This is a genomic window from Methyloprofundus sp., assembly GCF_965251085.1.
GTDB lineage: Bacteria > Pseudomonadota > Gammaproteobacteria > Methylococcales > Methylomonadaceae > Methyloprofundus.
Genome location: NZ_OZ252594.1, coordinates 1 through 57,671, shown reverse-complemented (window position 1 = coordinate 57,671; position 57,671 = coordinate 1). Strand labels below are relative to the sequence as shown.

Annotated in this window: 51 protein-coding genes and 3 pseudogenes (1 of these 54 running past the window's edge); 25 read left to right on the top strand and 29 right to left on the bottom strand. The window is 42.0% G+C overall.

The genetic code is table 11. The features are described from left to right. Both ACQY3F_RS00270 and ACQY3F_RS00265 read right to left on the bottom strand, forming a co-directional pair. On the bottom strand, positions 1-329 hold the 5' end (the start) of the coding sequence (locus tag ACQY3F_RS00270; protein ID WP_428352943.1) for a beta-propeller fold lactonase family protein. 631 nt of this gene lie to the left of the window's left edge; the window shows 329 of its 960 coding nt (coding positions 1-329); it begins with the start codon at positions 327-329; its stop codon lies beyond the left edge, outside the window. Positions 330-480: 151 nt separating this feature from the next. Then, positions 481-1,080: an SRPBCC family protein gene (locus tag ACQY3F_RS00265; protein WP_428352942.1), complete on the bottom strand. Its 600-nt coding sequence runs from the start codon at positions 1,078-1,080 to the stop codon at positions 481-483. A 261-nt stretch (positions 1,081-1,341) separates the two neighbouring features. Between ACQY3F_RS00265 and ACQY3F_RS00260 the strand changes: the two genes are divergently transcribed. The 13 genes from ACQY3F_RS00260 (at position 1,342) to ACQY3F_RS00200 (ending at position 18,077) form a co-directional block, all read left to right on the top strand. Continuing rightward, complete coding sequence (locus tag ACQY3F_RS00260) at positions 1,342-2,523, top strand: transglycosylase SLT domain-containing protein (protein WP_428352941.1); 1,182 nt, start codon at positions 1,342-1,344, stop codon at positions 2,521-2,523. A gap of 200 nt (positions 2,524-2,723) precedes the next feature. Next, positions 2,724-4,001: a hypothetical protein gene (locus ACQY3F_RS00255; protein ID WP_428352940.1), complete on the top strand. Its 1,278-nt coding sequence runs from the start codon at positions 2,724-2,726 to the stop codon at positions 3,999-4,001. A gap of 112 nt (positions 4,002-4,113) precedes the next feature. Continuing rightward, the gene (locus tag ACQY3F_RS00250; protein ID WP_428352939.1) at positions 4,114-4,413 is read left to right on the top strand and encodes a LysM peptidoglycan-binding domain-containing protein; all 300 of its coding nucleotides are present in this window, start codon (positions 4,114-4,116) and stop codon (positions 4,411-4,413) included. Positions 4,414-4,740: 327 nt separating this feature from the next. Next, the gene (locus ACQY3F_RS00245; RefSeq protein ID WP_428352938.1) at positions 4,741-6,138 is read left to right on the top strand and encodes an efflux transporter outer membrane subunit; all 1,398 of its coding nucleotides are present in this window, start codon (positions 4,741-4,743) and stop codon (positions 6,136-6,138) included. 16 nt (positions 6,139-6,154) lie between these two features. Beyond that, a complete protein-coding gene (locus ACQY3F_RS00240) occupies positions 6,155-7,333 on the top strand; it encodes an efflux RND transporter periplasmic adaptor subunit (protein WP_428352937.1) in 1,179 nt (392 codons plus the stop codon). A 242-nt stretch (positions 7,334-7,575) separates the two neighbouring features. Beyond that, positions 7,576-10,677 (top strand): efflux RND transporter permease subunit, encoded by a 3,102-nt coding sequence (locus ACQY3F_RS00235; RefSeq protein ID WP_428352936.1) that lies wholly within the window; start codon positions 7,576-7,578, stop codon positions 10,675-10,677. 113 nt (positions 10,678-10,790) lie between these two features. Next, on the top strand, positions 10,791-11,750 hold the full coding sequence (gene trxB, locus ACQY3F_RS00230; RefSeq protein WP_428352910.1) for a thioredoxin-disulfide reductase: 960 nt from the start codon (positions 10,791-10,793) through the stop codon (positions 11,748-11,750). 678 nt (positions 11,751-12,428) lie between these two features. After that, positions 12,429-13,292, top strand: a complete 864-nt coding sequence (locus ACQY3F_RS00225) for a 5-bromo-4-chloroindolyl phosphate hydrolysis family protein (RefSeq protein ID WP_428352911.1) — start codon at positions 12,429-12,431, stop codon at positions 13,290-13,292. Between the two features lie 214 nt (positions 13,293-13,506). Further along, positions 13,507-14,679, top strand: a complete 1,173-nt coding sequence (locus tag ACQY3F_RS00220; RefSeq protein WP_428352912.1) for a toxic anion resistance protein — start codon at positions 13,507-13,509, stop codon at positions 14,677-14,679. Positions 14,680-14,700: 21 nt separating this feature from the next. After that, the gene (locus tag ACQY3F_RS00215; protein ID WP_428352913.1) at positions 14,701-15,807 is read left to right on the top strand and encodes an SPFH domain-containing protein; all 1,107 of its coding nucleotides are present in this window, start codon (positions 14,701-14,703) and stop codon (positions 15,805-15,807) included. 211 nt (positions 15,808-16,018) lie between these two features. Next, entirely contained in the window at positions 16,019-16,216 is a 198-nt protein-coding gene (locus ACQY3F_RS00210) for a hypothetical protein (protein WP_428352914.1), read from the top strand. Then, a complete protein-coding gene (locus ACQY3F_RS00205) occupies positions 16,209-16,622 on the top strand; it encodes a putative toxin-antitoxin system toxin component, PIN family (protein WP_428352915.1) in 414 nt (137 codons plus the stop codon). The genes ACQY3F_RS00210 and ACQY3F_RS00205 overlap by 8 nt, the downstream gene beginning before the upstream one ends. 369 nt (positions 16,623-16,991) lie before the next feature. Beyond that, on the top strand, positions 16,992-18,077 hold the full coding sequence (locus ACQY3F_RS00200; RefSeq protein ID WP_428352916.1) for a primosomal protein N' (replication factor Y) - superfamily II helicase: 1,086 nt from the start codon (positions 16,992-16,994) through the stop codon (positions 18,075-18,077). Between the two features lie 45 nt (positions 18,078-18,122). Here the strand turns inward: ACQY3F_RS00200 and ACQY3F_RS00195 are convergent, their stop codons facing one another. The 6 genes from ACQY3F_RS00195 to ACQY3F_RS00170 all read right to left on the bottom strand — a co-directional run bounded on the left by ACQY3F_RS00195 (position 18,123) and on the right by ACQY3F_RS00170 (position 24,006). Then, a complete protein-coding gene (locus tag ACQY3F_RS00195; RefSeq protein WP_428352917.1) occupies positions 18,123-19,214 on the bottom strand; it encodes a M12 family metallopeptidase in 1,092 nt (363 codons plus the stop codon). 412 nt (positions 19,215-19,626) lie between these two features. Beyond that, positions 19,627-19,968: a hypothetical protein gene (locus ACQY3F_RS00190; protein ID WP_428352918.1), complete on the bottom strand. Its 342-nt coding sequence runs from the start codon at positions 19,966-19,968 to the stop codon at positions 19,627-19,629. 21 nt (positions 19,969-19,989) lie between these two features. Then, on the bottom strand, positions 19,990-20,979 hold the full coding sequence (locus ACQY3F_RS00185) for a hypothetical protein (protein WP_428352919.1): 990 nt from the start codon (positions 20,977-20,979) through the stop codon (positions 19,990-19,992). 204 nt (positions 20,980-21,183) lie between these two features. Further along, entirely contained in the window at positions 21,184-22,917 is a 1,734-nt protein-coding gene (locus tag ACQY3F_RS00180; protein ID WP_428352920.1) for a hypothetical protein, read from the bottom strand. Positions 22,918-23,148: 231 nt separating this feature from the next. Beyond that, on the bottom strand, positions 23,149-23,574 hold the full coding sequence (locus ACQY3F_RS00175) for a GMC oxidoreductase (RefSeq protein ID WP_428352921.1): 426 nt from the start codon (positions 23,572-23,574) through the stop codon (positions 23,149-23,151). Between the two features lie 195 nt (positions 23,575-23,769). After that, positions 23,770-24,006 (bottom strand): hypothetical protein, encoded by a 237-nt coding sequence (locus ACQY3F_RS00170; RefSeq protein WP_428352922.1) that lies wholly within the window; start codon positions 24,004-24,006, stop codon positions 23,770-23,772. A 74-nt stretch (positions 24,007-24,080) separates the two neighbouring features. Here ACQY3F_RS00170 and tnpA (ACQY3F_RS00165) point away from each other — a divergent pair, with 74 nt between their 5' ends. The 5 genes and pseudogenes from tnpA (ACQY3F_RS00165) (at position 24,081) to tnpC (ending at position 28,879) form a co-directional block, all read left to right on the top strand. After that, complete coding sequence (gene tnpA / locus ACQY3F_RS00165; protein WP_428352923.1) at positions 24,081-24,398, top strand: IS66 family insertion sequence element accessory protein TnpA; 318 nt, start codon at positions 24,081-24,083, stop codon at positions 24,396-24,398. A gap of 136 nt (positions 24,399-24,534) precedes the next feature. Further along, positions 24,535-25,442 (top strand): annotated as a pseudogene (locus ACQY3F_RS00160) (tyrosine-type recombinase/integrase). Next, positions 25,439-26,515: an IS91 family transposase gene (locus ACQY3F_RS00155; RefSeq protein ID WP_428352924.1), complete on the top strand. Its 1,077-nt coding sequence runs from the start codon at positions 25,439-25,441 to the stop codon at positions 26,513-26,515. The pseudogene ACQY3F_RS00160 and the gene ACQY3F_RS00155 overlap by 4 nt, the downstream one beginning before the upstream one ends. A 329-nt stretch (positions 26,516-26,844) precedes the next feature. Next, positions 26,845-27,198 carry an IS66 family insertion sequence element accessory protein TnpB gene (gene tnpB, locus ACQY3F_RS00150; RefSeq protein ID WP_428352935.1) on the top strand — a complete coding sequence of 118 codons (354 nt, stop codon included), beginning with the start codon at positions 26,845-26,847 and terminating at the stop codon, positions 27,196-27,198. A gap of 46 nt (positions 27,199-27,244) precedes the next feature. Further along, positions 27,245-28,879, top strand: coding sequence for an IS66 family transposase (gene tnpC / locus ACQY3F_RS00145; RefSeq protein WP_428352934.1), 1,635 nt, complete (start codon positions 27,245-27,247; stop codon positions 28,877-28,879). 28 nt (positions 28,880-28,907) lie between these two features. Here the strand turns inward: tnpC and ACQY3F_RS00140 are convergent, their stop codons facing one another. Together ACQY3F_RS00140 and ACQY3F_RS00135 are read right to left on the bottom strand one after the other, a co-directional pair. Further along, a complete protein-coding gene (locus tag ACQY3F_RS00140) occupies positions 28,908-29,441 on the bottom strand; it encodes an ISAs1 family transposase (protein ID WP_428352933.1) in 534 nt (177 codons plus the stop codon). After that, a complete protein-coding gene (locus ACQY3F_RS00135; protein ID WP_428352932.1) occupies positions 29,420-29,872 on the bottom strand; it encodes a transposase family protein in 453 nt (150 codons plus the stop codon). The genes ACQY3F_RS00140 and ACQY3F_RS00135 overlap by 22 nt, the downstream gene beginning before the upstream one ends. A 230-nt stretch (positions 29,873-30,102) precedes the next feature. On the opposite strand from ACQY3F_RS00135, the gene ACQY3F_RS00130 reads away from it, so the two are divergent. Next, a complete protein-coding gene (locus tag ACQY3F_RS00130; protein WP_428352931.1) occupies positions 30,103-31,299 on the top strand; it encodes an ISAzo13 family transposase in 1,197 nt (398 codons plus the stop codon). Here ACQY3F_RS00130 and ACQY3F_RS00125 read toward each other — a convergent pair. The 11 genes and pseudogenes from ACQY3F_RS00125 to tnpA (ACQY3F_RS00075) form a co-directional block, all read right to left on the bottom strand. After that, on the bottom strand, positions 31,230-31,793 hold the full coding sequence (locus ACQY3F_RS00125) for a Druantia anti-phage system protein DruA (RefSeq protein ID WP_428352930.1): 564 nt from the start codon (positions 31,791-31,793) through the stop codon (positions 31,230-31,232). The two genes, ACQY3F_RS00130 and ACQY3F_RS00125, sit on opposite strands and share 70 nt — an antisense overlap. Before the next feature lie 95 nt (positions 31,794-31,888). After that, the gene (locus ACQY3F_RS00120; protein ID WP_428352929.1) at positions 31,889-33,055 is read right to left on the bottom strand and encodes a GMC family oxidoreductase N-terminal domain-containing protein; all 1,167 of its coding nucleotides are present in this window, start codon (positions 33,053-33,055) and stop codon (positions 31,889-31,891) included. 164 nt (positions 33,056-33,219) lie between these two features. Then, positions 33,220-34,776 (bottom strand): patatin-like phospholipase family protein, encoded by a 1,557-nt coding sequence (locus ACQY3F_RS00115; protein WP_428352928.1) that lies wholly within the window; start codon positions 34,774-34,776, stop codon positions 33,220-33,222. 28 nt (positions 34,777-34,804) lie between these two features. Then, positions 34,805-35,683: an acetoacetate decarboxylase family protein gene (locus ACQY3F_RS00110; protein ID WP_428352927.1), complete on the bottom strand. Its 879-nt coding sequence runs from the start codon at positions 35,681-35,683 to the stop codon at positions 34,805-34,807. 121 nt (positions 35,684-35,804) lie between these two features. Beyond that, the gene (locus ACQY3F_RS00105) at positions 35,805-36,779 is read right to left on the bottom strand and encodes an esterase (protein WP_428352926.1); all 975 of its coding nucleotides are present in this window, start codon (positions 36,777-36,779) and stop codon (positions 35,805-35,807) included. Between the two features lie 343 nt (positions 36,780-37,122). Beyond that, entirely contained in the window at positions 37,123-37,632 is a 510-nt protein-coding gene (locus ACQY3F_RS00100) for an alkaline phosphatase D family protein (RefSeq protein WP_428352925.1), read from the bottom strand. Positions 37,633-38,036: 404 nt separating this feature from the next. Beyond that, positions 38,037-39,113, bottom strand: coding sequence for an IS91 family transposase (locus tag ACQY3F_RS00095; RefSeq protein WP_428352924.1), 1,077 nt, complete (start codon positions 39,111-39,113; stop codon positions 38,037-38,039). After that, a pseudogene (locus tag ACQY3F_RS00090) lies at positions 39,110-40,017 on the bottom strand (tyrosine-type recombinase/integrase). Before ACQY3F_RS00090 ends, ACQY3F_RS00095 begins: the two are co-directional and overlap by 4 nt. Positions 40,018-40,474: 457 nt before the next feature. Further along, positions 40,475-41,551, bottom strand: a complete 1,077-nt coding sequence (locus ACQY3F_RS00085) for an IS91 family transposase (RefSeq protein WP_428352924.1) — start codon at positions 41,549-41,551, stop codon at positions 40,475-40,477. Continuing rightward, positions 41,548-42,455: pseudogene (locus ACQY3F_RS00080) on the bottom strand (tyrosine-type recombinase/integrase). Before ACQY3F_RS00080 ends, ACQY3F_RS00085 begins: the two are co-directional and overlap by 4 nt. Positions 42,456-42,591: 136 nt before the next feature. Then, a complete protein-coding gene (gene tnpA / locus ACQY3F_RS00075; RefSeq protein WP_428352923.1) occupies positions 42,592-42,909 on the bottom strand; it encodes an IS66 family insertion sequence element accessory protein TnpA in 318 nt (105 codons plus the stop codon). 74 nt (positions 42,910-42,983) lie between these two features. On the opposite strand from tnpA (ACQY3F_RS00075), the gene ACQY3F_RS00070 reads away from it, so the two are divergent. The 6 genes from ACQY3F_RS00070 (at position 42,984) to ACQY3F_RS00045 (ending at position 48,867) form a co-directional block, all read left to right on the top strand. Continuing rightward, positions 42,984-43,220: a hypothetical protein gene (locus ACQY3F_RS00070; RefSeq protein WP_428352922.1), complete on the top strand. Its 237-nt coding sequence runs from the start codon at positions 42,984-42,986 to the stop codon at positions 43,218-43,220. Between the two features lie 195 nt (positions 43,221-43,415). Next, the gene (locus tag ACQY3F_RS00065) at positions 43,416-43,841 is read left to right on the top strand and encodes a GMC oxidoreductase (RefSeq protein WP_428352921.1); all 426 of its coding nucleotides are present in this window, start codon (positions 43,416-43,418) and stop codon (positions 43,839-43,841) included. 231 nt (positions 43,842-44,072) lie between these two features. Beyond that, a complete protein-coding gene (locus ACQY3F_RS00060; protein WP_428352920.1) occupies positions 44,073-45,806 on the top strand; it encodes a hypothetical protein in 1,734 nt (577 codons plus the stop codon). 204 nt (positions 45,807-46,010) lie between these two features. Further along, positions 46,011-47,000: a hypothetical protein gene (locus ACQY3F_RS00055; protein WP_428352919.1), complete on the top strand. Its 990-nt coding sequence runs from the start codon at positions 46,011-46,013 to the stop codon at positions 46,998-47,000. 21 nt (positions 47,001-47,021) lie between these two features. Next, a complete protein-coding gene (locus ACQY3F_RS00050) occupies positions 47,022-47,363 on the top strand; it encodes a hypothetical protein (protein ID WP_428352918.1) in 342 nt (113 codons plus the stop codon). A gap of 412 nt (positions 47,364-47,775) precedes the next feature. Next, entirely contained in the window at positions 47,776-48,867 is a 1,092-nt protein-coding gene (locus tag ACQY3F_RS00045; RefSeq protein WP_428352917.1) for a M12 family metallopeptidase, read from the top strand. 45 nt (positions 48,868-48,912) lie between these two features. On the opposite strand, the gene ACQY3F_RS00040 is transcribed toward ACQY3F_RS00045, so the two are convergent. The 8 genes from ACQY3F_RS00040 to ACQY3F_RS00005 form a co-directional block, all read right to left on the bottom strand. Then, complete coding sequence (locus ACQY3F_RS00040; RefSeq protein WP_428352916.1) at positions 48,913-49,998, bottom strand: primosomal protein N' (replication factor Y) - superfamily II helicase; 1,086 nt, start codon at positions 49,996-49,998, stop codon at positions 48,913-48,915. 369 nt (positions 49,999-50,367) lie between these two features. Further along, on the bottom strand, positions 50,368-50,781 hold the full coding sequence (locus tag ACQY3F_RS00035; RefSeq protein ID WP_428352915.1) for a putative toxin-antitoxin system toxin component, PIN family: 414 nt from the start codon (positions 50,779-50,781) through the stop codon (positions 50,368-50,370). Beyond that, positions 50,774-50,971: a hypothetical protein gene (locus tag ACQY3F_RS00030; RefSeq protein WP_428352914.1), complete on the bottom strand. Its 198-nt coding sequence runs from the start codon at positions 50,969-50,971 to the stop codon at positions 50,774-50,776. Before ACQY3F_RS00030 ends, ACQY3F_RS00035 begins: the two co-directional genes overlap by 8 nt. Positions 50,972-51,182: 211 nt before the next feature. Then, a complete protein-coding gene (locus ACQY3F_RS00025) occupies positions 51,183-52,289 on the bottom strand; it encodes an SPFH domain-containing protein (RefSeq protein ID WP_428352913.1) in 1,107 nt (368 codons plus the stop codon). A 21-nt stretch (positions 52,290-52,310) separates the two neighbouring features. After that, on the bottom strand, positions 52,311-53,483 hold the full coding sequence (locus ACQY3F_RS00020) for a toxic anion resistance protein (RefSeq protein ID WP_428352912.1): 1,173 nt from the start codon (positions 53,481-53,483) through the stop codon (positions 52,311-52,313). A gap of 214 nt (positions 53,484-53,697) precedes the next feature. Further along, positions 53,698-54,561: a 5-bromo-4-chloroindolyl phosphate hydrolysis family protein gene (locus tag ACQY3F_RS00015; RefSeq protein WP_428352911.1), complete on the bottom strand. Its 864-nt coding sequence runs from the start codon at positions 54,559-54,561 to the stop codon at positions 53,698-53,700. 678 nt (positions 54,562-55,239) lie between these two features. Further along, positions 55,240-56,199, bottom strand: coding sequence for a thioredoxin-disulfide reductase (gene trxB, locus ACQY3F_RS00010; protein WP_428352910.1), 960 nt, complete (start codon positions 56,197-56,199; stop codon positions 55,240-55,242). A 113-nt stretch (positions 56,200-56,312) separates the two neighbouring features. Then, positions 56,313-57,671: efflux RND transporter permease subunit (locus ACQY3F_RS00005; protein WP_428352909.1), on the bottom strand; the 1,359-nt coding region annotated here is incomplete at its 5' end.

Genomic DNA, 57,671 nt, shown 5'->3' with positions numbered 1-57,671 from the left:
TGTCCATCAGAACTGACGGCGATACCTACTGAAGCGCCACCCACTTTTACGTGCGCTGTCTGTTGTAGGCTATGGGTATCAATTACCACAAAGCCATTTCCTTCTGGCGTACTAATATAAACCTGGGGCAATTGATGATTAACAGCCACACCCACAGGCTTACCCTTAACAGGGATAGATTTAATCACTTGATTAGTTTTTAAATCAATAACGGCTACGTTGTTATCTAACTGGTTGGTGATAAAGGCGTAGGACTGCGCTAAAAGACTAGTGCTATTAACGAGCAATAAGATAAGAGAAAAAAGCTGGGCAATATATTTGAATGGCATTCGTGCGTTGACCACGGGTAATAAAAGGGAATAGGTTGTAGTGCAGCACCGTGTTTGTTTGATAAACAGATATATTTTTAATAATTCTAATTTAAAAAATATACCTGACTTAGCATCTTTCTAACACGGTGCTGTACCCGGCGGAAAAGAATTATCTTCTCATTGTAAATGTAATAGCTGTCGGCAAGGTATTTGGCTCAAATTTATGCAATAAACTTGTCAAACCAGCTTCTAACACTTCAGTAACTTTTTTATCCGCTGCATCCTCATTCAACTCAACAGGTGGATTATTATTCATATAACCACGGTAATAAGTAGCAACCCATTTTACTACTGAGCTATTACCTTTCTTCGTCACAGAAATAACAGCCTGGTAATTATCTACAGGAATAATCGGAACATCTTCATCTTTACCAGAGTGCTGAATAGTTTTAACGATACCAATTTTTATCATTTTATATTTGTATGACATTTTTTTCTCATCATACTTTTTCATTTCTTCCGTAACCTGATACCCATCTACGAAAGTTAAAACACGTGTCGCCCCTTTTTCATTGCCCCCTGTTGCATCAGTACTTTTAATGCCGGGGTGCCATGACATATCATCAAAATTTTTGATTACGTCCCAAACTTCAGCAGCAGGCGCGTCAATTTCGACTGTTGCAGTCATTTTTCCTCTAACAGGGCCATGAGCATAAGAAATTGCGCTAAATAAAAACAAAAATAATGCGAGTAAAGAAATTTTTTTCATATCCAATCCTAATAGTGAGACGTAAAAACAAGTCGTCTATTATAAGGTAATTTATACAATGCTAAAATCAAAAAAACAGCGCATTCTGTTTAGAGATATAAAGTAAGGTCTAAAAGCATGCCTTTAAGTCCTTAAATACTTAATTTTGAAAATGTTTCAATAGTATGAAAATCCCATGGAATACAGTACAATGCAAAAAAAACATAAATTAAATTCTAGCGCTCATTTGATATGCAAAAAATTAATAGACGTTGTTCCCTTTTGCTACTTATAGCACTACTTTCTCTCCAGGGCTGTAGTCTTAAAAATTCAAAGCAAGCAGAAAACCTTGAGCAAAATGAATCTATTAGTGAGCTGGCACGAAAATCCGGACTGGACTTACCCGAATCAACAATAAGAGCGAAAAAGAACTTTGCTCAAACAAATGACAGCTGGCAATATTTAATATCCCTGTTTGCCATACCGCCAGTAGATGATGCCCTGATTGAAAAGCAATTAAAATGGTACCTGGCTCACCCTGAATACATTGCCACCATCCAAACACGGGCAGAACCCTACCTATACCATATAATCAAACAAGTAGAAGCAAAAGGTCTGCCCGGTGAGCTAGCGCTGCTACCTGCCGTTGAAAGTGGCTTTAAAGCACATGCATACTCACGCGCCAAGGCTGCTGGCTTATGGCAATTTATTCCCTCTACGGGCAGGCTATATGGCCTGGATCAAAACTGGTGGTACGATGGCCGACGCGATGTTTATGCCTCTACAGATGCGGCAACCAGTTATCTAAAAAAATTAGGCGGCATATTTGATAATGACTGGCTACTTGCGCTTGCTTCCTATAACGCAGGCATGGGAACCGTGGGTAGATCGATAAAACGAAATGCAGCGAACAACAAGGCAACCGACTTCTGGTCTTTAAAGCTACCCAGAGAAACCAGAAACTATGTTCCACGCCTACTCGCACTGGCAAAAATCTTTGCGAATGCAGAACATTATGGAATCAGCTTAAAATCACAACCGCACAAACCAGCCTTTGCAGCTATTAATATAGGCTCGCAACTCGAACTTGCAAAAGCGGCGCAACTATCTAACACTACTGTTAAGCAGTTATTGCATTTAAACCCCGGACTAAGCCGTGGCTATACTCCCCCACAAGGCCCGCATCGTTTATTGATTCCGATAGACAGTGCCGAGCTGTTTAAAAAAAATCTAGCTGCACTTCCGGTAGACCAGCGCGTGCAATGGAAACGCCATAAAATTAAAGCCGGCGAAAACCTGGGCATGATTGCTCGACGTTATAAAACCCAGATTGTAGCAATACGTGAAGTTAATCATTTGGCTAATAACAATATTCGCGCAGGTAAGCACCTGCTAATCCCCGTTGCAACAAATCAAACACCTGAGAAACCGTTTACTCAAGCCAGTCATGAGTGTTCCCCTTAAGGCATAAGATAGCAAGGAATCATCCCACAAACCAGCGCTCTAAAGCTCACCAAGAAGCTTTTCTTCGTATTTTACAAAATAGGCTGCTAGTGATAGAAGATGTGGTGGTTTAAAAACATGAAAAATAAATAAAAAAAGACTTGCAATTGTAAATAAAATTTTCGAGATTTTACATTTTTTACCCTAAAATGGAAATCCGCATGATCAATAACCTCTCCTTGAATGATTTGCTCCTGACTCATTGCAATGAAAGTATGGAAAAAGCACTCGCAGCAGAACGCCACCCTGTCTGGCAAAGGTCATGCCCTGAAATGAATGATATCGACTTCATTCGTCTCGGGCTAATGCGCTGTATCAGCGCAGTTGATAGTGGTCGGCACTTTATACAAACAACCGAAGAGCTTCACGGCGAACTCCTGCCCCACTCAACCTACTTTAAAGCATTGAAGTCTTCAAGACGCACGAGCATGCTTGAAGCCATCGAACGCCAAAGCTATAAAACTCACTGTAAGTATTTGGCCAGCTCAGGAATTGATTACCTTAAATCATTTCCTGAACTTGATGAATATACGGTAGAAGCCGCAGACGGACATTTTATTGATCATGCCTGCCATACGCCCAAAGGAAATAACGGAAAAGTCTACGCAGCCGGGTTTATTTATGCCATGAACCTCAGAAATGGATTGCTTAGACCCGTTTGCTGTATCACTAATGGGACAAAACGACATCATGAACTCCCTATTTTACGCAATCATATTGAGCACGAAAATAGTCAGTGTCGCCCGCTAGAAAAGACCCTTTATGTGTATGATAAGGCGGTCACAGACTTTCCTTGGTGGGCAAAGCAGAAAGCCCACCAAAATCACATGATATCCGTTCTAAAAGAAAATTCAGTGGCCACATGGATTGAATCCATTGCCTTTGATGTCAATAACCCAACCAACACGGGCATTGAAGATTACAGCATTTATGAAAACCAAGGGGTGAAGTTTAATGTCGTCCATTACCGTGACCCCGAAACACAAAAACTGCACCGCTTTGTATCGACGTTACCGATATCAATAAACCCAGGGACTATTGCCATCCTATACTACAAACGCTGGACTATTGAAAAGGCCTACAATAACAGCAAAAGTGACCTGAAAGAGAAAAAGGCATGGTCTTGTTCGGTTAAGTCACTCAATAATCAAATGCGTCTCACCACTATGACTTATAATTTGATGCGCGTTTGTGAAGAAATTTCAAAAATACAAGATCCGAAGTTGGTTCATCCTTCGGATAAGAAATATACCAAATCACTTGAAAAAAGACAGGAAAAAGCCAAGAAAAATGGCGGCTTTGTTAACCCATTATTATTTCTGAAAAGAATCGCGCGTATCAGCTCATCTACCATTCGAGCCGTTCAAAGTGCGATAGTGACTGGAAAACCTCTGGTTGATCTTATGCAGGCTCTCGTGGCTCGATTAGTTCCTGGGTAGGTGAGAATATGGATACACTGATGAAGCCAGTATAAAAACAACCCGATACGATAAACCTATCTATAAGGTAAAAGCGGGTGATAGCTTATGGGGTATTGCACGGAAACTCGGATTGCATAGTAAAGATATTGCGCGCTGGAACCAAATTGAACTCAGTCATACCTTGGCCTTAGGACAAAGCATAATTGTCAAACAGCCTGTTAAGACTACTCAGCAACTCACTCAAAAATCCACAGCGAATCAGGCCGTTAAATACACGGTACGCAGCGGTGATTCTTTGTATGCTATCTCGGAAAAATTTAATGTCAGCGTGGCAGATTTACGTAAATGGAATACTCATAAACTAGGAAAATTTTTAAAGCCAGGACAAACCCTGACTGTTAAGTTCGATGCTGACTTACCTTCGACCTAACACAAACAGTTAACTTACGTACACCTGCGTAGCGCGCCAGCGTATATACTATTGGACATTAACGATCAATAAAGTCTAAATACTGCAACAGTCGTATTATTTTACATCTATACTGATTCAGCCTAGAAAAATCAGTTGGGCGCGGAATTATAGTGCAAGACATTGAATTAATATAATACTTTCAAAAAATCTTAGATTCACCCGTAGGTTAATCGGGTATTTTTTGGAAGTGCTGTGGAATCAAGAGCTTGTGCTAGAAGCCGTGAGCAACTGATTTTTCTAGGTTCAGTTTCCTTTATCCCTAAAATCAGCATAGCGACCCTATCAATGAATTGTAAATACTTACTCCCTTGTACTGTATTCATTCTTATTCAAGCCTGTGCGGTACCGATTGAGAAGGTTGCAACCCCCATCGCAGTGCCCGAAACCTTTTCCCAGGCCAAAGACACCACTTTCTTACAAGAGCAATGGTGGCTGGCGTTTAACGACTCACACCTCAACCAGCTAATTGAACAGGCGCTAAATAACAATTTTAGCTTAATATCCACTTTTAACCGTCTGCAACAAGCCGAAGCTATCGCCATCAAACAAAGTGCTGATCTTATTCCCAGCATAGGTGCAGCTTTCGGGGGCGCTCAATCCTATTCTAACCTGAGTGATAGCAGCCACTTTGCATTAGGCCTGAATGCCAGTTATGAAGTCGATTTATGGGGTCGCCTACGTGCCCAGAAACATGCCGCCGAACTGGATGTCCGTGTTGCCGAAGAAAATTTAAACACGGCAGCTATTACGCTATCATCCGAAGTGGCACTAGCCTGGTATCGATTAATTGCACAACGTAGTCAATTACAGCTACTTAAACAACAAATTAAAACCAATCAGGACAATGTTGAAATAACAGCCGCTCGCTTTGCTGGTGGCCAGGCAAGTGCCGCTGATTTATTTCAGCAGCAACAAACTCTGCAAGCAACCATTGGTGACCAGAATAATGTCCTGATAAGCATTAAAGTGCTGGAACATCAATTAGCCATACTCACCGGAAACACGCCCGGCATGCTTATAATTGCAGACAACCAGCAACTCCCTGAATTACCACCGCAACCCCAGGCGGGTCTGGGTAGCGAACTTATTCAACGCCGTCCCGATCTACGCCTCGCCTATTTTCGTATCCAAGCGGCAGACCAGCGTACCGCTTCTGCCATTGCGGACCGCTTCCCTAAATTAAGCCTTTCTGCAAATATCGATACAACAGCACCTAATTTACAATCCTTATTTAATAACTGGATCGCAACTTTAGCAGGTAACCTGATTTTACCTATCGTAGATGGTGGCCGTCGTGTCGCTGAAGTAGAAAGAAACAAGGCAGTGGCAGCGGAGTCGCTAAATAATTATGCGACCACCATTCAGCAAGCTATTAAAGAAGTAGAGGATGCGCTAGTTCAGGAATATCAGCAACATCAGCTGATTAGTAGCCTGAACCTACAATACAGTTTATCTCAAAAAGCGACCCAACAGATCCGCTTACGCTATATGTACGGAGCTATCGATTTTTTACGTGTACTAACGACACAGATTAATCAACAAACGCTGGAGCGTAGTCGTATTTCTGCCCAGCGCCAACTGATAGAATATCGTATTCAGTTATACCGGTCGCTGGCCGGAAGCTGGCAATTACCTGATTATCAGGATAGTGCAGACAATAATAAGGAACAACAAGATGGTTAAACGCCTGCTAACATGGATGCCGGCTATATTAATTCTTAGCCTGTCACTGGGTTTATCTTATTACTGGCTAAGTAACAAACCCAAGGCAAAACGCAGTAATGCGCAAGCCGTTGCGCCTCTCGTAGAAACCCTACAGCTTAGCCCCATTGATTACCCAACCACTGTCTCTGCCATGGGCACGGTTATTCCTTCACAAAAGGTGAATTTAACCTCACGCATTAATGGCATGATCATCTCTGTCAGCCCGAATTTTATACCCGGCGCTTTTCTTAATAAAGGTGAACAAATTGTACAGCTGGATCCAACCGATTATGCATTAGCTATTAAGCAAAAAGAAAACGCATTGGCCAAGGCTCAATTTGATTTGACTCTGGAGCTCGGGCGACAGGCGATTGCCAAACGCGAATATAAATTATTAAACGCAAATTTAGATCAACAAAGTCAAGACTTGGTACTACGTAAACCTCACCTCGCTCTAGCTAAAACCGCTATCACCGCAGCAGAAGCAAGCTTGAAACAGGCACGTCTGGATTTGCAACGCACTAAAACCAGCAGCCCTTTTAATGCCATTGTACTGGAAACCAATGCACATATTGGCTCCTGGGTATCTACTTTTTCTACCGGTACGCCTCTGATAAAACTGGCTGGAACGGATAGTTTCTGGGTTTTAGCGACCCTGCCGGTGGATAAAATAAATAAAATCGATATCCCCAATATCAATAGCAAAACAGGTGCAGAGGTAAAAATATACTACCCTAGCGCTTGGGGGGAGCAAGCTTATCGCAGCGGCATTATAAAGCGCTTGAAAGTAGAACTGGAAGCTTCGGGCCGCATGGCTGAATTGATTATTGAAACCCTGGACCCACTTTCCCTGCATACAGAAAACAACGGCCTGCCTACACTGATTTTAGGTGCTTTTGTACATCTAAAAATAGCCGGACGCACTCTGCATAATGTATTACCCATTCCCGAAGCTGTGATACATAGTGGCCAGAAAATCTGGCTGGTGACCGAACAAAATACACTAGCCATTAAGAAAATAACACCTGTCTGGCAGGAAAAAGGACTGGTTTTTATTGCTGCAGAACAACTTCCGGCGCAGAGCAAAATAATTTCCAGTAGTCTCAATGCACCGGTGCTGGGTATGACCGTGCGTGTTCCAGCCATAAACCTAAAAACCGCAATTGAACACTAAAAAACACTCTAAGCATTTGAATATAAAACATAATGACCATAACAACTTATCACCTGCAGGGTGAACAGACTCCGCTTCACGGTTTTGTGAATAAATCTGAGCGCGAAATAGTACGTTACAGCTATTGCCAAGGGCTACGGCCATTGCCTGCTAGCGGTGCCTTGTCTTGCGCACTCAGATTTCCCACAAAACCCCTGTACAACTGTGGTTTCTAGGATAAACAAGGAGTCAATTGAGTGGAAATGAATAAACAAGGCCCCATTAGCTGGATGGCATCGCACCCTGTTGCCGCAAACCTGCTTATGCTGGGATTTATCCTCGGCGGCTTGTTGTTTATGCACACCATGAAGCAAGAAGTCTTCCCCGACTTTATTACCGATAATGTCAGCATTAACGTAGTCTACACCGGTGCAGATCCGGAAGAAATTGAGCGCAGCATCGTTCTGGTTATAGAAGATGCTGTTTCCGGCATAGAAGGTGTTGATGAAATCAGCTCCTCAGCAAAAGAAGGGCTAGGCTCTGTCACTATTGAGGCCTTAAGTGATGCGGATATATATTTACTAGCTCAGGATATTCAGAAAGAAGTAGATCGCATAACCACCTTTCCTGAAGAAGCAGAAGAACCAACAATCAGGGTCATGGCCAGTAAACGCAAAACGGTATCACTGGTTATTTATGGTCAAACCGAAGAGCAGATTCTGCATGAATTAGCCGAAGATTTTCGTGATCAGTTATTACAATCGGAAAATATTACCCAGATTGAATTAGAAGGCGTACGCCCACTAGAAATCAATATTGAAATTTCTCAGGACAACCTACGTCGCTACAACCTATCCCTTTCTACAATAGCCCAGCGTATTCGTAGCGCCAGTCTGGACCTTCCCGGCGGTAGTGTTAAAACCGCTTCAGGCGAGATTCTAATCCGTATGCGTGAACGTAAAGATACGGGACTGGATTTTGCCCAGATACCCATTATTACAACCCAATCGGGTGCTACTATCATATTAGGCGATATTGCAACAATCACCGATGGCTATGAAGATACCGATTATTCTGCGCGCTATAATGGCTACCCCGCGATCATGTTGCAAGTCTATCGAGTGGGCAATCAAACGCCGATTGCTATAGCCGATGCGGTTAAGCAACAAATTGAAAACAGTAAAACCTCGCTGCCAACGGGGATCTACGCGGATATTCGATATGATGCCTCTGAGGCTTACTCGCAGCGGATGGATTTACTATTACGCAATAGCGCATTAGGCCTGACTATGGTATTTATTACCCTGGCCTTATTTCTGGAAATTCGTCTGGCATTCTGGGTAATGGCGGGGATTCCTATCGCATTTTTAGGGCCTTTTTTATTCCTGCCCGCACTAGGCGTTTCCCTGAATATGATTTCCATGTTTGCCTTTATTATCGCACTGGGAATCGTCGTGGATGATGCGATTATTATTGGTGAAAATGTCTACCACTACCGCCAGGAAGGCTACCCTCCCCTTACTGCTGCCATTAGAGGTGCGCAGGAAATGGCTACCCCGATTACATTCAGTATTCTAACCAACATTGCGACTTTTATGCCGCTGTTTTTTATGCCTGGGGTGATGGGAAAAATATTTTTTATGATCCCCACTGTAGTGATTTTAGTATTCCTGCTGTCATTAGTGGAAAGCTTGTTTATATTACCCAATCATTTAGCCCACCTTAACGACAAGCAACGTACTGGGCTGCAGCTTTGGCTTTATACAAGACAGCAAAAATTTAGTCATACTTTTCGTCACTGGGTTAAATATCGTTACGGGGGCGTACTAGACTTGACCTTAAAGCATCGCTATTTAACGGTGATAGCCGCCCTTGCATTATTAATCGCCACGCTGTCATACGCATCAAGTGGGCGTATGGGTATGTCGATGTTTCCAAAAACTGAATCCGATTTCGCACAAATCAGATTAAGTTTACCTTTTGGTACCCCTGTCGAAAAAACGCAAAAAATTGTCGACCACCTGATCAAATCAGCCCGCTCGAGTATTGTTAATGTAGACAATGGTGAGCAATTAATCCGCGGAATATTTTCAGAAGTCGGTAACGGTGGCAGCCATAAGGCGGTTATTCGCACCTATCTCGCCAAGCCCGAAATTCGCGATAGCATCATGAGCACCGATGAGTTCAGTGAACAATGGCGTTCAAGTTCGGGTGAAATAGCGGGTATTGAAAGCCTTATTTTTGAATCAGACTCGGGCGGTCCCGGCTCTGGTTCTGCCATTACTATTGAATTAACCCATCGTGATATTAGCGTGTTAGAGCAAGCCAGCCTACAACTGGCTACTGCATTACGCGCCTATCCAATGGCCAAGGATATCGCCAACAGCATGAGTCTAGGCAAGCAGCAACTTGACTTTACATTACTTGCAGATGGCGAAAGCCTTGGGTTAACGCCACTGTCTGTGGCCCGGCAAGTGCGTAATGCGTTTTATGGTGCGGAAATTTTACGCCAGCAACGCGGCCGGAATGAAATAAAAGTCATGCTGCGCTTACCCGAAGATGAGCGGGTATCCATGCAAGATATGTATAACTTTCTGGTCTGGACCGACAAAGGTGTCGCAATTCCCTTAAATGAAATTGTTCAGGTAAAGCAAGGTCATGCCTTTACAGAAATCAAGCGACGTAATGGCCGGCGCAATGTACAGATTACCGCCAATGTCACACCCAGAAGCCAGTCAGTAGAAATTGTCAACGATTTAAAGGACCAGGCCCTACCCGCATTAGTCGAACAGTATCCTGGATTACAATTTAGCTTTCAGGGTCGCCAGGCTGATATGGCAGACAGCATCGGCAGTCTAAAATTAAGCTTTATATTTGCCGTGCTCGGCATTTATACCATGCTGGCAATTCCATTTAAAAGCTATATCTTGCCGCTGATAGTCATCGTCAGTATTCCCTTTGGCATTATCGGTGCCATTTTCGGGCATATCATCATGGGCTTTAATCTCAGTATATTAAGTATGCTGGGGATTGTGGCACTATCAGGTATCGTCGTAAATGATTCCCTGGTGCTAATAAGTCAGGCAGTACACCTGGAAAAGGAAACCGATCTTGCACCCAAGGAAATTATTCGAGCTGCAAGCATTCAACGCTTCCGACCTATTATTTTAACCACCTTAACCACCTTTTTTGGCTTAGCGCCGATTATTCTGGAAACTTCACGCCAGGCGCGTATGTTAATTCCTATGGCTGTATCCATAGGTTTTGGAATAGTATTTGCAACCTTGATTACCCTGGTGTTGATTCCTTCTTTGTACTTAGTGATCGATGATTGCAAAAATTTCTGCAAATCAAAATTTTCTTAAACTCGACTCATTCACAAATCACGCTATAAATCAAACAACAGGCTTTACGCTGTGACCAATTCCTAGCATAATGCATAGCAATTTATTGAATATTTTTAACAAGGAAACAACACATGAGTGACTCAAGACACTGCCGCCTATTAATTCTTGGCTCCGGCCCAGCTGGATATACTGCCGCCGTCTATGCCGCAAGAGCCAATCTGAACCCAGTAATGGTCACTGGTCTGCAACAGGGCGGACAATTAACCACCACAACCGATGTAGATAACTGGCCTGGTGATGACCAAGGTGTGCAAGGCCCTGAGTTGATGGAAAGAATGCGCAAACACGCTGAGCGCTTTGATACAGAAATTATTTTTGACCATATCCACACTGCTGAATTAAACCAACGCCCTTTTAAATTAACGGGCGATGCAGGTAGTTATACTTGTGATGCCTTAATTATTGCAACTGGCGCATCCGCTATGTACCTGGGTCTGGATTCAGAAGAAGCCTATGCAGGGAAAGGTGTTTCAGCCTGTGCCACTTGTGATGGATTTTTCTACAGAAACAAGCCTGTTGCAGTGATAGGTGGCGGAAATACCGCAGTTGAAGAAGCGTTATATTTAGCCAATATCGCCTCAAAAGTCACCGTCATCCATCGCCGTGATAAATTCCGTTCAGAGAAAATCCTATCTGACAAACTGATAGAAAAAGCAGCAAATGGCAATATAGAAATCGAATGGAATCACACATTAGAAGAAATTCTAGGCGATGATATGGGCGTAACCGGTATGCGCATCAAAAGCACACTGGACGACACCACTAAAGATGTTGACGTACACGGTGTTTTTATTGCTATCGGCCACCAACCCAATACCGAAATATTCAAAGGCCAATTAGATATGGATGATCATGGCTATATCCGCGTAACCAGCGGCATAGCGGGAAATGCCACGGCCACTAGCATACCGGGTGTATTTGCTGCCGGAGATGTAATGGATTCCGTGTACAAACAAGCGGTCACTTCTGCTGGTGCGGGCTGTATGTCTGCATTAGATGTAGAAAAATATCTGGATGACCTGGAGGGTTAACGTAGCGTCGAATCCTGATTACGGATGTGTTTGGGGTAACCATAATTCGCACGACCACGGTTGCGGTTTTCTGGCGGCCGATTTTTGCCGATAGCTGCGTTGCTGAAACGGTTGCATAACTAGCTATGCGCCTGTTTCAGCGCCCCCGCATCAAGTACGGGGCAGGCTTTGCTCTCGACCAAAATTAACTCGCTATAAAATCCGCAACCGTCACCGCGCAAAGTATGTTTTTCACTACCCCAAGCTAAGAAACGTGCACGAAATAAAATCTACCACAAGTATTGGAAGCGGGATCTTTAGTCCCGCCATTTCAATACGGGACTAAAGAGACTGTTAAAGTATACATCCCCCCTGCCTTCTTTTACTCTACAAGTATGTACTCTCAGCTTATAGAAATTAAGAGTCTATAATTGATCTTTATCGTGCAAAAAATTAAGCTAGCTAAATAATCATTTGACCCATATATCTAAAATATGGCTTAATTCAACATTAATGGATAATGTTTATCAGGAATTTGATTTATGTCTAAACCTTTTCGTTCTATTATTGGTCTAATATTACTTATAACGACGCTTAGTCTTGCCACTTGCCAGTCCTTGTATAAAGTGACTCCTTTTGGCAAGGATACGACTTACACGCAAAAATAGAACTCATCCGCCACTTAATCAATCGGCTGCCATGAATAATACTGAGCAACTAAGAAAACCCAAGCCCTATCAGAAAAAAAACACCAAGGGTTTGCTACATAATAGCCGTGGTTTGTTACTTTATATACTACCGCTCCCGCTAATTCCTGCTGCTATATTGTCCTTTGTTTATGGCGATTTGTTACGCATAATCACCAATGTGAGTGGCTGTATAGCCTATTTACTAGCTGCTAGCCTGTTACGCAGGGGTATGCTGGCGCAAAAAGAGTATCAGGATAAAAAAATCACCAATGCTCCTAAATGGCCACTGAAAACTCTTGCTGCAATAATTGTTGCGCTGACAACAGCAGGAATCGCCTTTATAGGCGCAGGAAATTCCTTTTTCGTTGCTTTAGCTTTTGGCCTAGGCGCATTGGTCGGCATGTCTTTATTATATGGTTTTGATCCTCGCAAGGAAAAAATGATAGCAGGCTTTCATGGTTATACTGCTGAGGAAATCTCTGCTACCATTGATGATGCTGAATCCCAAATTTCCGGTATTGAACGTGCGAATAAAGAAATAAATAACCGCTCGTTTAATAAACGCATACACACCATTTGCCAACACGCCCGCGAAATTTTAAGCATGCTTGAAGAAGATCCGGGCGATATCAGAAGAGCAAGGAAATTTCTCAATACCTATCTTGATGGCGCATTAAAAGTTACTCAAGGTTATGCAGATATGCAAAGCAAACACGCTACGGAACAACTAACAGATAATTTCGAAAATGTGCTGTACACCATTGAGTCTGTTTTTGTAGAACAGAAACAAAAATTACTCGCAGATGATGTGCTGGATCTTGATGTACAAATTGAAGTTTTAACAGCGCAGCTTAAACATGAAGGCGTGATTTAAATACTTCGTGCGTTCACGGATACGGTTGTATAGTGAGCTGATTTTTGTCGATAGCAAAGCCTGCCCCATGCTTGATACGGGGCGCTGAAACTGGCGCATAGCTGGCTACGTAACGGTTTCAATAACGTAGCTATCGGCAAAAACTCAGCCGCTAGAAATCCGCATCCGTGACCGCGCGAAGTATATACCCTCAAACGATAACAGGAAAGTAATTATGAGTGAACAAAAAACAACCATGGAAAATGAAGAGCTTGTTATTCCTGGTAGTGCTGTCTTTAACGAAGTAATACCAGGCGTAGGTAAAGATATTCTGACGTATCAGCAGGCTGACACAAATGATAAAGCGCTTATTGAGAGTAAGGTCGCTGAAATTGATATCAATGATAGCAAATCCATTATTTACTTTGGTAGCAAAGCCCAGGAAGAATTAACCACTATTTCTGACAAGATGCTAGAAGGCGTTAGAAATAAAGATATGGGCTCTGCCGGTGGCGATTTAAATGAGATGGTCTCTACTTTACGCGGCTTTGATGTTGATGCTTTAGACCCCAACAAAAAACCGGGGTTCTTTGCCAGAATTTTAGGTAAAACCAAGCCCGTGGCCAAATTTTTGCAAAAATACGAAGAGGTACGCAAGCAGATAGATACGATTACCGATAAGCTGGACACACATAAAACAACGCTATTAACTGACATTACCCTGCTGGATAGATTGTATGAAGCCAATCTGGAATATTTTCATAATCTTGGCCTTTATATCTCGGCGGGTGACGAAAAATTAAAACAACTTGATGAGCATGTGATCCCGGCAAAAGTACTGGCTGTAGAAAGCTCGAAAGCCATTATCGAAGCTCAGGAACTTCGAGACTTACGTGCTTCTAGAGATGACTTGGAACGCCGTGTACATGACCTACGTTTAACCCGTCAAGTCGCGATGCAGAGCTTGCCGGGCATTCGTCTGGTTCAGGATAATGACAAAGGACTGGTTAATAAAATCAATTCAACCATCGTCAACACCATTCCACTCTGGCGTCAGCAGTTAGCGACAGCCGTTGCTATATATCGTTCATCCGACGCTGCAGGAACCTTACAAGCAGCAACTGACTTGACCAATGACTTACTGGAAGCGAATGCGCAAAACCTTAAGCAGGCGAATGCCGAAACGCGTAAGGAATTAGAACGCGGTGTGTTTGACATTGAGTCGGTAAAAAAAGCGAATAAGACACTGATTGCTACCATCAACGAGAGTTTACAAATAGCCGATGAAGGTAAAAAAATGCGCGCAGATGCAGTAATACAACTACAACAGTGCGAATCAGAATTACGCAATACATTATCTTCCGCTGCCAGTAGAGCAGTTAACACAGACACAAATCAATCCGCTTAAACAACACGACCGGAGAAAACAATGGGACTATTTGATAAGCTGTTTGGCGAATTTGTTGATGTTATTGAATGGCTCGAGAAATCCGGCGATACCATGGTCTATCGCTTTGAGCGTTATGGCAATGAGATAAAATATGGCGCAAAATTAACGGTGCGTGAATCGCAGGTTGCTATTTTAGTTAACGAAGGCAGAGCAGCAGATTTTTTTGAGCCGGGGCTATATGAACTAAAAACCAGCAATATGCCGATTATGACCACGCTGGAAAGCTGGCCGCATGGTTTTGAAAGTCCGTTTAAAGCTGAAGTTTACTTCTTCAACATGCACCGCTTTGTTGATTTGAAGTGGGGTACTAAAAACCCCATTATGTTACGTGACAAGGAATTTGGTGCCGTCAGGCTTCGTGCTTTTGGTAGCTATTGCGTCAGAATTAATGATCCCTTAACCTTTATCAAGGAAATTACCGGGACCAAAGGACATTTCTCCACGGCAGATATTAGCGACCAATTACGTAACCTGATCCTTTCTCGTTTTGCCAGTATTCTTGGCGAATCCAACATTCCGGTGCTCGATCTTGCGGGTAACTACGATGATTTAAGTGAGTATTTAACCACACGTATCTCACCCGAGTTTATGGAATACGGGCTGGAAATCACTAAACTATTAGTGGAAAACATTTCCTTACCCCCAGCCGTGGAAGAAGCACTGGATAAACGAACCAGCATGGGTGTGATAGGCAATTTAAAAGATTACAGTGAGTTTCAGGCAGCTGAAGCCATGAAAGCTGCTGCGGAAAATCCTTCAGGCGGCGCTTCAGAGGGTATTGGTATGGGAATGGGTTTTGCGATGGCGAATAAAATGGGCCAAACCTTTGCAACGCCTCAAGCAGCAACTGCTACGCCTCCCCCTATTCCAGCGCATGCCCAATTTTTTGTTGCCATTAATGGCCAGCAATCCGGCCCTTTCGACCTTGCGACACTGGAAAGTAAAATTACAGCCGCCGCCATTAACAGAAGAACTTTAGTCTGGAATCAAAGCCTGGTGGAATGGACGAAAGCCGGAGAGGTCCCTGAGCTTGCACACTTATTTCGCTTGGCTCCCCCACCGCTTCCTGACAACAAAGGCAATTAATTATTAAGCAGAATTCGGCTTTCTATTGCCTAGTTTTTTCTATTTTTGAAGGGCAGAAAAAAAGAATAATTGTTATACACAAAACCGGAGAAGAACCTTATTTTGGGTTTTAAAACATTTGTAATCTTGCATTTAGGTGTATAACCATGACCAAGTTTCAATTGAAAGAAAAATATGATAAAAAAACGAAAGAGATTAGGTGATAAGCACTATGCAACCAAGTAAATTATCAAATATTCAACAAGAAATTTTGAAATTATATTCCACAGAATTAAGTGAAATAGATATTTACGAATTAAAATCACAATTAGCCCATTACTATGCTCGTAAAGCCATTTTCCAAGCAGATAAAATTTGGGAAGAAAAGGGATATACAGCTAAAGATATGGATAGCTGGTTAAATGAGTAAACGAAAAATTATTTTGGATACTAATGTGTTGCTGGTATCTATATCTTCAAAGTCTCCCTATCATTGTATTTTTGAAAAATTAATTAATGGTACATATGATCTAGGTGTTACAACAGAAATTTTGATGGAATATGAAGAAGTTATTGAGCGTAAATTTAATTCAGAAGTAGCAAAAGATGTCATTAGAACACTGTTAACATTACCTAATGTCGAAAAAATTAACGTATATTACAATTGGAACCTTATTGAAGCCGATAGTGATGATAATAAATTTGTAGATTGTGCTGTGAGTGCAAATGCTACTGGAATTGTCACTCAAGACAAGCATTTTAATGTTTTACGAGATATTGAATACCCTATTGTAAATTTAATTTCTATCGCTGATTTCAAATCAAGTTTGTGCTGAAGCTTTATAGGTTTTAAGCAAAATAAAAAAATCTGATTAGAGCCAATCTATTTAAATTTGAGAATGGAAAGCAAGCTTCAGGCTCAACTACACTCACTACTGTGAAATTGAAAAACAAAGCATCTCGGAAAAATAAACCTGCGACAACTTTACAGTTTTCATAACTTATAAATCAACTATATGGCGATAGAGCCGCCAATAGTTATTTCATGGTTAATTTCTTATGCAAGCTGGTCTGCCAGATAAACCTTTCTAAACTAGTGTTTCTCCACTTTTAACCTAGCTCTTTAGAGCATTAACGTGAAAGCGAATAAAAAAACCCAAGCAAATTTTACACATAATCAGTTTCCCTGCTCCCAATGTGGCGCAATGCTTAAATATCAGCCGGGGACTACGCATCAGACTTGTGAATACTGTGGACAAGAAAATGCTATTGTTGATAAACAAGAGGCTATACAAGAATACGATTTTCATAACGCCCTGGAAACGCTTGCAAAAACACAATCGACACCCGTCAGCAAACAGGCTCATTGTGATGCCTGTGGCGCAAATTTTAAATTTGCGGCTAATCTTAATGCCGGTCAATGTCCGTTTTGTGGCACGGATATCGTTGTCAGTACGCAACAAAACAAACTTATTTCACCCAAATCCTTATTGCCCTTTGTCATCAATCAAAGTGAAGCCAATGATAAATTTCATCTCTGGTTACAACGTTTGTGGTTTGCGCCCAATAAAATTAAAAAATATGCGCGCAAAAACAACAAGCTCATCGGCATATACATTCCTTACTGGACTTATGATAGTGATACAGAGACCACGTATACAGGGGCCAGAGGGGATACTTATTATGTGAATCAGCGGGTCAGTTATGTACAAAATGGACGTCAGGTATCCACCGTTAAACGCGTGCCTAAAATCCGCTGGACCCATGTTCGAGGGCGTGTTTCACGATTCTTTGATGACGTTCTGATAGGCGCAAGTCGGTCTTTGCCACGCCAAATTATTGACCATTTACATCCCTGGGATCTGCAAAACCTGGTACCTTACGAAGAAAAATATATTAGTGGATTTCAAAGTGAAGTATATCAAGTTGAACTGGATGAAGGGTTTGATCATGCCAGACAGGTAATGGACGGCATTATTCATCAGGATATCGCTTACGATATAGGCGGTGATCACCAGCGTATACATAAGATGAATACCCGGTATAACCATATTACCTATAAACATTGCCTGTTACCCATCTGGTCAGCGGCATTCTTATATCGCAATAAAACCTATCGATTTGTTGTCAATGGCCGCACAGGACAAGTCCAGGGCGAACGCCCATACAGTTACTGGAAGATTGCTATTGCGGTTATTACCGGGTTAATTGTTATTGGCGGGGGAATCACTTACCTGCAACAGTCAGGCGCTTTAGAGCATATTGAATATGGTAATTATTACGCTTATTAATACCCGCCATTAGAACCACTCTGCCTTCTAGAAAGTTATTGCACATCAGTACAACATGATCGCCCCACTCCCTTGAGTCATGGCGTAGTACAATCGCGTCCGGATGATATATTTGCGTCCACGATGCAAACGAAAGATAATTTTAGCATTATAATCCAGCCCGCTATCATCATCTCCATCAAGGTATTCCTGGCTACCCTCTCGAACTTCGAATAAAACCATCACGGTATCCATCTCACCAAAAGTCTGTATCGTGTAATCCCGACTGTTCGCTGGGTTAATTTCAAAATTGATTTGTTCACCCGCAGCAATATCAAATCGATGTGATTCATACGCGCGTAACTCAGGTAACCTTTTAGGAATCGGTGGGTATAAACGCGTCACCGTCTGCATATCATGTGTCGAAAGACCGCTAGCCGGGACCAAAGAGCGGGTCTGATACTCTACTGGATGCTTGATCAGACCCGCCTGAAACTGGTAATGCATAATCGAATCTTTATCCCAAACCGATCCATCAACAGTGTTTGCCGGGATCTTGCGGATAATATTCCAGCGCGTTTGCTCCCTTGGCCAATTATTAGGCGGGCCACCAAGAGCTTCATAGACTTTTTCCTCATCCCAGACTATCCCGGCCTTGGGGTTCTGATGCTCGTGAGGAAAGCCCAAAGCATGCCCTATCTCATGTAGTGCTGTATCACGGCCATAGGGAGTCGTAAGATCCCAGCCGAAATTAACTGTCCGTGTTGCCGGGTCTTTAGCGAACTTAATACTATCCCTGCCAACATATGACCAGGAACCGTCTGACGGGTCAAAACCTATCCTGAGAATTGCATCAGCAGCATCCTCGACTTCCTGAAAGCTAAGGCCAATACCCAAATCTTTCCAGACTGCAAAAGCATCACGTACTGCCTGCTCCTGTTCATTTCCTCCGCGCCAGTGTGCAGGCCCTTTAAAGAAAAAATATGTTAAATTAGTCCCATTCGTCCACATCTTATCCATACTTGCTATAAGACGCAGCCTATGTCCATCGGTAATATGGCTCAGATCCCTATCCTGTACTTCGGGAAGTGAACAACAAAGGGTAATATCCTCTGTTGTTGCAGCGTATTCTTGACTGGTTTTCTTTTTAGCAGTCATTGGTTTCACCTCATTTATTTGTCGGGTTGGTCAAAATAAGAGAATCTATAAAAATATTTTAGCTAAAAAAGTAGTAACTACTCAGACAAGCTGAGTAGTTACAGCAAAATAAACACTGTAGGATGGGCAAAGGGCTTCATCCGTGCCCATCAACGAAAACATGATGGGCACGTCGTACCTCCTTTGCCCATCCTACAAAAACGCTTGTTCCATCAGGGTGTTTTTTATCAAATGCCTGATTTTCTGGTACCTGGCTGGAAATATACAATCTAATTTTTATTCGTATTCAAAGCCTGCCCCGTGCTTGATACGGGGACGTAGGAACAAGCGCATAGCCAGCTACGTAACAGTTTCTACAACGCAGAAGACGGATAAAAAGACTAGCCAGTTTTAAGTTATTTCGTGCGCGTTCCTAAGCAACAATGGCTGCTGCCTGCACCGCTAAAACGACTAAAATTTTAACCGCATTTGCCGCCCTACCCACCATTTCAGCGATACCTTCTAGCTCTTTAATGTTTTTTCTAATATTATCATTTATCACTTCAAGCTCTGTTGATGCTTGAGTAAGAGCATCAACCTTGTTGGTGATTTCTTCAAGAATTAGCATATCTTCTATTTCATCAAGTTTGATATATAATTTTTCCAGCTCTTTGCGCTTCTTGCTACTAATCGATACGTCAAAACGTGCACTGCCTGCTGACTTTTTTGCCTGCCTAACTATTTGAATGACTTTTAAACGTTCTGTATTTGCCATATTCGCATCCTCATCGTTTTTTTACCTACTGATATTCTGACTTTCAATAGTATTCCTGAACCGTTGCGCTGACTTAATCTCACCATAGAGCATAATAATCTCTTCTATCTTTCCTTCTAAGGTCTGACTTTCCTGCAGTTTATCGTAAAGTTTAGTATGTGCAGCCTGAAAAGTACGCATTGCCTGCCGGGTTCGTTTTGCTAATGGCTTTATTGATTTTGCTTTTAATAACAATTCATTAAAAATTTCTACATCCCGAATAGATTTATTTCCCAGTCCACTGGTTAGCAGGCCTTGATATTCATCCACTAACCCTGTTTCTACTAATTCGCCAAACCCAGGAAATTGCTGTCCATCGTCATCAACGACACAAACCCCATTTTCATCCACTGCACCACAAATATACAAATCCATTAAGTCTGTTACTGATGCAGCCATTTTATGCATAATCGGTTCAGCACCAATGACTGCCTCCTTGAGTGCCTCTGCCTGTTTATAGCGAATAAAAACGCCACCTCCAGCGCGAACAATCTCAGCAACAGCCGCACCAAAACCCTCGAGATCTTCTCCCGAAACTTCATTGTATTGACTCACACCGCCATCTATTTCCGTTGCCAGAATTTCGGTCTCTTCTTCAAGCCTCTGAGTAAAGTCACTTGAACTTAACTTGGTTAGTAATTTCACATACCCATCAATCACGTTTAAAGCTGAATCAGCCCTTGCAGAAGTATGCAGGGAATTTAAAAACACATCGACATCTTTACTCATCTTTGCCGCAGCAGAGCCCGGATCACTTATACTTGCGGAAGCATATACATTTTCAGCAAACATTGACTGTATATGTAAGTCAATCACTGCACTAGGAAGCTCGCTATAGTTTTCAGCTGCCAAGGCAAAATCCCCAACCGCATTAACCTGGCTTGGGGTAAGCACTGCACAGCCTTGTATCGTTAATATTAAAACCAGTAAAGCCGTGCCATTAAAAGGATTGTTAAATTGTAATCCGCTCACTAAGCCTCTCCGTTTCAACAAATCATTAACTTCATTAAGTATGAGTATTCATTCAATATTTAAACGAAAATATCAACAAGTTCATCACGTTCAGTTCTAACAATACATAAGTGAACTAAAGGTAACCATGCGCCTACATTTAATCTTTGCAATTTACCAGAGCACTACAAGTGCCTTATTGTTCTGACACCTTACGAAAGCACATTATATCTTCGGTTCTGCTTTACCACTTTGATCCATTCTATCTTTGAAATCACTCCAATGAACCATATCTTCCACAAAATAATCAAATGCGCGTCCAGGTGGACTAGGTACTCTTTTGCATTTATTTTCTATATCCAGAATATATAAACTACGTAACACACCTTGTCGCCTATAACCCTGATCTTTCCTAGGCAGGATTTGGTCTCTCCAGGTACCGAAATTTATATAAGTACTGAGATGTGTGCTATCAATATTCGGCTGTTCCTGTAACGGGACATGCGTATGACCTTCGCCATGTATCTGAAATCCGTAATGCCTGTATTCAGGTAAAAAAGCGGGGAATTTACGCATTTCCTGCAACTTTACTCCTTTATTATGATGCCGGTCGAGAAGTGCAAGAAATTTCATTAGCCAGGCAATAGCGGTAATTTCCAGGCCTGCACCAAACCTTTCCAGCATAACAAGAATTTTCTTAGTCACTCTCAAACCAACCCTGCGCAACATTGGCGAAGTCTGATAAGTAAAGTCCCAACTTAGCCATTGGATAATACATTCATAAAGAGTCTCTTCAATAATTGCAATGGCACCTTGCTGTTTCTTGAGCTCAACTTTAAACAGCCGATAATTTTCATCTTGCATGTTTACTTGATGACTCTTTTCATCCCGCTTATTGACACTGCGCATTCTGTCAGCTTCTTCAAGAATTCGGGTTAAGGCGGTATAAGTTGGGCGATACAAATCCAATTCATCAAGAATGCAGTTTAAGCGTTGATTTTCATACCCTAGATCATCTTCTTTATTTAGTTCATCTAGCTTAATTTTTACCCGGTGAATAAAGGTTGAAAGCACCCCTGCCGCTACCGTATCTCCAAAACAGGGTAGAAAAAAAGGTGAATAACGTAATTTCTTCCATTTTTCTACATTCCAGCCATCTGCAACTGACCAGCCTGGTGAACCTTGCGCTTGATCAATCTTGCGACTATTTGCCTTGTCACGCCATTGACCGTGTGTGGTAAAAAAACGAAATCCGGTATCGCCATAATAAAATGGCAAATAAGGCGCAGTTTTCTTATCAATAAACATTGATTCATCGCCATACATTCGCCCTATAGCCTGACGTTCTTCTAATGAAATATTCTCAATTTTTATGCCCAAGCCTTGTTCATAAAAATACTTTAATGCCTTTTGGTCGCAGAATAGCTCTTTATCATGATTACCGATAGTAATGACAATTTTTACTTTTCCCTTAACAATTCCTTTTACATCAGTCTCTAAGCGCTCTCCCAAACTCGACAATGAAGCAAAAAAATCAGCGTGCTGAACTTCAACTATTTCTTGTATGATCTGGTTAACGACTCTGGAAAAATCTTCTTCACGCTCACGCTCCCAAGGGTAAATATTGTTCTCTGCCCATCGGCCACTACGGATCATGTCAACAATATCACCATCCAGAACAAATAGAACCTCGTTTATATCATACGTTTTACAGCGTGATACCAATGAATCGTAAAATCCATCCCAGATAAATTTACCCAGATTTTGAAAGCCTACCGTTCCATCGGTAAGATGAATATCACTAACACAAACACAGAGGCGATTACCGCGCTGATCAACTTTATGTGCCTCATTTATAAGATCAAGGTACTGCTCTTTGACCGGAGCATAACCGGCAATCTCAACTAGCTTTTGCCATACATTATTTAAACTGAATGAAGTGCCTGTATCATTACTCATATTAATCACCTGTTTTAAACCTAAAAACATCAGTTTATAGTAGAATACTTCGCGCGGTGACGGTTGCGGATTTTATAACGAGTCGATTTTTGTTGCGAGAAAAGCCTGCCCGTACTTGATACGGGGGCAGCTGAAACAGCTGCATAGCTAGCTACGCAACTATTTCAGAACGCAGCTATCGGCAAAAATCGGCCGCTATAAAACCGCAATCGTGGCCGTGCAAAGTATAGGTTAAAGCCCTCCATCGGGATCCGGATGTATGCCTGTAATTCCTTCAGCAACTCGCTCTGATAGTGCAGATATTGTTGCAACCGGATTAGCTCCAACGGCAGTAGGTAACAATGCACCATCTGCCACATAAAGCCCTTGGTAGCCAAAAACCTGACCAAAGGTTTCAACTTGGGCACTGGTAACACCATGTTCAGGATCATCGGCTATTCGACACCCCCCCAGAGCATGCACCGTAATATTGCTCTTCATAGGCCATAGCCAGTTAGGTAGCGGAATAAAAACTTTACCACCGGTCCATTCTTTAAATCGTTTACCTACGTCGAGAATTGCCTGATACAGTGACATGCTGTCCTTATAAGGCCAATCTATATTAATAAATCCCTTTTCAGTCAGCTCTATCGTGCCATTACTCTTATCTAGTCCCATACACAATAGGACAACACTATTGAACGAGGCATCTCCTTTTAAGAGCTGATTAAATGCGTAACCAATACGTCCTGTGGTGATGCCCTGTAGAAAACGAGATGCAAAAACCCTGGCCGTTCTAACAAAAGCATTAAAATGAGATAATCCAGGTTTGATACCCTCAACATCAGGGTTAATTTGTTCATATTCTAAACCTTATGCGGCACAAGGCCTCCTGGTATTTTTTGTAATTTTCAAATAGTCTAAAACAGCTCTGGTATTCTTATTGAGTTGCCTCATTTTCTTTGAAATCCCTTTCTCAACTTTTGATTTTATTAATCCGATAGCAAAGCGCCTAAGACGGGTCATGTTCTCAGGGCCATAACCGGTACGAATTGTTGAGCGATCTTCATCAAAAACCCAGTCAATAATATAATGACTGTAAGCGCTCAATAGTCAGCGTACTTCACGGCAACTCAGATTAATGCCAAACTATCCCCATTGTTAAATACCACGGGGAATTTTAAATGGCAGCGTTAGAAAAAATACAGGCAAAGACTTTCTGGCCTATTCACATAGAGCACTGGCAGGCATCAGGCCAATCACAGGTAGCTTATTGTCGACAGCATGATTTATGTCCGCAAAAGTTAGGCTACTGGAAACGTAAATCGACTGTAAAGCCGACTACTTCCCCTACAGGGTTTACACGTATTCGGGTTGACGGGGATCGTTCATCTGCGCCAGTCCCAGGATTATCTTTGCAATTTAATGATGGTATTCGGTTGGAAGGTATTACGCAGGATACTATGCCGTGTATTCAACCACTGCTTGAGCTGTTGCGATGACGGTTGTTGGACGAAGCCGCTATCGCGGAGAAAAACAGCGCATCCCTTAAATTTAAAGTGTAACCTCATTGCCTGTTATATGCATAACAGGTAACTTGTAAGCTCATCCAACTAACAATAATGAGGTTACACTGTTATGACACCATCGATAGAGCTTAAATTCAACCATTATTATATCCAGCACTGTAAGCATTTAAAGCTTAAGGGACTGCAACCCAAAACCATTGACGCTTATTCACGCGCTATTCGCCGTATCGGGGAACACTTTCAGGGGCATCTGGATAACTTAACGCAAGATCAACTGGTGGATTATTTTCATGCTCTTTTAAGCCGCCTTTCCTGGAGTGCCGTGAAACTAGATCTCTATGGTCTCAAGTTTTTCTATACACATGTGCTACAAAAGCCGTGGGTTGATGTGCTAATGATTAAACCACCACGATGTACGCGTATACCCGATATTGTCACTGTGGTTGAAGCACAACAACTGTTTATGTCGACCCGTAATCTAAGCTATCGAGTTTTTTATTTTACGATTTACAGTCTAGGTTTACGTTTGGGCGAGGGCTTAAGCCTGAAAGTAGGTGATATTGATGCGACACGCATGCGGGTACATATTCGCAATGCCAAAGGCAATAAGGATCGGCTTGTGCCTTTGCCTGTGAATACCTTGAAGGTGTTGCGTAAGTTTTGGGCTGTGCATAAAAATCCAGTGCTGGTATTTCCCAACCGTGCCCGGGGTCTAAAAGGTGCACATCTTGCTGAATCCCCCCTTGATCGCGGTGGCATCCAGAAGACAATCCGTCTTGTGACGCAAGAAATGGGACTAAAAAAAAGATTTCCTGCCACTCGCTGCGCCACAGTTACGCCACTCACCTGTTAGAAGCCGGGGTTGATTTAGTTGAGTTGCAGAAGATTCTGGGCCATACCAGTTTAGTAACCACGGCTCGCTATACGCATTTGACCGATATTACCGATGAGAATGCAGAGCTGCACATTAATCAGTTAGTCAATGACTTTTCTATTCACTGGGGGCAGATTTCATGATAACCCTAGCTGCAGTGATTGATCAATTTCAGTCTGACTTTTTAAGCGAGTATCAATCTCGTTTACGCTCCAATCAGATCAGTGCATTACATGCCATGAAGAGCTGTCGGACACAGCTGAGTCCTGTGATGCAGGTTAACTGTGCAGACTGTGACTATCAAACCTTTGTGCCTCATTCCTGTGGCCAGCGTAACTGCCCGCATTGTCAACATCATGAGAGTCAACAATGGATTGAACGACAGGTACAAAAACAAGTCCCTGCTGATTATTTTATGAATACCTTTACCTTACCTGCGCAGTTAAGGTCGTTAGCCAGGCAGCATCCGCGGTTACTTTACAGTATGATGTTTGACTGTGCCTGGGCGACTTTACAGAGTTTTAGTAAAAATGATAAGCAGTTGCAAGGCGATGCCGGGGCGATTGCTGTCTTACATACACACTCACGCGAATTAAATTATCATCCGCATATTCATGTCATTATGCCTGCGGCAATCGTGGATAAAATCAAGAAGCTCTGGCGCACTAAGGAAGGCAAATACCTGTTTCATCATAAAGCACTAGCAAAAGTATTTCGTGCAAAGATGCTAGCGCGTATGAACGAAGAAAAGTTGCCATTTCCCACAGCTATTCCGGAAAAATGGGTGGTCGATTGTAAGTTTGTCGGTGCAGGCGATAAAGCATTGATATATCTGGGTCGATACCTGTATCGTGGTGTGATTCGTGAACAGGATATCTTATCCTGCCAAAATGGCAAAGTAACCTACCGTTATCAAGACAGCAAAACCAAACGCTATCAAACCAAAACGGTATCGGGGGCTAAATTTCTGTGGCTGGTGCTGCAACATGTTTTGCCTAAAGGCTTTCGTCGTGCGCGCAATTATGGCTTTTTACATCCGAATAGCAAGGGTGTTATTAAGTTGATTCACTCCCTGCTAAAGTTTGACCCGACGAAGATATTGCGTGCACTCAAAGTACGGCCGGCATTCAGTTGCAAATGTTGTGGCGGGGCGATGGTTGTTGGGCGTCGGCAAATACCCAGGGTGGAAATAATGTTTCAGCCTTTGCCAACTTAACAATTGGAATCACTAGCGCTTATGTAAATTTAAACACTTCGACCCAGGCTATCAGCGGATTAAATGCTGAGGGAGTTGCTTGGGCTAAAATCGGAGATTAAGGCAGAATTTTGCTCCGATACTTGGACTTTGAGAGTTGACTGCAATGGACAACGCTCAAAGTTCAGTTAAACAGGTAAAAACAGAGGTTCGATTCATCAGTCGGGCTGATCAACAAAAAGCTATTTTCATAGAGCGCATTAAATGAATTCCTACTATCGTGCCGGGCTTGTCCAACAAACGGTTCAGATTGTGGCTCGCTTCGCGATCACAATCTAACCTTATTCGTTATGCGTCCCTCTCTGTCTTTGACAGAAGTGTATCTGTATCGGCAGCCCATTGATTTTCGTAAGTCACATCGGGGCTTATCGGCGATTGTTGAATGTGAGTTAGGGCATAATCCTTTTGAGGGGGCTCTCTATGCCTTTACGAATAAACGGCGGAATAAGATTAAATGCCTGTTTTGGGAAGATAATGGTTTTGTCCTTTATTACAAGTCATTGGTAGAAGAAACATTTAAGTGGCCTAAGGGTGAGGAAGAGACATTAACCTTAACAGGCCAGCAGTTAAACTGGCTGCTGGATGGCTTTGATATTAGCGCGATGAAAGGTCATAAAAAACTTCAATATGAGTCTGTTTTTTAGCTGTTTTTGTGTTCATTATTGCCACTATAAAGGCTATAATAAAGCCATGATTTTAGCCGATATTTCAAATATAAAACAACAAGATAAAGCCGGTTCTTTGCTGTCGGAGAGTGTTGCTTTGTTGCTTGAAAAAAAACAGGCTATTGATGAACTGACGCGTGTGATTGAAGTTAAGTCTGGGGTGATTTCCGAACAGAAAAAACGCATCCTTATTCTGGAAGAGGTACTACGCTTATCTAAAATAAAACGCTTTGGATCATCCAGTGAACAATCTCATCAATCCTCTTTGTTTGATGAAGCAGAGAATGAAGCGGATAGCGATGAGGAGCTAGACCTGGAGGCTGATGAAGCACCTGAGGACGAAAAACAAACAAGTTCTACTGGCACCAAGAAAAAGCCGGGACGCAAACCCTTCTCAGATAAGTTACCTCGCGAGCAAATTTTTATTTATTTAACCGATGAAGAAAAAGAAGGTGCTATTGATACTTTCTTTACTAAAGTGAAAGAAGAGCTGGATATTATTCCTGCTAAAGTACGTGTTCTTGAATACATGCAGGAAAAAGCGGTCTTTATCAAACAGATTGAAGGCGAAAAACAACGCCAGGTTAAAGCCGCACAAATGCCCAGACACCCTATTGCCAGAGCAATGGGAAGCATCAGTTTAATGTGCTTTGTTATTATCGCCAAGTATGCTGACGGCTTACCTTTATATCGGCAAGAAGGCATCTTGTCTCGTTATGGGGGTGACATCTCCAGAGCGACATTAGCAAACTGGATGATCGCACTGGCTAAACAACTTCAGCCCCTGATTAACCTGATGCGAGAGCATCAACACACAGGGGCAGTCATACTCGCTGATGAAACGCGGGTTCAGGTATTAAAAGAACCGGGGCGGCCAGCGACCTCAGATAAATATATGTGGGTGACGCTTGGCGGGCCACCGGGTGAAAAAAGCATCCTGTTTGAATACGATCCCTCTCGTAGTGGAGACGTCCCCATGCGCCTGCTTGACGGCTTTAGTGGCTATCTGCAAACCGATGGCTATGCGGGGTACAATGCCGTGTGCCAAAAAAACAGCATCACCCAGCTGGGGTGCTGGGATCATGCGCGTCGTTATTTTAAAGATGCCCAGAATGCACAGCCTAAACGCAAAAAGGGACAAAATAACAAACCCTCAAAAGCAGGTAAAGCGCTGAGCCTGATCAATAAACTGTATGTCATTGAGCGAGAAATTAAAGACCTGTCAGTGGATGAAAAATATCAGCAGCGCCAGGAGAAGAGCATTCCTGTATTGAACCAGCTCAAAGCCTATCTGGAAGAAAACCAGCATAAAGTACCTAAAGATAGCCTGACAGGAAAGGCAATGACTTACCTGAGTAACCAGTGGGAAAAACTCAATGTGTATTGCACCCATGGTGAACTCAATATTAGCAACATCCTGGCAGAAAATGCGATTCGCCCGTTTGTGATAGGGCGCAAAGCCTGGTTATTTTCTGATACCCCTGCGGGTGCTCGTGCCAGTGCAATACATTACAGCCTGATAGAAACAGCTAAAGCAAATGGGCTGGAGCCTTATGCATATCTTAAGCAGGTTCTCACTGCTTTACCTTATGCTGATACGGTTGATAAAGTGGAGGCTTTGTTGCCCTGGAATATTAAAAAATCAGATACGCCTGAATAGGGCAAGTACGTGCTTCGTTGAGCGCTTACTAATGACTGACTTCAATAGACCAGTGACCTCGAACTTTATATAAGATGGTTTTCGGATCTGCGTCTTTTTTTGTTCTGCTGGTCACACCGTAAGCGGTCGCAAGTGATGTTTTTCCACTTTTCTTGTCCGTTATTTCTCGTTCTATGCGATAAACCTGGGCAACATGAGGGAATAATACATACTCACTTAATTCCGATGTGACCCAGATTCTACGAATCTCAATTCGTCCGTGCCCGACAGACACTTTGTCTTCATAATCTGCCAAACGGCTATCATTTGAAAAGTAGGTGGTAATATCATCAAGCAGTGTCGGCTGGTTTCCTTTGACACTAAAATAATAATGCGCTTTTCGTTGTTCTACTAAATAACGCGCGAATTCAATCTGGGTGTGCAAAGCATCGCTGGTGATATCTTTATTTTCAATCGGTAGTGTATCTAATAATTTCGGAGCAAATGTTATTTCATTGGTTTGCTTAACTTCATCCGACCCATCTCCAACAGGCAAAGTACCTACTTTTTTTGGGCGTAGCAAATTCCTGTGGTATGCCCAACAGCACTCATTATTTGTGTTTGGCACCCTGATTCATCAATCGCATTACACATGACTTTGCCATCTATTGCGAGTGAGTTGTCATCCTGGGCATAGGCTTTGTTCCAGGCATTAAAGGCTGCGTCAAGTTCATTCGGGTCTACTCTTACTAAGATATTTCTAAAAATGCTTAGGCTTGGAATCACATAACGGCCTTTATCATAACGGCAACGAAAATGCGCTCTGGACTTTTGAGATAAGCTTTCAGCCCAGTCAAAAATAGATTCATAGCTCCTCATGCCGCATAACACAGCTCCAGCGGCTATTCCCAGAACAGTCTGTATTCTATGGCGTCGCCCTTGGGCTCTACGGGGATCATTAATTTCCTTGAAGAAATCCGGTAATGAACGCATTTGATGACGCGTTATTTTCATTTTTACCTCACCTAATAAAAAATGATGACTTAATATAGTGTGAGATAAAACAGATTGTGCTCGACGATGAAGTGGCTTAACGAAAATCAGCTTTTTGTGCTCTGTTTGAGCAGAGTAACCGTCTGTTAGGGAGATGGAAAGAAATAATCATCCAAACGAAGTAAGCTTGTGTCTCAATAATTTATAATAATGAATTCTGAATTTATTCTCACACTAGGCAGATAAGCTTGTTGATATTAACAGATAGCATTATAGGTTGGATTATAAATACAGCCCATCGTTTAAAAGGCTCGGTACGTCGTATATTCATGGCTGAAACGGTGGAGCTACTAGGCTCAGGTGGTGCAAGTATTGCTGAAGAAAAACTAGGATGGAATAGAGGCACTATCCGAAAAGGACAATATGAACTTGAAACTCAGCCCATAGAAGATAATTTTTCAGCGAGAGGGCGTAATAAAAGTGAAGAGCATTTTCCTCATCTACTTGATGACATAAAAAAAATTGCTGAACCGGAGTGTCAAACGGATCCCTCTTTTAATTCCTGTCGATTATATACCCGGCTAACGGCTAAAGAAGTTAGAAAACGTTTACTGGAGATTGATTATTACGATGAAAAAACATTACCTTGCTCAAAAACTATCAATACAAAATTAAATGACCTGAGTTACCATCCAAAAAAGGTACAAAAAACAAAGCCTCATAAGAAAATCAAGGAAACGGATGCAATTTTTGAACAAGTTCATTCAGTCAATGGAATGGCAGATATCAACCCAAAAGAGATTCGTATATCAATTGATGCCAAAGCAAGAATGAATATAGGAAATTTTTCACGGGGAGGACGAAATCGGGTTTTAACAAAAGCAGAGGATCATGATTTAGATGTTAAGGAAAAGTTAACTCCTTTTGGTTTTTATCTGCCTGAACATGATGATTTTTTCCTTTTCTTTACAGCAGGCTATGCCAGCAGTGATTTCATCGTTGACCGATTGGAAGAAATTTGGCCAGAAATTCAAGAAAAATATGGAGTAGATATTCTGACAATTAACGCTGACAATGGTATGGAGAACAGTAGCTCCAGAACTCAGTTTATAAAAAGGCTTGTGGAGTTTGCTGAAAAAAGCAACATAAAGATAAAACTGGCCTACTACCCTCCTTATCATAGTAAATATAACCCAATTGAACGAGTATGGGGAGCCTATGAAAATCATATTAGTGGCGACATAATGGATACAGTTGAAACAACTTTAAAATTTGCCAAAAGTATGACCTACAATGGCAAAGCACCTATTGTTAAATTAACAGAAAAAATATATGAAACAGGAGTAAAGGTAGGTAAAAAAGCAATGAAGACGTATTATCAGTTTGTTGACCGAATGCCATCGTTGGAGAAATGGTTTTTGACCATTTCTCCTGGTTGTTCTGGATGATTATTTCTTTCCATCTCCCTTACCCTGCGAAACCCTTTCGTGTAACCAATAGCCTGCCAGTTACTGGCTCGATAAACACCTCCATGAAATCGCTTTGGATCGACAAAGGTCTCGACCAACAAAATAGGGTGTCCATACTTTTCAACCCAATCATTGGATAAGCGTTTAAGGCACAGTGAAAGGAGGCGTGATCCTAGGTTTTTATCATGCCTCGTCGGTAATATCAAAAAACGGCTGTTGTTGGCAATCAGTTTTAAGCGGCCCGTTTGGTGGCGATAACTCCATCCTATCCAGCTATCACGAGCCGCACACTTTAATGCGGCGGCCGAAAAGCTGATCAGTGCAATCCATTCTGTTTCAGAATAGGCCACATACCAAAGGGTTTCACCAATTTTTGGAATAGCACCTAAGTAATGCTGGGCCTCCATCAAATCCTGATATTTTGGTTCTTCTTGCTTTAAAATGGGCCTGACTGATATTTGGTTGAGTTGCATCGTTTTATCTCAAGAAACTGGATAGAAACTATACATGCTTTTCATGGGTTTGTCCATCTTGGGGTGTAACTCATTACCATGCTTACCCTTTATAGCTAGAACAAATTAGCCGTGCCCTCAACATACCAGGCAGCAAAATTTGGATAACTCGCGTCTTCCATCACAAAAGCCCGTTCTTTGTCGAAGTTATTAAATAAATTATAATCGGTTTTCTGGGTAATCACCGGTCCGTAATTTGGGTCAGCAGGCTTTTCTCCTTCAAGAATAAAAGATAAGAAGTCACCATTTCCAGAAAAGTATTTACCTAGATTTCGACTAATATTAGGCAGCGTTTTGTGGACATCACGGCAACGCATTAATAATTCGTTAGACCCTAAAGTACCCGCTGAAACAACAACTCTTCGAGTGATTGCAGTACATTCTATTTTGCCGTTATTAAGATCTAGCCAGACGACTTTATAACCATATTCACCACTCGCTGAAGGATCTTCATCTCCTTGCGCATTTAAAGGGATAATTTTTTCTGCCAGCACTTCGGTCTGGATCTTTGCCCCATGTGTCTTTTCTGCGACAAATAAATAATTAAGATCAACCGTATTTTTAGAGTGCGTATTACAACCGACATCACATTCAGCACAGTAAACGCAAGAGGTTTGCACCGCGCCATAACGGTTTTTTTGCTGCACGCCGATATCTAAGGGGTTGTCAAAATCATTCCCAAAAAAAACATTAATATCCACTAACTCCGAATCATGCCCATCATGCTCGGCAAATTCTTTAAACAGCTCAGTACGGATGATCTTTCTCCGTGGATCATCATTTTGCGGAATGGGTCTAGCTCCCAGAACTGATTTTGCAACCTTATAGTAAGGTTGTAATACTTCTTTTTTACAGGTTTCTGGCCAACGCTCATCAAATACTTCATCAGGAGGTTGTAAAAACACATTTGCATAAATCAAAGAGCCACCACCAAGTCCTGCACATACTAGCGCATCGATATGATCAAACAGGCGAATATCAAACATTCCATGACTCTCTTTACTCCCTACATTTTCCGGTCTATTTCGCCCTTCACGAACAATATTCCAGAAATTATTCGCCATATCGTGTGGCTTACGCGGAAATGATCCCATTGGATAACGCTTTCCTCGCTCTAAAAGCATTACTTTTCCAGGCCACTTATTTGCTAAACGACAAGTGTTTATCGAACCTCCAAACCCGCTACCGATAACAATAGCTTCGTAATCATATTTTATTGCCATAAATTTGTCTCCAATGGTTTATTTATAGTCCATTGCTTTATCCTAGAAAAATCAGTTGCTCACATTTTCTAGGTTTATCGAATATTTACAATTAAATACACACTTTTACAAGCTCATACTGTGTGTGTCACGCTTTGACCGCGCAAAGTATTGCTAACAGAATATCATCCATGTTTAACATAACTATCCCAAAGCTCGCCCATAAAAAACTTGCCGAATTTAGCAATAGTCTTTACTTTATCCGTGCTTGAATCAGCATGTAGCACCTCAATTGTTGACACCAGATTGAGCAAATCGGTAACGCCCAGAGTTAAAATACCCGCACCAACGACCGGACCTGATTTATCGGTTCCCTTATGTAATTGAGTATATAAAGTGGTAGTTCCGGGCCATAAATCCAAAATTGACTCATCGCGAACCTCTTTCTTGCCCGCCAGGTAATAGGCTTCACCCTCAAATTCAAATCCTAGTTCATACACCATCAACTTAAGTTTAGGGTTATCGGTTGGATAAAATAGATTAAATATTCCCGAATTTGCAACGATCCCCGTGCCCATAGGAGAGTAATCAATCGTTCCGATTAAGCTTGCTGGATGCTCACTTTCCGCTACAAACTTGTCGATATCATCGATATCAATTTGCGCATGCATCGATAATTCAGTTCCGGCTCGTTTACCTTGATCACACCCTAGGTTTGGTTCTGTTGCATCTAAGGAAAATCCACCCGCCATGGTTTCCTTAAATTGTATACCTGGATTAAGTTCTGTCATTTTGGTCACATAGGGTTCAAAAGGAACCCCCTCCGGTTGCATATTGTTAAAATAGGCTCTCGCATCAGACTGCCCCATTTTGATTAAAGCAGTATGAGTAATTTCACCCAGATATAAAGCAGAATCCAGTGGTAATGGATGTTCTGGTTTAATTAGGTGGAGAGTGATAGGTTGTTGATGTCCGTATACCTTTTCTCCTTGTGTAATTCTGTTATTAATGTCTTTGATTTGTTGCAATTCCTTCTGTAAAGCGCCATTCGCACTCATTTCCAGCATTTGCACATAAATATCAAGTGCCCCGCCTCTATAGCGCGGAATATTACCCATAATCCAGATTAACCAAAGTTCATTTGCACCTCTTTTGACAGCATCTAGTAAGTTCGCATCTTGAATGAATCCTGAATCAAGATATGCTGTACCTTCAATGATTACCGGAGGCAAAGTTCCAGGTAAAGACATACCTGCGACTAATAAGTCTTCCGTGATATGCTGATGCTCAATCACTTGATTCATTTTATTAGTGAAATTACACACATTAAAAGTGCCCTGTACGCCTTGTGCCGCACGAATCTTTGCAAAATCTATACCCAAGTGTGGATAAACCTGCTCACGAAATCCTTTAGAACTACTTGCGCCCTTAAAGTCATCGATATTGAAGATATCTTTAAATGGCATAAAAGAGAACGTGTCCAACATATTTAAGCTTCGCCACCGCTCACAGATTTCATCTATTTCAAGACCGGAAAGTAGCATCGCTAAATTCAGTGAGCCACCAGAAGTACCGTCCATATGTTGAAACTTTAGATCATGTGCAAATATCTGCTGCATAGCTCCAGCAGCATAGGATAACCTCAGTCCACCACCCGGTAGAATTAATGCCCGTTTGGGTAAATCCATATCCTCTGCCGCACCTTGTGGGATATGAGCCAATTTTTCACTAGGAATACTCATACTTAAGCGCCTCTCAAAGACATTTTAGTCAGTCCTGTTCATCCGGAATAGGAGCGGTAGGGGGTGATAGCCATTCTTCACTCAAGCCTAGATTTATAATAGACTCCAGACCCTCCGGGGCTACTTCGGGTAATTTCTCGTAATCCAGAAACCAGCTTTCGATATGGTCATCCAGTGTGCCATTTATTGAGGGCAGAAACATAGTTGCCAAAGGCTTACCTATTTCAAGTTGTTTCATGGCCTGTAATCTTGGGTGATCACCAATTACAAAGCGGGCTTTAGCCTTACTAAACACATTCAGACCAAATTTAGTATTTAATAAAATATCTGATTTCATTAGCATTCCGCGAAAAGAACAGTAATTTGAGGCTATGGTCTTTACTGGAATACAGGTGTTTTTAGGTGCCTCAATTTCTACATAAGTTACCAGCTTTCCATCCAGATCATATTGACTACTAACTTTATTACCCTCTATTTTAAAATCCAAATGCCCTTGGTGCTTAGGCATACCCCATATACCCTTGCCTCCTTTAACAGATACTTCTGAAGAAACAGGTAAATCGATAACATATTGTCCGGTTTTGAAAAAATTCATAAAAATACCCGGTAATAACCTGGGGGCTGGTTTTTCTCCATGTGTACAAGCAATAGCAATGCTATATTCGATATATTTACCGATAGTAGTGTCTTTATAATTAATCACGGTCACAACTAATAATGCTTTTTTCCATAACCGGAAAGGATGGATACCATGCGGCAGAAATTGTTTAGCTTTTTCCTCATTAATTGGAAAAATAACCATCAATGCAGGTGAATTACTGGTATTAACAGGCAACTTAAACGGAATTCCATCGACTAAAGAGTATCGCCCAGCATATTGTTTTATACGTTTAGGAAAGCAGAACATGTTTTGACCTCTTAATCAGCGTTTATAAATAAATTGATACTATTTTTCCAATTCCTGAATAATGAGAGGAAAGGTATCTTGAGCAGCATTTTTTCCCATGAACACATCAAGATGTCCATAATCAGGCAGAAGGTGTAAGGTGTAAGGTGTGGTAATTTTCGCGCAAACTGGAAAAATATTGATAGGCATTAACCTGACTTTGCGGTAAAAAACATAAGTTATTTTCCCCTGCAAAAAATGCAAATCGGGCATCCGTTTTAGGTGCTATTTGAGTGAAGTCATTAGGTAATTCTGCAAATCCCTCAACTGAAATTAAATGCCCGGTTTTAATACATTGTGTAATTTGATCAAAAAACCTTAACGGTACTTCAGCAAATTCCTCTTTAAGCCACTCATGAGTTCCTTCATTCAAATTTTCATGACTCCATAAAGCTGGAAAGCCACTTCCATAAGTGAAGCTGACTTGTTTACATACCGCGTTATTGCATTCATGATGAGTTAGATTGACTAGAAACCTTATGAGTTTCGCCGTAAAGCTCGGTGCATCAACACCCCAATGAGGATTAAGATATGGAGTCATGATTTTAACCAAAGGCACTAAATAAGATAACTTAAATAAAGACCACTTTGGGACAACAGGATACAAAGATACAGCATTACTGATAATACAAGTGACTTCTGGAATTAAGCCTGCGATAGCAGACATGGTAAAACTGGTAGAACCCTGACAGTGAATGATTGCCTTAATCTCATTGACTCCCGTTTCAGAAACGACAGTCTTGACTGCTTGCGGGTGGTCATATAAAGCCGCTTGATCAAGAGTCCATAAGTTAGGTTTAAAATCAATGCTTGCGCGCCAATTTTCCAGCCACACATCATACCCTGCTGATATTAATGCATCGACTATAGTGGTTTCTACAGGCGCTCGAAAAATGTTAGCTCGTACACCCGCACCATGAACTAAAAGCACTGGCCCCTTTGATGGAGGGCGTTCTCCCTGAACATTGATCAGGTTTAATTGCATACCATCGCCAGCCGTAAACGGGATAATGCGCTCAGTGCATTTTTGTTTAAGAATTGGATTTTCTTCTGACATATTTAACTCCGTATAGCAAGATCTTGATAACTGAACTATCAAGCCTGCGAGCAATAATCCTAGAAAAATCAGTTGCTCTCGTTTTCTAGAACAAGCTCTTGATTCCACCGCACTTCTAAAAAATGTCCGCTTAACCTATGGGTGAAGCTAAATTTTTTTGAAAGTGTTATTTTAATTCAATATCTTGCACTATAAAATCGCACTCAACTATCTTTTCTAGGATAATAGAAAGATCACAACATTGAGTTTACAGCATCTAGCTTAATAAAAATTGACCCAAATGGGTCAAAATATCAATTTTTTTTAAATAACCCAAGGCATAAAAATCATTGCATCCTTACTTTTACCACTTGACTAATTTAAGTTTAGTTTCTATTTTTTTTAATTTACCACCGCACATCTCTTCTTTAATAAGTTGTCCATGCTTATCGAAGGCACGAACAGTCAGCAGTTGTTTTTTTCTATCAATATCCAGACGACAAAAATTATCTTCCTGAGTAAAGTTTTCAGCTTTGTAATCCATATTGATATTATTTGTCAATGCAAAAGTATCTTGCTGATTCGCCTCTCTAGAGTCATGAACGTAATTAGATGGATCTCCATCTGCAAAAGGAAAAGGCCAGTAAAATGCGGATGAAGTAACTGAAAATGCTTTGATACTGCTGGCCGCATCACTGCCGGAAAAACTGATTTGTGCAACATTCGAGCAATGTATATCACCTGATAAAAAGACCACATTTTGAATATTATTTTGCACAATATAGTCCATTAAAACTCGTTTTGTCGTTGGATATCCTGGCCATGAATCACTGGCCTCCTTATTACATTTGCTAGAAAACTCTCGGGCATCCATAGGGTTGGGAACAAAAACACTGGAAGTAACCAGAAATTTAGGTGTATTGCCACGTATTTTCTGTTGTTTACCTAGAACGAATAAGGTTAGATTGTGATCGCGAAGCGAGCCACAATCTGAACCGTTTGTTGGACAAGCCCGGCACGATAGTAGGAATTCATTTAATGCGCTCTATGAAAATAGCTTTTTGTTGATCAGCCCGACTGATGAATCGAACCTCTGTTTTTACCTGTTTAACTGAACTTTGAGCGTTGTCCATTGCAGTCAACTCTCAAAGTCCAAGTATCGGAGCAAAATTCTGCCTTAATCTCCGATTTTAGCCCAAGCAACTCCCTCAGCATTTAATCCGCTGATAGCCTGGGTCGAAGTGTTTAAATTTACATAAGCGCTAGTGATTCCAATTGTTAAGTTGGCAAAGGCTGAAACATTATTTCCACCCTGGGTATTTGCCGACGCCCAACAACCATCGCCCCGCCACAACATTTGCAACTGAATGCCGGCCGTACTTTGAGTGCACGCAATATCTTCGTCGGGTCAAACTTTAGCAGGGAGTGAATCAACTTAATAACACCCTTGCTATTCGGATGTAAAAAGCCATAATTGCGCGCACGACGAAAGCCTTTAGGCAAAACATGTTGCAGCACCAGCCACAGAAATTTAGCCCCCGATACCGTTTTGGTTTGATAGCGTTTGGTTTTGCTGTCTTGATAACGGTAGGTTACTTTGCCATTTTGGCAGGATAAGATATCCTGTTCACGAATCACACCACGATACAGGTATCGACCCAGATATATCAATGCTTTATCGCCTGCACCGACAAACTTACAATCGACCACCCATTTTTCCGGAATAGCTGTGGGAAATGGCAACTTTTCTTCGTTCATACGCGCTAGCATCTTTGCACGAAATACTTTTGCTAGTGCTTTATGATGAAACAGGTATTTGCCTTCCTTAGTGCGCCAGAGCTTCTTGATTTTATCCACGATTGCCGCAGGCATAATGACATGAATATGCGGATGATAATTTAATTCGCGTGAGTGTGTATGTAAGACAGCAATCGCCCCGGCATCGCCTTGCAACTGCTTATCATTTTTACTAAAACTCTGTAAAGTCGCCCAGGCACAGTCAAACATCATACTGTAAAGTAACCGCGGATGCTGCCTGGCTAACGACCTTAACTGCGCAGGTAAGGTAAAGGTATTCATAAAATAATCAGCAGGGACTTGTTTTTGTACCTGTCGTTCAATCCATTGTTGACTCTCATGATGTTGACAATGCGGGCAGTTACGCTGGCCACAGGAATGAGGCACAAAGGTTTGATAGTCACAGTCTGCACAGTTAACCTGCATCACAGGACTCAGCTGTGTCCGACAGCTCTTCATGGCATGTAATGCACTGATCTGATTGGAGCGTAAACGAGATTGATACTCGCTTAAAAAGTCAGACTGAAATTGATCAATCACTGCAGCTAGGGTTATCATGAAATCTGCCCCCAGTGAATAGAAAAGTCATTGACTAACTGATTAATGTGCAGCTCTGCATTCTCATCGGTAATATCGGTCAAATGCGTATAGCGAGCCGTGGTTACTAAACTGGTATGGCCCAGAATCTTCTGCAACTCAACTAAATCAACCCCGGCTTCTAACAGGTGAGTGGCGTAACTGTGGCGCAGCGAGTGGCAGGAAATCTTTTTTTTAGTCCCATTTCTTGCGTCACAAGACGGATTGTCTTCTGGATGCCACCGCGATCAAGGGGGGATTCAGCAAGATGTGCACCTTTTAGACCCCGGGCACGGTTGGGAAATACCAGCACTGGATTTTTATGCACAGCCCAAAACTTACGCAACACCTTCAAGGTATTCACAGGCAAAGGCACAAGCCGATCCTTATTGCCTTTGGCATTGCGAATATGTACCCGCATGCGTGTCGCATCAATATCACCTACTTTCAGGCTTAAGCCCTCGCCCAAACGTAAACCTAGACTGTAAATCGTAAAATAAAAAACTCGATAGCTTAGATTACGGGTCGACATAAACAGTTGTTGTGCTTCAACCACAGTGACAATATCGGGTATACGCGTACATCGTGGTGGTTTAATCATTAGCACATCAACCCACGGCTTTTGTAGCACATGTGTATAGAAAAACTTGAGACCATAGAGATCTAGTTTCACGGCACTCCAGGAAAGGCGGCTTAAAAGAGCATGAAAATAATCCACCAGTTGATCTTGCGTTAAGTTATCCAGATGCCCCTGAAAGTGTTCCCCGATACGGCGAATAGCGCGTGAATAAGCGTCAATGGTTTTGGGTTGCAGTCCCTTAAGCTTTAAATGCTTACAGTGCTGGATATAATAATGGTTGAATTTAAGCTCTATCGATGGTGTCATAACAGTGTAACCTCATTATTGTTAGTTGGATGAGCTTACAAGTTACCTGTTATGCATATAACAGGCAATGAGGTTACACTTTAAATTTAAGGGATGCGCTGTTTTTCTCCGCGATAGCGGCTTCGTCCAACGAATAAGGTTAGATTGTGATCGCGAAGCGAGCCACAATCTGAACCGTTTGTTGGACAAGCCCGGCACGATAGTAGGAATTCATTTAATGCGCTCTATGAAAATAGCTTTTTGTTGATCAGCCCGACTGATGAATCGAACCTCTGTTTTTACCTGTTTAACTGAACTTTGAGCGTTGTCCATTGCAGTCAACTCTCAAAGTCCAAGTATCGGAGCAAAATTCTGCCTTAATCTCCGATTTTAGCCCAAGCAACTCCCTCAGCATTTAATCCGCTGATAGCCTGGGTCGAAGTGTTTAAATTTACATAAGCGCTAGTGATTCCAATTGTTAAGTTGGCAAAGGCTGAAACATTATTTCCACCCTGGGTATTTGCCGACGCCCAACAACCATCGCCCCGCCACAACATTTGCAACTGAATGCCGGCCGTACTTTGAGTGCACGCAATATCTTCGTCGGGTCAAACTTTAGCAGGGAGTGAATCAACTTAATAACACCCTTGCTATTCGGATGTAAAAAGCCATAATTGCGCGCACGACGAAAGCCTTTAGGCAAAACATGTTGCAGCACCAGCCACAGAAATTTAGCCCCCGATACCGTTTTGGTTTGATAGCGTTTGGTTTTGCTGTCTTGATAACGGTAGGTTACTTTGCCATTTTGGCAGGATAAGATATCCTGTTCACGAATCACACCACGATACAGGTATCGACCCAGATATATCAATGCTTTATCGCCTGCACCGACAAACTTACAATCGACCACCCATTTTTCCGGAATAGCTGTGGGAAATGGCAACTTTTCTTCGTTCATACGCGCTAGCATCTTTGCACGAAATACTTTTGCTAGTGCTTTATGATGAAACAGGTATTTGCCTTCCTTAGTGCGCCAGAGCTTCTTGATTTTATCCACGATTGCCGCAGGCATAATGACATGAATATGCGGATGATAATTTAATTCGCGTGAGTGTGTATGTAAGACAGCAATCGCCCCGGCATCGCCTTGCAACTGCTTATCATTTTTACTAAAACTCTGTAAAGTCGCCCAGGCACAGTCAAACATCATACTGTAAAGTAACCGCGGATGCTGCCTGGCTAACGACCTTAACTGCGCAGGTAAGGTAAAGGTATTCATAAAATAATCAGCAGGGACTTGTTTTTGTACCTGTCGTTCAATCCATTGTTGACTCTCATGATGTTGACAATGCGGGCAGTTACGCTGGCCACAGGAATGAGGCACAAAGGTTTGATAGTCACAGTCTGCACAGTTAACCTGCATCACAGGACTCAGCTGTGTCCGACAGCTCTTCATGGCATGTAATGCACTGATCTGATTGGAGCGTAAACGAGATTGATACTCGCTTAAAAAGTCAGACTGAAATTGATCAATCACTGCAGCTAGGGTTATCATGAAATCTGCCCCCAGTGAATAGAAAAGTCATTGACTAACTGATTAATGTGCAGCTCTGCATTCTCATCGGTAATATCGGTCAAATGCGTATAGCGAGCCGTGGTTACTAAACTGGTATGGCCCAGAATCTTCTGCAACTCAACTAAATCAACCCCGGCTTCTAACAGGTGAGTGGCGTAACTGTGGCGCAGCGAGTGGCAGGAAATCTTTTTTTTAGTCCCATTTCTTGCGTCACAAGACGGATTGTCTTCTGGATGCCACCGCGATCAAGGGGGGATTCAGCAAGATGTGCACCTTTTAGACCCCGGGCACGGTTGGGAAATACCAGCACTGGATTTTTATGCACAGCCCAAAACTTACGCAACACCTTCAAGGTATTCACAGGCAAAGGCACAAGCCGATCCTTATTGCCTTTGGCATTGCGAATATGTACCCGCATGCGTGTCGCATCAATATCACCTACTTTCAGGCTTAAGCCCTCGCCCAAACGTAAACCTAGACTGTAAATCGTAAAATAAAAAACTCGATAGCTTAGATTACGGGTCGACATAAACAGTTGTTGTGCTTCAACCACAGTGACAATATCGGGTATACGCGTACATCGTGGTGGTTTAATCATTAGCACATCAACCCACGGCTTTTGTAGCACATGTGTATAGAAAAACTTGAGACCATAGAGATCTAGTTTCACGGCACTCCAGGAAAGGCGGCTTAAAAGAGCATGAAAATAATCCACCAGTTGATCTTGCGTTAAGTTATCCAGATGCCCCTGAAAGTGTTCCCCGATACGGCGAATAGCGCGTGAATAAGCGTCAATGGTTTTGGGTTGCAGTCCCTTAAGCTTTAAATGCTTACAGTGCTGGATATAATAATGGTTGAATTTAAGCTCTATCGATGGTGTCATAACAGTGTAACCTCATTATTGTTAGTTGGATGAGCTTACAAGTTACCTGTTATGCATATAACAGGCAATGAGGTTACACTTTAAATTTAAGGGATGCGCTGTTTTTCTCCGCGATAGCGGCTTCGTCCAACAACCGTCATCGCAACAGCTCAAGCAGTGGTTGAATACACGGCATAGTATCCTGCGTAATACCTTCCAACCGAATACCATCATTAAATTGCAAAGATAATCCTGGGACTGGCGCAGATGAACGATCCCCGTCAACCCGAATACGTGTAAACCCTGTAGGGGAAGTAGTCGGCTTTACAGTCGATTTACGTTTCCAGTAGCCTAACTTTTGCGGACATAAATCATGCTGTCGACAATAAGCTACCTGTGATTGGCCTGATGCCTGCCAGTGCTCTATGTGAATAGGCCAGAAAGTCTTTGCCTGTATTTTTTCTAACGCTGCCATTTAAAATTCCCCGTGGTATTTAACAATGGGGATAGTTTGGCATTAATCTGAGTTGCCGTGAAGTACGCTGACTATTGAGCGCTTACAGTCATTATATTATTGACTGGGTTTTTGATGAAGATCGCTCAACAATTCGTACCGGTTATGGCCCTGAGAACATGACCCGTCTTAGGCGCTTTGCTATCGGATTAATAAAATCAAAAGTTGAGAAAGGGATTTCAAAGAAAATGAGGCAACTCAATAAGAATACCAGAGCTGTTTTAGACTATTTGAAAATTACAAAAAATACCAGGAGGCCTTGTGCCGCATAAGGTTTAGAATATGAACAAATTAACCCTGATGTTGAGGGTATCAAACCTGGATTATCTCATTTTAATGCTTTTGTTAGAACGGCCAGGGTTTTTGCATCTCGTTTTCTACAGGGCATCACCACAGGACGTATTGGTTACGCATTTAATCAGCTCTTAAAAGGAGATGCCTCGTTCAATAGTGTTGTCCTATTGTGTATGGGACTAGATAAGAGTAATGGCACGATAGAGCTGACTGAAAAGGGATTTATTAATATAGATTGGCCTTATAAGGACAGCATGTCACTGTATCAGGCAATTCTCGACGTAGGTAAACGATTTAAAGAATGGACCGGTGGTAAAGTTTTTATTCCGCTACCTAACTGGCTATGGCCTATGAAGAGCAATATTACGGTGCATGCTCTGGGGGGGTGTCGAATAGCCGATGATCCTGAACATGGTGTTACCAGTGCCCAAGTTGAAACCTTTGGTCAGGTTTTTGGCTACCAAGGGCTTTATGTGGCAGATGGTGCATTGTTACCTACTGCCGTTGGAGCTAATCCGGTTGCAACAATATCTGCACTATCAGAGCGAGTTGCTGAAGGAATTACAGGCATACATCCGGATCCCGATGGAGGGCTTTAACCTATACTTTGCACGGCCACGATTGCGGTTTTATAGCGGCCGATTTTTGCCGATAGCTGCGTTCTGAAATAGTTGCGTAGCTAGCTATGCAGCTGTTTCAGCTGCCCCCGTATCAAGTACGGGCAGGCTTTTCTCGCAACAAAAATCGACTCGTTATAAAATCCGCAACCGTCACCGCGCGAAGTATTCTACTATAAACTGATGTTTTTAGGTTTAAAACAGGTGATTAATATGAGTAATGATACAGGCACTTCATTCAGTTTAAATAATGTATGGCAAAAGCTAGTTGAGATTGCCGGTTATGCTCCGGTCAAAGAGCAGTACCTTGATCTTATAAATGAGGCACATAAAGTTGATCAGCGCGGTAATCGCCTCTGTGTTTGTGTTAGTGATATTCATCTTACCGATGGAACGGTAGGCTTTCAAAATCTGGGTAAATTTATCTGGGATGGATTTTACGATTCATTGGTATCACGCTGTAAAACGTATGATATAAACGAGGTTCTATTTGTTCTGGATGGTGATATTGTTGACATGATCCGTAGTGGCCGATGGGCAGAGAACAATATTTACCCTTGGGAGCGTGAGCGTGAAGAAGATTTTTCCAGAGTCGTTAACCAGATCATACAAGAAATAGTTGAAGTTCAGCACGCTGATTTTTTTGCTTCATTGTCGAGTTTGGGAGAGCGCTTAGAGACTGATGTAAAAGGAATTGTTAAGGGAAAAGTAAAAATTGTCATTACTATCGGTAATCATGATAAAGAGCTATTCTGCGACCAAAAGGCATTAAAGTATTTTTATGAACAAGGCTTGGGCATAAAAATTGAGAATATTTCATTAGAAGAACGTCAGGCTATAGGGCGAATGTATGGCGATGAATCAATGTTTATTGATAAGAAAACTGCGCCTTATTTGCCATTTTATTATGGCGATACCGGATTTCGTTTTTTTACCACACACGGTCAATGGCGTGACAAGGCAAATAGTCGCAAGATTGATCAAGCGCAAGGTTCACCAGGCTGGTCAGTTGCAGATGGCTGGAATGTAGAAAAATGGAAGAAATTACGTTATTCACCTTTTTTTCTACCCTGTTTTGGAGATACGGTAGCGGCAGGGGTGCTTTCAACCTTTATTCACCGGGTAAAAATTAAGCTAGATGAACTAAATAAAGAAGATGATCTAGGGTATGAAAATCAACGCTTAAACTGCATTCTTGATGAATTGGATTTGTATCGCCCAACTTATACCGCCTTAACCCGAATTCTTGAAGAAGCTGACAGAATGCGCAGTGTCAATAAGCGGGATGAAAAGAGTCATCAAGTAAACATGCAAGATGAAAATTATCGGCTGTTTAAAGTTGAGCTCAAGAAACAGCAAGGTGCCATTGCAATTATTGAAGAGACTCTTTATGAATGTATTATCCAATGGCTAAGTTGGGACTTTACTTATCAGACTTCGCCAATGTTGCGCAGGGTTGGTTTGAGAGTGACTAAGAAAATTCTTGTTATGCTGGAAAGGTTTGGTGCAGGCCTGGAAATTACCGCTATTGCCTGGCTAATGAAATTTCTTGCACTTCTCGACCGGCATCATAATAAAGGAGTAAAGTTGCAGGAAATGCGTAAATTCCCCGCTTTTTTACCTGAATACAGGCATTACGGATTTCAGATACATGGCGAAGGTCATACGCATGTCCCGTTACAGGAACAGCCGAATATTGATAGCACACATCTCAGTACTTATATAAATTTCGGTACCTGGAGAGACCAAATCCTGCCTAGGAAAGATCAGGGTTATAGGCGACAAGGTGTGTTACGTAGTTTATATATTCTGGATATAGAAAATAAATGCAAAAGAGTACCTAGTCCACCTGGACGCGCATTTGATTATTTTGTGGAAGATATGGTTCATTGGAGTGATTTCAAAGATAGAATGGATCAAAGTGGTAAAGCAGAACCGAAGATATAATGTGCTTTCGTAAGGTGTCAGAACAATAAGGCACTTGTAGTGCTCTGGTAAATTGCAAAGATTAAATGTAGGCGCATGGTTACCTTTAGTTCACTTATGTATTGTTAGAACTGAACGTGATGAACTTGTTGATATTTTCGTTTAAATATTGAATGAATACTCATACTTAATGAAGTTAATGATTTGTTGAAACGGAGAGGCTTAGTGAGCGGATTACAATTTAACAATCCTTTTAATGGCACGGCTTTACTGGTTTTAATATTAACGATACAAGGCTGTGCAGTGCTTACCCCAAGCCAGGTTAATGCGGTTGGGGATTTTGCCTTGGCAGCTGAAAACTATAGCGAGCTTCCTAGTGCAGTGATTGACTTACATATACAGTCAATGTTTGCTGAAAATGTATATGCTTCCGCAAGTATAAGTGATCCGGGCTCTGCTGCGGCAAAGATGAGTAAAGATGTCGATGTGTTTTTAAATTCCCTGCATACTTCTGCAAGGGCTGATTCAGCTTTAAACGTGATTGATGGGTATGTGAAATTACTAACCAAGTTAAGTTCAAGTGACTTTACTCAGAGGCTTGAAGAAGAGACCGAAATTCTGGCAACGGAAATAGATGGCGGTGTGAGTCAATACAATGAAGTTTCGGGAGAAGATCTCGAGGGTTTTGGTGCGGCTGTTGCTGAGATTGTTCGCGCTGGAGGTGGCGTTTTTATTCGCTATAAACAGGCAGAGGCACTCAAGGAGGCAGTCATTGGTGCTGAACCGATTATGCATAAAATGGCTGCATCAGTAACAGACTTAATGGATTTGTATATTTGTGGTGCAGTGGATGAAAATGGGGTTTGTGTCGTTGATGACGATGGACAGCAATTTCCTGGGTTTGGCGAATTAGTAGAAACAGGGTTAGTGGATGAATATCAAGGCCTGCTAACCAGTGGACTGGGAAATAAATCTATTCGGGATGTAGAAATTTTTAATGAATTGTTATTAAAAGCAAAATCAATAAAGCCATTAGCAAAACGAACCCGGCAGGCAATGCGTACTTTTCAGGCTGCACATACTAAACTTTACGATAAACTGCAGGAAAGTCAGACCTTAGAAGGAAAGATAGAAGAGATTATTATGCTCTATGGTGAGATTAAGTCAGCGCAACGGTTCAGGAATACTATTGAAAGTCAGAATATCAGTAGGTAAAAAAACGATGAGGATGCGAATATGGCAAATACAGAACGTTTAAAAGTCATTCAAATAGTTAGGCAGGCAAAAAAGTCAGCAGGCAGTGCACGTTTTGACGTATCGATTAGTAGCAAGAAGCGCAAAGAGCTGGAAAAATTATATATCAAACTTGATGAAATAGAAGATATGCTAATTCTTGAAGAAATCACCAACAAGGTTGATGCTCTTACTCAAGCATCAACAGAGCTTGAAGTGATAAATGATAATATTAGAAAAAACATTAAAGAGCTAGAAGGTATCGCTGAAATGGTGGGTAGGGCGGCAAATGCGGTTAAAATTTTAGTCGTTTTAGCGGTGCAGGCAGCAGCCATTGTTGCTTAGGAACGCGCACGAAATAACTTAAAACTGGCTAGTCTTTTTATCCGTCTTCTGCGTTGTAGAAACTGTTACGTAGCTGGCTATGCGCTTGTTCCTACGTCCCCGTATCAAGCACGGGGCAGGCTTTGAATACGAATAAAAATTAGATTGTATATTTCCAGCCAGGTACCAGAAAATCAGGCATTTGATAAAAAACACCCTGATGGAACAAGCGTTTTTGTAGGATGGGCAAAGGAGGTACGACGTGCCCATCATGTTTTCGTTGATGGGCACGGATGAAGCCCTTTGCCCATCCTACAGTGTTTATTTTGCTGTAACTACTCAGCTTGTCTGAGTAGTTACTACTTTTTTAGCTAAAATATTTTTATAGATTCTCTTATTTTGACCAACCCGACAAATAAATGAGGTGAAACCAATGACTGCTAAAAAGAAAACCAGTCAAGAATACGCTGCAACAACAGAGGATATTACCCTTTGTTGTTCACTTCCCGAAGTACAGGATAGGGATCTGAGCCATATTACCGATGGACATAGGCTGCGTCTTATAGCAAGTATGGATAAGATGTGGACGAATGGGACTAATTTAACATATTTTTTCTTTAAAGGGCCTGCACACTGGCGCGGAGGAAATGAACAGGAGCAGGCAGTACGTGATGCTTTTGCAGTCTGGAAAGATTTGGGTATTGGCCTTAGCTTTCAGGAAGTCGAGGATGCTGCTGATGCAATTCTCAGGATAGGTTTTGACCCGTCAGACGGTTCCTGGTCATATGTTGGCAGGGATAGTATTAAGTTCGCTAAAGACCCGGCAACACGGACAGTTAATTTCGGCTGGGATCTTACGACTCCCTATGGCCGTGATACAGCACTACATGAGATAGGGCATGCTTTGGGCTTTCCTCACGAGCATCAGAACCCCAAGGCCGGGATAGTCTGGGATGAGGAAAAAGTCTATGAAGCTCTTGGTGGCCCGCCTAATAATTGGCCAAGGGAGCAAACGCGCTGGAATATTATCCGCAAGATCCCGGCAAACACTGTTGATGGATCGGTTTGGGATAAAGATTCGATTATGCATTACCAGTTTCAGGCGGGTCTGATCAAGCATCCAGTAGAGTATCAGACCCGCTCTTTGGTCCCGGCTAGCGGTCTTTCGACACATGATATGCAGACGGTGACGCGTTTATACCCACCGATTCCTAAAAGGTTACCTGAGTTACGCGCGTATGAATCACATCGATTTGATATTGCTGCGGGTGAACAAATCAATTTTGAAATTAACCCAGCGAACAGTCGGGATTACACGATACAGACTTTTGGTGAGATGGATACCGTGATGGTTTTATTCGAAGTTCGAGAGGGTAGCCAGGAATACCTTGATGGAGATGATGATAGCGGGCTGGATTATAATGCTAAAATTATCTTTCGTTTGCATCGTGGACGCAAATATATCATCCGGACGCGATTGTACTACGCCATGACTCAAGGGAGTGGGGCGATCATGTTGTACTGATGTGCAATAACTTTCTAGAAGGCAGAGTGGTTCTAATGGCGGGTATTAATAAGCGTAATAATTACCATATTCAATATGCTCTAAAGCGCCTGACTGTTGCAGGTAAGTGATTCCCCCGCCAATAACAATTAACCCGGTAATAACCGCAATAGCAATCTTCCAGTAACTGTATGGGCGTTCGCCCTGGACTTGTCCTGTGCGGCCATTGACAACAAATCGATAGGTTTTATTGCGATATAAGAATGCCGCTGACCAGATGGGTAACAGGCAATGTTTATAGGTAATATGGTTATACCGGGTATTCATCTTATGTATACGCTGGTGATCACCGCCTATATCGTAAGCGATATCCTGATGAATAATGCCGTCCATTACCTGTCTGGCATGATCAAACCCTTCATCCAGTTCAACTTGATATACTTCACTTTGAAATCCACTAATATATTTTTCTTCGTAAGGTACCAGGTTTTGCAGATCCCAGGGATGTAAATGGTCAATAATTTGGCGTGGCAAAGACCGACTTGCGCCTATCAGAACGTCATCAAAGAATCGTGAAACACGCCCTCGAACATGGGTCCAGCGGATTTTAGGCACGCGTTTAACGGTGGATACCTGACGTCCATTTTGTACATAACTGACCCGCTGATTCACATAATAAGTATCCCCTCTGGCCCCTGTATACGTGGTCTCTGTATCACTATCATAAGTCCAGTAAGGAATGTATATGCCGATGAGCTTGTTGTTTTTGCGCGCATATTTTTTAATTTTATTGGGCGCAAACCACAAACGTTGTAACCAGAGATGAAATTTATCATTGGCTTCACTTTGATTGATGACAAAGGGCAATAAGGATTTGGGTGAAATAAGTTTGTTTTGTTGCGTACTGACAACGATATCCGTGCCACAAAACGGACATTGACCGGCATTAAGATTAGCCGCAAATTTAAAATTTGCGCCACAGGCATCACAATGAGCCTGTTTGCTGACGGGTGTCGATTGTGTTTTTGCAAGCGTTTCCAGGGCGTTATGAAAATCGTATTCTTGTATAGCCTCTTGTTTATCAACAATAGCATTTTCTTGTCCACAGTATTCACAAGTCTGATGCGTAGTCCCCGGCTGATATTTAAGCATTGCGCCACATTGGGAGCAGGGAAACTGATTATGTGTAAAATTTGCTTGGGTTTTTTTATTCGCTTTCACGTTAATGCTCTAAAGAGCTAGGTTAAAAGTGGAGAAACACTAGTTTAGAAAGGTTTATCTGGCAGACCAGCTTGCATAAGAAATTAACCATGAAATAACTATTGGCGGCTCTATCGCCATATAGTTGATTTATAAGTTATGAAAACTGTAAAGTTGTCGCAGGTTTATTTTTCCGAGATGCTTTGTTTTTCAATTTCACAGTAGTGAGTGTAGTTGAGCCTGAAGCTTGCTTTCCATTCTCAAATTTAAATAGATTGGCTCTAATCAGATTTTTTTATTTTGCTTAAAACCTATAAAGCTTCAGCACAAACTTGATTTGAAATCAGCGATAGAAATTAAATTTACAATAGGGTATTCAATATCTCGTAAAACATTAAAATGCTTGTCTTGAGTGACAATTCCAGTAGCATTTGCACTCACAGCACAATCTACAAATTTATTATCATCACTATCGGCTTCAATAAGGTTCCAATTGTAATATACGTTAATTTTTTCGACATTAGGTAATGTTAACAGTGTTCTAATGACATCTTTTGCTACTTCTGAATTAAATTTACGCTCAATAACTTCTTCATATTCCATCAAAATTTCTGTTGTAACACCTAGATCATATGTACCATTAATTAATTTTTCAAAAATACAATGATAGGGAGACTTTGAAGATATAGATACCAGCAACACATTAGTATCCAAAATAATTTTTCGTTTACTCATTTAACCAGCTATCCATATCTTTAGCTGTATATCCCTTTTCTTCCCAAATTTTATCTGCTTGGAAAATGGCTTTACGAGCATAGTAATGGGCTAATTGTGATTTTAATTCGTAAATATCTATTTCACTTAATTCTGTGGAATATAATTTCAAAATTTCTTGTTGAATATTTGATAATTTACTTGGTTGCATAGTGCTTATCACCTAATCTCTTTCGTTTTTTTATCATATTTTTCTTTCAATTGAAACTTGGTCATGGTTATACACCTAAATGCAAGATTACAAATGTTTTAAAACCCAAAATAAGGTTCTTCTCCGGTTTTGTGTATAACAATTATTCTTTTTTTCTGCCCTTCAAAAATAGAAAAAACTAGGCAATAGAAAGCCGAATTCTGCTTAATAATTAATTGCCTTTGTTGTCAGGAAGCGGTGGGGGAGCCAAGCGAAATAAGTGTGCAAGCTCAGGGACCTCTCCGGCTTTCGTCCATTCCACCAGGCTTTGATTCCAGACTAAAGTTCTTCTGTTAATGGCGGCGGCTGTAATTTTACTTTCCAGTGTCGCAAGGTCGAAAGGGCCGGATTGCTGGCCATTAATGGCAACAAAAAATTGGGCATGCGCTGGAATAGGGGGAGGCGTAGCAGTTGCTGCTTGAGGCGTTGCAAAGGTTTGGCCCATTTTATTCGCCATCGCAAAACCCATTCCCATACCAATACCCTCTGAAGCGCCGCCTGAAGGATTTTCCGCAGCAGCTTTCATGGCTTCAGCTGCCTGAAACTCACTGTAATCTTTTAAATTGCCTATCACACCCATGCTGGTTCGTTTATCCAGTGCTTCTTCCACGGCTGGGGGTAAGGAAATGTTTTCCACTAATAGTTTAGTGATTTCCAGCCCGTATTCCATAAACTCGGGTGAGATACGTGTGGTTAAATACTCACTTAAATCATCGTAGTTACCCGCAAGATCGAGCACCGGAATGTTGGATTCGCCAAGAATACTGGCAAAACGAGAAAGGATCAGGTTACGTAATTGGTCGCTAATATCTGCCGTGGAGAAATGTCCTTTGGTCCCGGTAATTTCCTTGATAAAGGTTAAGGGATCATTAATTCTGACGCAATAGCTACCAAAAGCACGAAGCCTGACGGCACCAAATTCCTTGTCACGTAACATAATGGGGTTTTTAGTACCCCACTTCAAATCAACAAAGCGGTGCATGTTGAAGAAGTAAACTTCAGCTTTAAACGGACTTTCAAAACCATGCGGCCAGCTTTCCAGCGTGGTCATAATCGGCATATTGCTGGTTTTTAGTTCATATAGCCCCGGCTCAAAAAAATCTGCTGCTCTGCCTTCGTTAACTAAAATAGCAACCTGCGATTCACGCACCGTTAATTTTGCGCCATATTTTATCTCATTGCCATAACGCTCAAAGCGATAGACCATGGTATCGCCGGATTTCTCGAGCCATTCAATAACATCAACAAATTCGCCAAACAGCTTATCAAATAGTCCCATTGTTTTCTCCGGTCGTGTTGTTTAAGCGGATTGATTTGTGTCTGTGTTAACTGCTCTACTGGCAGCGGAAGATAATGTATTGCGTAATTCTGATTCGCACTGTTGTAGTTGTATTACTGCATCTGCGCGCATTTTTTTACCTTCATCGGCTATTTGTAAACTCTCGTTGATGGTAGCAATCAGTGTCTTATTCGCTTTTTTTACCGACTCAATGTCAAACACACCGCGTTCTAATTCCTTACGCGTTTCGGCATTCGCCTGCTTAAGGTTTTGCGCATTCGCTTCCAGTAAGTCATTGGTCAAGTCAGTTGCTGCTTGTAAGGTTCCTGCAGCGTCGGATGAACGATATATAGCAACGGCTGTCGCTAACTGCTGACGCCAGAGTGGAATGGTGTTGACGATGGTTGAATTGATTTTATTAACCAGTCCTTTGTCATTATCCTGAACCAGACGAATGCCCGGCAAGCTCTGCATCGCGACTTGACGGGTTAAACGTAGGTCATGTACACGGCGTTCCAAGTCATCTCTAGAAGCACGTAAGTCTCGAAGTTCCTGAGCTTCGATAATGGCTTTCGAGCTTTCTACAGCCAGTACTTTTGCCGGGATCACATGCTCATCAAGTTGTTTTAATTTTTCGTCACCCGCCGAGATATAAAGGCCAAGATTATGAAAATATTCCAGATTGGCTTCATACAATCTATCCAGCAGGGTAATGTCAGTTAATAGCGTTGTTTTATGTGTGTCCAGCTTATCGGTAATCGTATCTATCTGCTTGCGTACCTCTTCGTATTTTTGCAAAAATTTGGCCACGGGCTTGGTTTTACCTAAAATTCTGGCAAAGAACCCCGGTTTTTTGTTGGGGTCTAAAGCATCAACATCAAAGCCGCGTAAAGTAGAGACCATCTCATTTAAATCGCCACCGGCAGAGCCCATATCTTTATTTCTAACGCCTTCTAGCATCTTGTCAGAAATAGTGGTTAATTCTTCCTGGGCTTTGCTACCAAAGTAAATAATGGATTTGCTATCATTGATATCAATTTCAGCGACCTTACTCTCAATAAGCGCTTTATCATTTGTGTCAGCCTGCTGATACGTCAGAATATCTTTACCTACGCCTGGTATTACTTCGTTAAAGACAGCACTACCAGGAATAACAAGCTCTTCATTTTCCATGGTTGTTTTTTGTTCACTCATAATTACTTTCCTGTTATCGTTTGAGGGTATATACTTCGCGCGGTCACGGATGCGGATTTCTAGCGGCTGAGTTTTTGCCGATAGCTACGTTATTGAAACCGTTACGTAGCCAGCTATGCGCCAGTTTCAGCGCCCCGTATCAAGCATGGGGCAGGCTTTGCTATCGACAAAAATCAGCTCACTATACAACCGTATCCGTGAACGCACGAAGTATTTAAATCACGCCTTCATGTTTAAGCTGCGCTGTTAAAACTTCAATTTGTACATCAAGATCCAGCACATCATCTGCGAGTAATTTTTGTTTCTGTTCTACAAAAACAGACTCAATGGTGTACAGCACATTTTCGAAATTATCTGTTAGTTGTTCCGTAGCGTGTTTGCTTTGCATATCTGCATAACCTTGAGTAACTTTTAATGCGCCATCAAGATAGGTATTGAGAAATTTCCTTGCTCTTCTGATATCGCCCGGATCTTCTTCAAGCATGCTTAAAATTTCGCGGGCGTGTTGGCAAATGGTGTGTATGCGTTTATTAAACGAGCGGTTATTTATTTCTTTATTCGCACGTTCAATACCGGAAATTTGGGATTCAGCATCATCAATGGTAGCAGAGATTTCCTCAGCAGTATAACCATGAAAGCCTGCTATCATTTTTTCCTTGCGAGGATCAAAACCATATAATAAAGACATGCCGACCAATGCGCCTAGGCCAAAAGCTAAAGCAACGAAAAAGGAATTTCCTGCGCCTATAAAGGCGATTCCTGCTGTTGTCAGCGCAACAATTATTGCAGCAAGAGTTTTCAGTGGCCATTTAGGAGCATTGGTGATTTTTTTATCCTGATACTCTTTTTGCGCCAGCATACCCCTGCGTAACAGGCTAGCAGCTAGTAAATAGGCTATACAGCCACTCACATTGGTGATTATGCGTAACAAATCGCCATAAACAAAGGACAATATAGCAGCAGGAATTAGCGGGAGCGGTAGTATATAAAGTAACAAACCACGGCTATTATGTAGCAAACCCTTGGTGTTTTTTTTCTGATAGGGCTTGGGTTTTCTTAGTTGCTCAGTATTATTCATGGCAGCCGATTGATTAAGTGGCGGATGAGTTCTATTTTTGCGTGTAAGTCGTATCCTTGCCAAAAGGAGTCACTTTATACAAGGACTGGCAAGTGGCAAGACTAAGCGTCGTTATAAGTAATATTAGACCAATAATAGAACGAAAAGGTTTAGACATAAATCAAATTCCTGATAAACATTATCCATTAATGTTGAATTAAGCCATATTTTAGATATATGGGTCAAATGATTATTTAGCTAGCTTAATTTTTTGCACGATAAAGATCAATTATAGACTCTTAATTTCTATAAGCTGAGAGTACATACTTGTAGAGTAAAAGAAGGCAGGGGGGATGTATACTTTAACAGTCTCTTTAGTCCCGTATTGAAATGGCGGGACTAAAGATCCCGCTTCCAATACTTGTGGTAGATTTTATTTCGTGCACGTTTCTTAGCTTGGGGTAGTGAAAAACATACTTTGCGCGGTGACGGTTGCGGATTTTATAGCGAGTTAATTTTGGTCGAGAGCAAAGCCTGCCCCGTACTTGATGCGGGGGCGCTGAAACAGGCGCATAGCTAGTTATGCAACCGTTTCAGCAACGCAGCTATCGGCAAAAATCGGCCGCCAGAAAACCGCAACCGTGGTCGTGCGAATTATGGTTACCCCAAACACATCCGTAATCAGGATTCGACGCTACGTTAACCCTCCAGGTCATCCAGATATTTTTCTACATCTAATGCAGACATACAGCCCGCACCAGCAGAAGTGACCGCTTGTTTGTACACGGAATCCATTACATCTCCGGCAGCAAATACACCCGGTATGCTAGTGGCCGTGGCATTTCCCGCTATGCCGCTGGTTACGCGGATATAGCCATGATCATCCATATCTAATTGGCCTTTGAATATTTCGGTATTGGGTTGGTGGCCGATAGCAATAAAAACACCGTGTACGTCAACATCTTTAGTGGTGTCGTCCAGTGTGCTTTTGATGCGCATACCGGTTACGCCCATATCATCGCCTAGAATTTCTTCTAATGTGTGATTCCATTCGATTTCTATATTGCCATTTGCTGCTTTTTCTATCAGTTTGTCAGATAGGATTTTCTCTGAACGGAATTTATCACGGCGATGGATGACGGTGACTTTTGAGGCGATATTGGCTAAATATAACGCTTCTTCAACTGCGGTATTTCCGCCACCTATCACTGCAACAGGCTTGTTTCTGTAGAAAAATCCATCACAAGTGGCACAGGCTGAAACACCTTTCCCTGCATAGGCTTCTTCTGAATCCAGACCCAGGTACATAGCGGATGCGCCAGTTGCAATAATTAAGGCATCACAAGTATAACTACCTGCATCGCCCGTTAATTTAAAAGGGCGTTGGTTTAATTCAGCAGTGTGGATATGGTCAAAAATAATTTCTGTATCAAAGCGCTCAGCGTGTTTGCGCATTCTTTCCATCAACTCAGGGCCTTGCACACCTTGGTCATCACCAGGCCAGTTATCTACATCGGTTGTGGTGGTTAATTGTCCGCCCTGTTGCAGACCAGTGACCATTACTGGGTTCAGATTGGCTCTTGCGGCATAGACGGCGGCAGTATATCCAGCTGGGCCGGAGCCAAGAATTAATAGGCGGCAGTGTCTTGAGTCACTCATGTGTTGTTTCCTTGTTAAAAATATTCAATAAATTGCTATGCATTATGCTAGGAATTGGTCACAGCGTAAAGCCTGTTGTTTGATTTATAGCGTGATTTGTGAATGAGTCGAGTTTAAGAAAATTTTGATTTGCAGAAATTTTTGCAATCATCGATCACTAAGTACAAAGAAGGAATCAACACCAGGGTAATCAAGGTTGCAAATACTATTCCAAAACCTATGGATACAGCCATAGGAATTAACATACGCGCCTGGCGTGAAGTTTCCAGAATAATCGGCGCTAAGCCAAAAAAGGTGGTTAAGGTGGTTAAAATAATAGGTCGGAAGCGTTGAATGCTTGCAGCTCGAATAATTTCCTTGGGTGCAAGATCGGTTTCCTTTTCCAGGTGTACTGCCTGACTTATTAGCACCAGGGAATCATTTACGACGATACCTGATAGTGCCACAATCCCCAGCATACTTAATATACTGAGATTAAAGCCCATGATGATATGCCCGAAAATGGCACCGATAATGCCAAAGGGAATACTGACGATGACTATCAGCGGCAAGATATAGCTTTTAAATGGAATTGCCAGCATGGTATAAATGCCGAGCACGGCAAATATAAAGCTTAATTTTAGACTGCCGATGCTGTCTGCCATATCAGCCTGGCGACCCTGAAAGCTAAATTGTAATCCAGGATACTGTTCGACTAATGCGGGTAGGGCCTGGTCCTTTAAATCGTTGACAATTTCTACTGACTGGCTTCTGGGTGTGACATTGGCGGTAATCTGTACATTGCGCCGGCCATTACGTCGCTTGATTTCTGTAAAGGCATGACCTTGCTTTACCTGAACAATTTCATTTAAGGGAATTGCGACACCTTTGTCGGTCCAGACCAGAAAGTTATACATATCTTGCATGGATACCCGCTCATCTTCGGGTAAGCGCAGCATGACTTTTATTTCATTCCGGCCGCGTTGCTGGCGTAAAATTTCCGCACCATAAAACGCATTACGCACTTGCCGGGCCACAGACAGTGGCGTTAACCCAAGGCTTTCGCCATCTGCAAGTAATGTAAAGTCAAGTTGCTGCTTGCCTAGACTCATGCTGTTGGCGATATCCTTGGCCATTGGATAGGCGCGTAATGCAGTAGCCAGTTGTAGGCTGGCTTGCTCTAACACGCTAATATCACGATGGGTTAATTCAATAGTAATGGCAGAACCAGAGCCGGGACCGCCCGAGTCTGATTCAAAAATAAGGCTTTCAATACCCGCTATTTCACCCGAACTTGAACGCCATTGTTCACTGAACTCATCGGTGCTCATGATGCTATCGCGAATTTCGGGCTTGGCGAGATAGGTGCGAATAACCGCCTTATGGCTGCCACCGTTACCGACTTCTGAAAATATTCCGCGGATTAATTGCTCACCATTGTCTACATTAACAATACTCGAGCGGGCTGATTTGATCAGGTGGTCGACAATTTT

Bases quoted from the DNA above. Each gene is read 5' to 3' on its own strand.
- ACQY3F_RS00265 (WP_428352942.1), bottom strand. From the start codon at position 1,080: ATGAAAAAAATTTCTTTACTCGCATTATTTTTGTTTTTATTTAGCGCA.
- ACQY3F_RS00255 (WP_428352940.1), top strand. From the start codon at position 2,724: ATGATCAATAACCTCTCCTTGAATGATTTGCTCCTGACTCATTGCAAT.
- ACQY3F_RS00245 (WP_428352938.1), top strand. From the start codon at position 4,741: ATGAATTGTAAATACTTACTCCCTTGTACTGTATTCATTCTTATTCAA.
- ACQY3F_RS00240 (WP_428352937.1), top strand. From the start codon at position 6,155: ATGCCGGCTATATTAATTCTTAGCCTGTCACTGGGTTTATCTTATTAC.
- ACQY3F_RS00235 (WP_428352936.1), top strand. From the start codon at position 7,576: ATGAATAAACAAGGCCCCATTAGCTGGATGGCATCGCACCCTGTTGCC.
- trxB (WP_428352910.1), top strand. From the start codon at position 10,791: ATGAGTGACTCAAGACACTGCCGCCTATTAATTCTTGGCTCCGGCCCA.
- ACQY3F_RS00225 (WP_428352911.1), top strand. From the start codon at position 12,429: ATGAATAATACTGAGCAACTAAGAAAACCCAAGCCCTATCAGAAAAAA.
- ACQY3F_RS00220 (WP_428352912.1), top strand. From the start codon at position 13,507: ATGAGTGAACAAAAAACAACCATGGAAAATGAAGAGCTTGTTATTCCT.
- ACQY3F_RS00215 (WP_428352913.1), top strand. From the start codon at position 14,701: ATGGGACTATTTGATAAGCTGTTTGGCGAATTTGTTGATGTTATTGAA.
- ACQY3F_RS00210 (WP_428352914.1), top strand. From the start codon at position 16,019: ATGCAACCAAGTAAATTATCAAATATTCAACAAGAAATTTTGAAATTA.
- ACQY3F_RS00205 (WP_428352915.1), top strand. From the start codon at position 16,209: ATGAGTAAACGAAAAATTATTTTGGATACTAATGTGTTGCTGGTATCT.
- ACQY3F_RS00200 (WP_428352916.1), top strand. From the start codon at position 16,992: ATGCTTAAATATCAGCCGGGGACTACGCATCAGACTTGTGAATACTGT.
- ACQY3F_RS00195 (WP_428352917.1), bottom strand. From the start codon at position 19,214: ATGACTGCTAAAAAGAAAACCAGTCAAGAATACGCTGCAACAACAGAG.
- ACQY3F_RS00190 (WP_428352918.1), bottom strand. From the start codon at position 19,968: ATGGCAAATACAGAACGTTTAAAAGTCATTCAAATAGTTAGGCAGGCA.
- ACQY3F_RS00180 (WP_428352920.1), bottom strand. From the start codon at position 22,917: ATGAGTAATGATACAGGCACTTCATTCAGTTTAAATAATGTATGGCAA.
- ACQY3F_RS00175 (WP_428352921.1), bottom strand. From the start codon at position 23,574: ATGGGACTAGATAAGAGTAATGGCACGATAGAGCTGACTGAAAAGGGA.
- tnpA (WP_428352923.1), top strand. From the start codon at position 24,081: ATGGCAGCGTTAGAAAAAATACAGGCAAAGACTTTCTGGCCTATTCAC.
- ACQY3F_RS00155 (WP_428352924.1), top strand. From the start codon at position 25,439: ATGATAACCCTAGCTGCAGTGATTGATCAATTTCAGTCTGACTTTTTA.
- tnpB (WP_428352935.1), top strand. From the start codon at position 26,845: ATGCGTCCCTCTCTGTCTTTGACAGAAGTGTATCTGTATCGGCAGCCC.
- tnpC (WP_428352934.1), top strand. From the start codon at position 27,245: ATGATTTTAGCCGATATTTCAAATATAAAACAACAAGATAAAGCCGGT.
- ACQY3F_RS00135 (WP_428352932.1), bottom strand. From the start codon at position 29,872: ATGAAAATAACGCGTCATCAAATGCGTTCATTACCGGATTTCTTCAAG.
- ACQY3F_RS00125 (WP_428352930.1), bottom strand. From the start codon at position 31,793: ATGCAACTCAACCAAATATCAGTCAGGCCCATTTTAAAGCAAGAAGAA.
- ACQY3F_RS00120 (WP_428352929.1), bottom strand. From the start codon at position 33,055: ATGGCAATAAAATATGATTACGAAGCTATTGTTATCGGTAGCGGGTTT.
- ACQY3F_RS00115 (WP_428352928.1), bottom strand. From the start codon at position 34,776: ATGAGTATTCCTAGTGAAAAATTGGCTCATATCCCACAAGGTGCGGCA.
- ACQY3F_RS00110 (WP_428352927.1), bottom strand. From the start codon at position 35,683: ATGTTCTGCTTTCCTAAACGTATAAAACAATATGCTGGGCGATACTCT.
- ACQY3F_RS00105 (WP_428352926.1), bottom strand. From the start codon at position 36,779: ATGTCAGAAGAAAATCCAATTCTTAAACAAAAATGCACTGAGCGCATT.
- ACQY3F_RS00100 (WP_428352925.1), bottom strand. From the start codon at position 37,632: ATGGATGCCCGAGAGTTTTCTAGCAAATGTAATAAGGAGGCCAGTGAT.
- ACQY3F_RS00095 (WP_428352924.1), bottom strand. From the start codon at position 39,113: ATGATAACCCTAGCTGCAGTGATTGATCAATTTCAGTCTGACTTTTTA.
- ACQY3F_RS00085 (WP_428352924.1), bottom strand. From the start codon at position 41,551: ATGATAACCCTAGCTGCAGTGATTGATCAATTTCAGTCTGACTTTTTA.
- tnpA (WP_428352923.1), bottom strand. From the start codon at position 42,909: ATGGCAGCGTTAGAAAAAATACAGGCAAAGACTTTCTGGCCTATTCAC.
- ACQY3F_RS00065 (WP_428352921.1), top strand. From the start codon at position 43,416: ATGGGACTAGATAAGAGTAATGGCACGATAGAGCTGACTGAAAAGGGA.
- ACQY3F_RS00060 (WP_428352920.1), top strand. From the start codon at position 44,073: ATGAGTAATGATACAGGCACTTCATTCAGTTTAAATAATGTATGGCAA.
- ACQY3F_RS00050 (WP_428352918.1), top strand. From the start codon at position 47,022: ATGGCAAATACAGAACGTTTAAAAGTCATTCAAATAGTTAGGCAGGCA.
- ACQY3F_RS00045 (WP_428352917.1), top strand. From the start codon at position 47,776: ATGACTGCTAAAAAGAAAACCAGTCAAGAATACGCTGCAACAACAGAG.
- ACQY3F_RS00040 (WP_428352916.1), bottom strand. From the start codon at position 49,998: ATGCTTAAATATCAGCCGGGGACTACGCATCAGACTTGTGAATACTGT.
- ACQY3F_RS00035 (WP_428352915.1), bottom strand. From the start codon at position 50,781: ATGAGTAAACGAAAAATTATTTTGGATACTAATGTGTTGCTGGTATCT.
- ACQY3F_RS00030 (WP_428352914.1), bottom strand. From the start codon at position 50,971: ATGCAACCAAGTAAATTATCAAATATTCAACAAGAAATTTTGAAATTA.
- ACQY3F_RS00025 (WP_428352913.1), bottom strand. From the start codon at position 52,289: ATGGGACTATTTGATAAGCTGTTTGGCGAATTTGTTGATGTTATTGAA.
- ACQY3F_RS00020 (WP_428352912.1), bottom strand. From the start codon at position 53,483: ATGAGTGAACAAAAAACAACCATGGAAAATGAAGAGCTTGTTATTCCT.
- ACQY3F_RS00015 (WP_428352911.1), bottom strand. From the start codon at position 54,561: ATGAATAATACTGAGCAACTAAGAAAACCCAAGCCCTATCAGAAAAAA.
- trxB (WP_428352910.1), bottom strand. From the start codon at position 56,199: ATGAGTGACTCAAGACACTGCCGCCTATTAATTCTTGGCTCCGGCCCA.